Source organism: Bdellovibrio sp. MYbb2 (assembly GCF_056175685.1).
Genome location: NZ_JBJKJI010000001.1, coordinates 1905203 through 1962115 on the forward strand (window position 1 = coordinate 1905203; position 56913 = coordinate 1962115).

At 48.6% G+C, this 56913-nt stretch carries 56 protein-coding genes (1 of these 56 running past the window's edge); 32 read left to right on the forward strand and 24 right to left on the reverse strand.

Annotated features, from left to right (window positions below):
- Window positions 1–565: 565 nt before the first annotated feature.
- The 3 genes from AC04MQ_RS09235 (at window position 566) to AC04MQ_RS09245 (ending at window position 3147) form a co-directional block, all read left to right on the forward strand.
- A complete protein-coding gene (locus tag AC04MQ_RS09235; RefSeq protein WP_475391922.1) occupies window positions 566–1324 on the forward strand; it encodes a hypothetical protein in 759 nt (252 codons plus the stop codon).
- A 13-nt stretch (window positions 1325–1337) separates the two neighbouring features.
- On the forward strand, window positions 1338–2648 hold the full coding sequence (locus tag AC04MQ_RS09240) for a type IV secretory system conjugative DNA transfer family protein (protein ID WP_475391923.1): 1311 nt from the start codon (window positions 1338–1340) through the stop codon (window positions 2646–2648).
- A gap of 250 nt (window positions 2649–2898) precedes the next feature.
- On the forward strand, window positions 2899–3147 hold the full coding sequence (locus AC04MQ_RS09245) for a hypothetical protein (protein WP_475391924.1): 249 nt from the start codon (window positions 2899–2901) through the stop codon (window positions 3145–3147).
- Window positions 3148–3245: 98 nt separating this feature from the next.
- Here the strand turns inward: AC04MQ_RS09245 and dgt are convergent, their stop codons facing one another.
- Window positions 3246–4616 carry a dGTP triphosphohydrolase gene (gene dgt, locus AC04MQ_RS09250; RefSeq protein ID WP_475391925.1) on the reverse strand — a complete coding sequence of 457 codons (1371 nt, stop codon included), beginning with the start codon at window positions 4614–4616 and terminating at the stop codon, window positions 3246–3248.
- A gap of 226 nt (window positions 4617–4842) precedes the next feature.
- Here dgt and AC04MQ_RS09255 point away from each other — a divergent pair, with 226 nt between their 5' ends.
- From AC04MQ_RS09255 to ftsH, 7 genes are all read left to right on the forward strand, one after another.
- Complete coding sequence (locus tag AC04MQ_RS09255; RefSeq protein ID WP_475391926.1) at window positions 4843–5697, forward strand: type IV toxin-antitoxin system AbiEi family antitoxin domain-containing protein; 855 nt, start codon at window positions 4843–4845, stop codon at window positions 5695–5697.
- Between the two features lies 1 nt (window position 5698).
- Window positions 5699–6532, forward strand: coding sequence for a nucleotidyl transferase AbiEii/AbiGii toxin family protein (locus AC04MQ_RS09260; protein ID WP_475391927.1), 834 nt, complete (start codon window positions 5699–5701; stop codon window positions 6530–6532).
- Window positions 6529–6729, forward strand: a complete 201-nt coding sequence (locus tag AC04MQ_RS09265) for a hypothetical protein (protein ID WP_475391928.1) — start codon at window positions 6529–6531, stop codon at window positions 6727–6729. The genes AC04MQ_RS09260 and AC04MQ_RS09265 overlap by 4 nt, the downstream gene beginning before the upstream one ends.
- Window positions 6730–6869: 140 nt before the next feature.
- Window positions 6870–7271, forward strand: a complete 402-nt coding sequence (locus AC04MQ_RS09270; RefSeq protein WP_475391929.1) for a hypothetical protein — start codon at window positions 6870–6872, stop codon at window positions 7269–7271.
- Window positions 7272–7311: 40 nt separating this feature from the next.
- Window positions 7312–7875: a hypothetical protein gene (locus AC04MQ_RS09275; RefSeq protein ID WP_475391930.1), complete on the forward strand. Its 564-nt coding sequence runs from the start codon at window positions 7312–7314 to the stop codon at window positions 7873–7875.
- Between the two features lie 858 nt (window positions 7876–8733).
- Window positions 8734–8982, forward strand: coding sequence for a hypothetical protein (locus AC04MQ_RS09280; RefSeq protein ID WP_427720412.1), 249 nt, complete (start codon window positions 8734–8736; stop codon window positions 8980–8982).
- 114 nt (window positions 8983–9096) lie between these two features.
- The gene (gene ftsH / locus AC04MQ_RS09285; RefSeq protein WP_475391931.1) at window positions 9097–10944 is read left to right on the forward strand and encodes an ATP-dependent zinc metalloprotease FtsH; all 1848 of its coding nucleotides are present in this window, start codon (window positions 9097–9099) and stop codon (window positions 10942–10944) included.
- A gap of 9 nt (window positions 10945–10953) precedes the next feature.
- On the opposite strand, the gene AC04MQ_RS09290 is transcribed toward ftsH, so the two are convergent.
- Entirely contained in the window at window positions 10954–11328 is a 375-nt protein-coding gene (locus tag AC04MQ_RS09290; RefSeq protein WP_475391932.1) for a hypothetical protein, read from the reverse strand.
- Between the two features lie 202 nt (window positions 11329–11530).
- Between AC04MQ_RS09290 and AC04MQ_RS09295 the strand changes: the two genes are divergently transcribed.
- Window positions 11531–12673: a winged helix-turn-helix domain-containing protein gene (locus tag AC04MQ_RS09295; protein WP_475391933.1), complete on the forward strand. Its 1143-nt coding sequence runs from the start codon at window positions 11531–11533 to the stop codon at window positions 12671–12673.
- A gap of 17 nt (window positions 12674–12690) precedes the next feature.
- On the opposite strand, the gene AC04MQ_RS09300 is transcribed toward AC04MQ_RS09295, so the two are convergent.
- Window positions 12691–13881 carry a hypothetical protein gene (locus AC04MQ_RS09300; RefSeq protein WP_475391934.1) on the reverse strand — a complete coding sequence of 397 codons (1191 nt, stop codon included), beginning with the start codon at window positions 13879–13881 and terminating at the stop codon, window positions 12691–12693.
- A gap of 228 nt (window positions 13882–14109) precedes the next feature.
- On the opposite strand from AC04MQ_RS09300, the gene AC04MQ_RS09305 reads away from it, so the two are divergent.
- Genes AC04MQ_RS09305 through AC04MQ_RS09325 form a run of 5 tightly spaced genes read left to right on the forward strand, consistent with a single transcriptional unit; the run spans window position 14110 to window position 19723 of the window.
- Window positions 14110–14547: a hypothetical protein gene (locus AC04MQ_RS09305; protein ID WP_417864703.1), complete on the forward strand. Its 438-nt coding sequence runs from the start codon at window positions 14110–14112 to the stop codon at window positions 14545–14547.
- A gap of 11 nt (window positions 14548–14558) precedes the next feature.
- Window positions 14559–14999, forward strand: coding sequence for a hypothetical protein (locus AC04MQ_RS09310; RefSeq protein ID WP_475391935.1), 441 nt, complete (start codon window positions 14559–14561; stop codon window positions 14997–14999).
- Between the two features lie 21 nt (window positions 15000–15020).
- A complete protein-coding gene (locus AC04MQ_RS09315) occupies window positions 15021–16937 on the forward strand; it encodes a leucine-rich repeat domain-containing protein (RefSeq protein WP_475391936.1) in 1917 nt (638 codons plus the stop codon).
- Between the two features lie 8 nt (window positions 16938–16945).
- Window positions 16946–18166: a hypothetical protein gene (locus tag AC04MQ_RS09320; RefSeq protein ID WP_475391937.1), complete on the forward strand. Its 1221-nt coding sequence runs from the start codon at window positions 16946–16948 to the stop codon at window positions 18164–18166.
- Window positions 18167–18175: 9 nt separating this feature from the next.
- The gene (locus AC04MQ_RS09325; RefSeq protein ID WP_475391938.1) at window positions 18176–19723 is read left to right on the forward strand and encodes a hypothetical protein; all 1548 of its coding nucleotides are present in this window, start codon (window positions 18176–18178) and stop codon (window positions 19721–19723) included.
- Here AC04MQ_RS09325 and gstA read toward each other — a convergent pair.
- Window positions 19720–20328: a glutathione transferase GstA gene (gene gstA, locus AC04MQ_RS09330; protein ID WP_475391939.1), complete on the reverse strand. Its 609-nt coding sequence runs from the start codon at window positions 20326–20328 to the stop codon at window positions 19720–19722. The genes AC04MQ_RS09325 and gstA overlap by 4 nt on opposite strands.
- Before the next feature lie 198 nt (window positions 20329–20526).
- Between gstA and AC04MQ_RS09335 the strand changes: the two genes are divergently transcribed.
- The 6 genes from AC04MQ_RS09335 to AC04MQ_RS09360 all read left to right on the forward strand — a co-directional run bounded on the left by AC04MQ_RS09335 (window position 20527) and on the right by AC04MQ_RS09360 (window position 24861).
- Window positions 20527–21597 carry an NADH:flavin oxidoreductase gene (locus AC04MQ_RS09335; protein ID WP_475391940.1) on the forward strand — a complete coding sequence of 357 codons (1071 nt, stop codon included), beginning with the start codon at window positions 20527–20529 and terminating at the stop codon, window positions 21595–21597.
- Window positions 21598–21746: 149 nt separating this feature from the next.
- A complete protein-coding gene (locus AC04MQ_RS09340; protein ID WP_417864696.1) occupies window positions 21747–22253 on the forward strand; it encodes a hypothetical protein in 507 nt (168 codons plus the stop codon).
- Between the two features lie 114 nt (window positions 22254–22367).
- The gene (locus AC04MQ_RS09345) at window positions 22368–22790 is read left to right on the forward strand and encodes an Hpt domain-containing protein (RefSeq protein ID WP_417864695.1); all 423 of its coding nucleotides are present in this window, start codon (window positions 22368–22370) and stop codon (window positions 22788–22790) included.
- Window positions 22787–23158, forward strand: a complete 372-nt coding sequence (locus tag AC04MQ_RS09350) for a response regulator (RefSeq protein ID WP_475391941.1) — start codon at window positions 22787–22789, stop codon at window positions 23156–23158. The genes AC04MQ_RS09345 and AC04MQ_RS09350 overlap by 4 nt, the downstream gene beginning before the upstream one ends.
- A 137-nt stretch (window positions 23159–23295) precedes the next feature.
- Window positions 23296–24012, forward strand: coding sequence for a hypothetical protein (locus tag AC04MQ_RS09355; protein ID WP_475391942.1), 717 nt, complete (start codon window positions 23296–23298; stop codon window positions 24010–24012).
- Between the two features lie 54 nt (window positions 24013–24066).
- Window positions 24067–24861, forward strand: a complete 795-nt coding sequence (locus AC04MQ_RS09360) for a hypothetical protein (protein ID WP_417864692.1) — start codon at window positions 24067–24069, stop codon at window positions 24859–24861.
- Here AC04MQ_RS09360 and AC04MQ_RS09365 read toward each other — a convergent pair whose 3' ends face one another.
- Window positions 24862–25251 (reverse strand): hypothetical protein, encoded by a 390-nt coding sequence (locus tag AC04MQ_RS09365; RefSeq protein WP_417864691.1) that lies wholly within the window; start codon window positions 25249–25251, stop codon window positions 24862–24864. It lies immediately after the preceding gene.
- Between the two features lie 297 nt (window positions 25252–25548).
- Here AC04MQ_RS09365 and AC04MQ_RS09370 point away from each other — a divergent pair, with 297 nt between their 5' ends.
- From AC04MQ_RS09370 to AC04MQ_RS09380, 3 genes are read left to right on the forward strand one after another with little or no spacing between them, the layout of a single operon-like run.
- The gene (locus tag AC04MQ_RS09370) at window positions 25549–25737 is read left to right on the forward strand and encodes a hypothetical protein (RefSeq protein ID WP_475391943.1); all 189 of its coding nucleotides are present in this window, start codon (window positions 25549–25551) and stop codon (window positions 25735–25737) included.
- A complete protein-coding gene (locus AC04MQ_RS09375; protein WP_417864689.1) occupies window positions 25734–26129 on the forward strand; it encodes a hypothetical protein in 396 nt (131 codons plus the stop codon). Before AC04MQ_RS09370 ends, AC04MQ_RS09375 begins: the two co-directional genes overlap by 4 nt.
- A complete protein-coding gene (locus tag AC04MQ_RS09380; protein ID WP_475391944.1) occupies window positions 26126–26734 on the forward strand; it encodes a M15 family metallopeptidase in 609 nt (202 codons plus the stop codon). Before AC04MQ_RS09375 ends, AC04MQ_RS09380 begins: the two co-directional genes overlap by 4 nt.
- A 51-nt stretch (window positions 26735–26785) precedes the next feature.
- On the opposite strand, the gene AC04MQ_RS09385 is transcribed toward AC04MQ_RS09380, so the two are convergent.
- The 4 genes from AC04MQ_RS09385 to AC04MQ_RS09400 all read right to left on the reverse strand — a co-directional run bounded on the left by AC04MQ_RS09385 (window position 26786) and on the right by AC04MQ_RS09400 (window position 29167).
- Window positions 26786–27217: a hypothetical protein gene (locus tag AC04MQ_RS09385; RefSeq protein ID WP_475391945.1), complete on the reverse strand. Its 432-nt coding sequence runs from the start codon at window positions 27215–27217 to the stop codon at window positions 26786–26788.
- Window positions 27218–27407: 190 nt separating this feature from the next.
- On the reverse strand, window positions 27408–27971 hold the full coding sequence (locus AC04MQ_RS09390) for a hypothetical protein (protein WP_475391946.1): 564 nt from the start codon (window positions 27969–27971) through the stop codon (window positions 27408–27410).
- The gene (locus tag AC04MQ_RS09395; protein ID WP_475391947.1) at window positions 27964–28647 is read right to left on the reverse strand and encodes an HNH endonuclease; all 684 of its coding nucleotides are present in this window, start codon (window positions 28645–28647) and stop codon (window positions 27964–27966) included. The genes AC04MQ_RS09390 and AC04MQ_RS09395 overlap by 8 nt, the downstream gene beginning before the upstream one ends.
- Window positions 28648–28711: 64 nt before the next feature.
- Window positions 28712–29167 (reverse strand): SRPBCC domain-containing protein, encoded by a 456-nt coding sequence (locus AC04MQ_RS09400; RefSeq protein WP_475391948.1) that lies wholly within the window; start codon window positions 29165–29167, stop codon window positions 28712–28714.
- 136 nt (window positions 29168–29303) lie between these two features.
- On the opposite strand from AC04MQ_RS09400, the gene AC04MQ_RS09405 reads away from it, so the two are divergent.
- On the forward strand, window positions 29304–30542 hold the full coding sequence (locus tag AC04MQ_RS09405; RefSeq protein ID WP_475391949.1) for a glycoside hydrolase family 113: 1239 nt from the start codon (window positions 29304–29306) through the stop codon (window positions 30540–30542).
- Here AC04MQ_RS09405 and AC04MQ_RS09410 read toward each other — a convergent pair.
- The gene (locus AC04MQ_RS09410) at window positions 30536–31690 is read right to left on the reverse strand and encodes an alpha-amylase family protein (protein ID WP_475391950.1); all 1155 of its coding nucleotides are present in this window, start codon (window positions 31688–31690) and stop codon (window positions 30536–30538) included. The two genes, AC04MQ_RS09405 and AC04MQ_RS09410, sit on opposite strands and share 7 nt — an antisense overlap.
- Window positions 31691–31698: 8 nt before the next feature.
- The gene (wecB, locus tag AC04MQ_RS09415; RefSeq protein ID WP_475391951.1) at window positions 31699–32862 is read right to left on the reverse strand and encodes a non-hydrolyzing UDP-N-acetylglucosamine 2-epimerase; all 1164 of its coding nucleotides are present in this window, start codon (window positions 32860–32862) and stop codon (window positions 31699–31701) included.
- Between the two features lie 170 nt (window positions 32863–33032).
- On the opposite strand from wecB, the gene AC04MQ_RS09420 reads away from it, so the two are divergent.
- Window positions 33033–33779: a hypothetical protein gene (locus AC04MQ_RS09420; protein ID WP_475391952.1), complete on the forward strand. Its 747-nt coding sequence runs from the start codon at window positions 33033–33035 to the stop codon at window positions 33777–33779.
- Window positions 33779–35167, forward strand: a complete 1389-nt coding sequence (locus tag AC04MQ_RS09425; protein WP_475391953.1) for a glycosyltransferase — start codon at window positions 33779–33781, stop codon at window positions 35165–35167. The genes AC04MQ_RS09420 and AC04MQ_RS09425 overlap by 1 nt, the downstream gene beginning before the upstream one ends.
- Here AC04MQ_RS09425 and mtnN read toward each other — a convergent pair whose 3' ends face one another.
- The 5 genes from mtnN to AC04MQ_RS09450 are packed head-to-tail and all read right to left on the reverse strand — an operon-like array spanning window position 35168 to window position 38088.
- Window positions 35168–35890, reverse strand: a complete 723-nt coding sequence (mtnN, locus tag AC04MQ_RS09430) for a 5'-methylthioadenosine/S-adenosylhomocysteine nucleosidase (protein ID WP_015091686.1) — start codon at window positions 35888–35890, stop codon at window positions 35168–35170.
- Window positions 35890–36246 carry a zinc ribbon domain-containing protein YjdM gene (locus AC04MQ_RS09435; RefSeq protein WP_015091685.1) on the reverse strand — a complete coding sequence of 119 codons (357 nt, stop codon included), beginning with the start codon at window positions 36244–36246 and terminating at the stop codon, window positions 35890–35892. Before AC04MQ_RS09435 ends, mtnN begins: the two co-directional genes overlap by 1 nt.
- 32 nt (window positions 36247–36278) lie before the next feature.
- Complete coding sequence (locus AC04MQ_RS09440; RefSeq protein ID WP_015091684.1) at window positions 36279–37019, reverse strand: substrate-binding periplasmic protein; 741 nt, start codon at window positions 37017–37019, stop codon at window positions 36279–36281.
- The gene (locus AC04MQ_RS09445) at window positions 37016–37474 is read right to left on the reverse strand and encodes an META domain-containing protein (RefSeq protein WP_015091683.1); all 459 of its coding nucleotides are present in this window, start codon (window positions 37472–37474) and stop codon (window positions 37016–37018) included. The genes AC04MQ_RS09440 and AC04MQ_RS09445 overlap by 4 nt, the downstream gene beginning before the upstream one ends.
- Window positions 37471–38088, reverse strand: coding sequence for a hypothetical protein (locus AC04MQ_RS09450; protein ID WP_015091682.1), 618 nt, complete (start codon window positions 38086–38088; stop codon window positions 37471–37473). Before AC04MQ_RS09450 ends, AC04MQ_RS09445 begins: the two co-directional genes overlap by 4 nt.
- 183 nt (window positions 38089–38271) lie before the next feature.
- Between AC04MQ_RS09450 and AC04MQ_RS09455 the strand changes: the two genes are divergently transcribed.
- Complete coding sequence (locus AC04MQ_RS09455; protein WP_475391954.1) at window positions 38272–39411, forward strand: hypothetical protein; 1140 nt, start codon at window positions 38272–38274, stop codon at window positions 39409–39411.
- On the opposite strand, the gene AC04MQ_RS09460 is transcribed toward AC04MQ_RS09455, so the two are convergent.
- The 3 genes from AC04MQ_RS09460 to AC04MQ_RS09470 all read right to left on the reverse strand — a co-directional run bounded on the left by AC04MQ_RS09460 (window position 39408) and on the right by AC04MQ_RS09470 (window position 44672).
- Window positions 39408–41156 (reverse strand): GMC family oxidoreductase N-terminal domain-containing protein, encoded by a 1749-nt coding sequence (locus AC04MQ_RS09460; RefSeq protein ID WP_475391955.1) that lies wholly within the window; start codon window positions 41154–41156, stop codon window positions 39408–39410. The genes AC04MQ_RS09455 and AC04MQ_RS09460 overlap by 4 nt on opposite strands.
- 113 nt (window positions 41157–41269) lie before the next feature.
- On the reverse strand, window positions 41270–41890 hold the full coding sequence (gene udk, locus AC04MQ_RS09465; protein WP_475391956.1) for a uridine kinase: 621 nt from the start codon (window positions 41888–41890) through the stop codon (window positions 41270–41272).
- A 112-nt stretch (window positions 41891–42002) separates the two neighbouring features.
- Window positions 42003–44672, reverse strand: a complete 2670-nt coding sequence (locus AC04MQ_RS09470) for an RCC1 domain-containing protein (RefSeq protein ID WP_475391957.1) — start codon at window positions 44670–44672, stop codon at window positions 42003–42005.
- Between the two features lie 251 nt (window positions 44673–44923).
- Between AC04MQ_RS09470 and AC04MQ_RS09475 the strand changes: the two genes are divergently transcribed.
- Both AC04MQ_RS09475 and AC04MQ_RS09480 read left to right on the forward strand, forming a co-directional pair.
- Window positions 44924–45868 (forward strand): FecR family protein, encoded by a 945-nt coding sequence (locus AC04MQ_RS09475; protein ID WP_475391958.1) that lies wholly within the window; start codon window positions 44924–44926, stop codon window positions 45866–45868.
- Between the two features lie 30 nt (window positions 45869–45898).
- Window positions 45899–47878 carry a tetratricopeptide repeat protein gene (locus tag AC04MQ_RS09480; protein WP_475391959.1) on the forward strand — a complete coding sequence of 660 codons (1980 nt, stop codon included), beginning with the start codon at window positions 45899–45901 and terminating at the stop codon, window positions 47876–47878.
- Between the two features lie 32 nt (window positions 47879–47910).
- Here AC04MQ_RS09480 and AC04MQ_RS09485 read toward each other — a convergent pair whose 3' ends face one another.
- On the reverse strand, window positions 47911–50556 hold the full coding sequence (locus AC04MQ_RS09485; protein ID WP_475391960.1) for a CHASE2 domain-containing protein: 2646 nt from the start codon (window positions 50554–50556) through the stop codon (window positions 47911–47913).
- 13 nt (window positions 50557–50569) lie between these two features.
- On the reverse strand, window positions 50570–53398 hold the full coding sequence (locus tag AC04MQ_RS09490; protein ID WP_015091673.1) for a hypothetical protein: 2829 nt from the start codon (window positions 53396–53398) through the stop codon (window positions 50570–50572).
- Between the two features lie 139 nt (window positions 53399–53537).
- Here AC04MQ_RS09490 and AC04MQ_RS09495 point away from each other — a divergent pair, with 139 nt between their 5' ends.
- Window positions 53538–53951 carry a group II truncated hemoglobin gene (locus AC04MQ_RS09495; protein ID WP_015091672.1) on the forward strand — a complete coding sequence of 138 codons (414 nt, stop codon included), beginning with the start codon at window positions 53538–53540 and terminating at the stop codon, window positions 53949–53951.
- Here the strand turns inward: AC04MQ_RS09495 and AC04MQ_RS09500 are convergent.
- The 3 genes from AC04MQ_RS09500 to xdhC form a co-directional block, all read right to left on the reverse strand.
- A complete protein-coding gene (locus tag AC04MQ_RS09500; protein ID WP_475391961.1) occupies window positions 53948–54931 on the reverse strand; it encodes an extracellular catalytic domain type 2 short-chain-length polyhydroxyalkanoate depolymerase in 984 nt (327 codons plus the stop codon). The two genes, AC04MQ_RS09495 and AC04MQ_RS09500, sit on opposite strands and share 4 nt — an antisense overlap.
- A 113-nt stretch (window positions 54932–55044) precedes the next feature.
- Complete coding sequence (gene adeD / locus AC04MQ_RS09505) at window positions 55045–56805, reverse strand: adenine deaminase (RefSeq protein ID WP_015091670.1); 1761 nt, start codon at window positions 56803–56805, stop codon at window positions 55045–55047.
- A protein-coding gene (gene xdhC / locus AC04MQ_RS09510; RefSeq protein WP_235046120.1) for a xanthine dehydrogenase accessory protein XdhC crosses the window boundary here: on the reverse strand, window positions 56802–56913 show its 3' end. The gene runs 680 nt beyond the window's last position; the window shows 112 of its 792 coding nt (coding positions 681–792); its start codon lies off the right edge, out of view — the gene reads right to left on this strand; its stop codon occupies window positions 56802–56804. Before xdhC ends, adeD begins: the two co-directional genes overlap by 4 nt.

Genomic DNA, 56913 nt, shown 5'->3' on the forward strand with positions numbered 1-56913 from the left:
TCAAAAAATAAGCAAAAACCTAAGTATCAGAAACAACGTAGAACCTGCTCAGACAGGCGTAGATACGCTATTTTCGATCCTAGGGACTGCGGGGGACACTGGGGGACCATGGTTGGCTACTTTTGGCTACCATTTGGCTACCACTTTTCCACATCCCTACAAGGCTCTTCTTTTTTCAAATTTTTTGCATTTTCCATGCAGAAATAAGCCCATCTTGTCGTCCATCAAAACCCCCATCCACCGCGATGGGAGTTTTGTGGATTCTAGCCGCTCCCTTGCCAGCTTTTTCAGCACCTTAGGCGCTGGGGCGACCTGCTTTATCTTGCTGACCACCCACTCCCAACGTGTTGAGAGCAGGTGGTCAGCAAGGCAGGTCACCCATTACTTAAGTAACAAAAAGCTGGCAAGGGAGCTCATTTTCCTAGTTGGGAGAGGTTGTTTTTAGTTTTGAGAATAACAACAAGATGGAGGGGAGGAGGTTTACCTCGGCCACTTCATCTTTCATCAGTTCGACTTTGTTGTTGGTTTGTGTTTTCAAATCAAAAAGTCGGCGAAGGGAAAGAGTATGCAGACTGCTTATAGTTTTTTTGATTTGCCGTATGTTGTGCAAAAAGTTACTCCGCAAAAGGGATACAGGTTCACGGATCGAGAGTTGGATGTTCTGGAGTTCGTTTTAGAAATGAAATTTTCTACACTCGAAGATTTGCACGCGAAGTTTTTTAAAGTTACCAAGCTTGGGACTGTTAGTAACTCGCTGATCTGGGCAAGGCAGCGAGTCCATAAATTAGTAAAATCTGAAATGCTTCAGATTTTAACCGAAGTGTGCGCAAGACCGCTGTATGTGATCACTCAAAAAGGTTACTTGTTCTTGCGAAACTCTCGTTCGCAGAAAAACTATTGTCGTCCTCTGTTGGATGTCGATGGTCGCTTTTTTGATCATGACCAGCGTGTGGCGCAGATTCGGATCGCTCTTGAAAATTCTGACGTTGTTAAAGAATGGATTTCTGAAAGGCAGCTTTCTGAAATTGAAGAGTATCGAAAGTATTTGCCGACGGAGTTTCGTCCCGACGCCATCTATGTCACTCCAGAAGGTAAAAGAGTTGCCTTCGAGCTTGAGATCGCACGTAAAACTAAAGAGCGCTATCAGCAAAAGGTGAGGCGATACATTCACATGATGACAGTGGCTCCAGATGTTGAACGGCTCTTCGAGGAGGTCCACTATGTTTGTGAAAAGGAAACTGTTCGAAATCTGATTCAAGACCATACTCAACTTTTTCAGCCGCTTTTTCGTTTTAGCATGAGCAACGAAGTTCTAGGCGAGTAGGGAGGTTTTGAGTATGGAACAAGTAAAGAACTTATTTATGAGAAATTCGTCTACGGCCCAGGATCGTGTTGTTCTGGGGAAGGTGTCGGGATCTATGTGGCGAAAGGAAGAGTTAACTGAAGGACAGTTGAACCACCACGTTCACGTTGTTGGGGCTTCTGGTTATGGGAAGACGGTTTTGCTTTCCCATATTATCAAGCAACGAATCCAACAGGGGAAAGGTTTGCTCTTTATTGATTTGAAATCAGATGTGGAGACTTTGCTGAAGTTTTCAAAGCATGTGGCGGAAGCTAACCGTATTGACGATCTGATGATTTTTTCTCTGACTGAAAAGCAAATGTCTTTGTCTTACAATTTGATCGAGGGCGGCACTGCCACGCAACTTCGTGATCGGATAATCAATAGCCTGAATTGGTCTGAAGAGTATTACAAAAACCAGTCTTCGAGCTTTATCTTGAAATTGATGATTTTGCTCTGCTGGATTCGTGACAATAAACAAGAGCGTTTCCATTTGGGTACTGTTTTGGAGTGCGCGAGTAATCCAGCGAAGATCATTGAGGTCGGTAATAAGGTCCCCATGAACGAAACGAAGTTAAAACTTTATGCTCAGAACTTGAAAGAGTTCTTGGATGCAAAAGAGCACTTCAATTCTTTGCAGGGGTTACGAACGCAGTTGGAAAGTATTGTTCTGTCTGACTTTGGGGAGTTGGTTACTTCAGAGATTCCAGGTATAAACTTATTTGAGGCCTATACCCAATCTAAGATCATTTTTTTGTTTCTGGATTCCCGCCGGTATGGCGAAACCGCCAAGGCATTAGGTCGCTTTATCTTGCAGGATTTAAAATCTGTTTCGGCGAGAGTTGACGGTGAGGTTCCAAAAGAACAACGAAAGCCCTTTTCGGTGATCATCGATGAGTTCGCGGATTTAGCTCAGGAGGATTTCATTGGTTTCCTCGACCGCGCCCGCAGTAGTCGGATGTCGGTGGTGGTGGCGCACCAAGAGATTTGCGATTTACAGCGTATTAGCCCCGAGTTTGCAGGCCGGCTTATGGGAAACACCTCAACCGTGTATTCGTTCCTCCAGAAGCGTCCGGAGAGCGCAGAAATCATCTCCGGCATGGCGGGGACCCGGACTGTCTGGAAGCAGACTCGGCAGACTGAACGATTTGGGTTCTTTGATGTGGATTCTGGCGGCGGGAGTCGGCGTGAGGTGGAGGAGTTTTGCATTCACCCGAATACCATCAAGTCATTGAGAGTGGGGAAATGTGTTTGTATTAAAAAATATCCGGAAGCCCGGGCATATCTGGTGAATGTAGCTTTCTAAGAGACTTTGGAGGCGAATGTGATGACGCTGATTATCATTAAGAAAATTAGCGCGAGGATGCCTTTTTTTGTGGAGTACAGGGCTGAATATCGATAGCCTTATCAATAAGGAAACCCTCTGGAATTGCGGCCCAGAGGGCTTTTCAAAATAATAACCACCAAAAGAGGAGGGTATTTGTATTTTGTGTTTGAATATACTTTTCCTCAACCTCTTTTGGAAATCAAACAATTTCCAAGAAAGGAAATGAAATATGGAAAAGTACAAAAATGTACAAGGCAATTCAGCGGTCAGGGCATACCAAATTGGTGCTGATTTTATTAGTGTCAGATTTGATGATTTGAAAGTTTATACCTACACATACAGAAGTGCTGGCTCTCACAGCATCGAGACTATGAAGAAATTGGCGCTTCAAGGTTTCGGTCTGAACAGCTTTATTAATAAGTTTGTTCGAAAAAAGTATGCATCTAAATCACTTGGTGTAAGTGCTCTTGATCTCTAGCTTGACCGGCAAAAAATTGCACAGGGTTCGTGTTTCGCGAAACCTGTGTACTTAGGCGTTATCGTTCTGGTGGGAATGAATTCCTTATGTATAAATTTTTATGAAGCATTCTTTAGAGCATGAGGGCGGTGGATAGTTTCCCATGTTTTTAAGGCATACTCGTCAGTCATACCAGAAATGAAGTCTAAAACTATTCTCGCTGGAGATGATGATGAATCAGGCTCGTGAGCGCTATGTATATATGCTTGAAAGTCAGATGGCATTACTTTGAAGATATCAGAGTCTTTATAGTTGAATGAGTTTAGCTCTTCTAGCGACGTGAACAACTCAGTTAGCACTTTTTTTGCCATTAAGTTCTGTGAACCTATGTGTGGTTTAACTAGAATGAATTCTTTGTAGCTCTTCTTTTTAAGTTGGTAGAATATTTTTCCGTTCTGATGGCAATTCAGGTAGATTAAATTCGGATCATTTTCACAACTATATTTCTCTGTGAAGTCTTTCAATTGTTTTGGAATGTCATTTTGCTCTGAAATGTCGCTCTCATTGAAAAATCTATCGATATTTTTGAATACTTGAAGGAGTAGGCCTTTGATTAAGTTTGATGTGAAGAGCTGAATTTGTTCAAAATTGCCGTCTTTAAGGTCTACCAGTAGTCCAAACATATTACGTCCTGTCGGTTTAAAAGATGAGTCCAAAACAGGAATATTGACTAAATCTTTTATGTTGGCGTGTTCACGCATCTTTTGAAGATTTAATTCGTTAGCGCTGTATCGTAAATAGTCGGTGAGGTCTGCAGCGATATATGCGATGTCATCAGCGGCCTCCATAAAAAGACTCGCGGGATGTCGAGCATTGGTCAAATTTAGTTCTGTCAGTAAATTGGACAGAATTCCTTGCTCCGTTTTATAGGCCACTAGCGAGGGAATATTTTTTTTCATAGCGGCGGCAACGAGAGGGCCAGAAGGATCAAACTTTTCATACCAGACGGGATTTAATGCGATTCTAAATACTTGTTTGTTGTCGTCAAATTCTTCGCCGTATTTATTTGATAGAGAATGTAATGTATGCGCACCCGTATGTCCAAATGGAGGATGACCTACATCATGAAGAAGACAAGCCGCGGCCGTAATTTCTTCTAGGTTATTTGAGAACACCAGGTATTGTTGGTTGTTGTCGTTGAATAGCCCATGGTCGTGCATTTTTTTTGAAAAATATCTGGCGATATGTCTGCCGATTTGTGAGGCTTCAATTGAGTGTGTGAGCCGAGTTCTTATGTGATCATTATCGGGAAATGAGTGCACTTGAGTTTTGCCTGAGAGTCTCTTAAAAAAATCGGAGTGTGTTATTTGAGCAAAGTCTCGCTGAAAAGGGCTCCAACAGTATTGGCTTGCAGTTTTTAAGATTTTGCTCGGTTCTTTGGCTTTTATTGGTCGCATCCATGATGCGATTTTTCCACTTTTAGACTTCACATTTCCTCCTGGCTGAAGGTCTTATCGGAATAGTCAGGCTATTGTTTATAGATGGGTCTTGAAATTTAAAAGGTGTATAAGCATATGATAATACCTATGAATTTAGATTATTTATAAAATTATAAGTTATATCTAAAAATATCCGATAAGATGGGGTATAATTGGATATAAGTAATAATTTTGATTATATTTTATACCTGTTTTTAGGATTAATTAAGGGGTATTTGTGGATATAAATACTAATTTAACAAAGAGCATAGGTCCGAAGTCAGCCAACTTTATTTTGTCTCTCTACGACCAGGGCAGGAGCATCTTCACTAATGATGATGCGTCGGAGATTTTAGGGATGGAACCGAAGTCTCTTAATAAGTTCCTTAGTCCTCTCGTTAAAAAAGGAATTCTGAACCGTCTTATCCCAGGTCTGTACACGATTGTTCCATTTGAGATGGGCACAGCTACCGAATATATGGGAAACCCCTATGTGGTCGCCAGAGAGATTGTTCGGCGCAAACAAAAGGCACAAGAGCCTCAGTATTTTATTTCCCATGCCTCGGCTTTTGAGTTGTATCAGATGGTCACTCAGCCGCACATGGACGTCTATGTGACAACAACGAAGCAAGTTAAAGAAAAGATCAGCATACAAGGGACCGAGTTTCACTTTGTCACCTGCAAAAAAGGGGACTTCTTTGGCTTTAAAAAGCATTGGGTCACTAAAACTGATTCCGTATTAGTGAGTGACTTAGAAAGAACAATTATTGATGGTTTAAAGATCCCTGAGTACTGTGGCGGAATGCCTGAGGTCGCAAAAGGTCTTTGGATAAAAAGAAAGGAACTCAACGTGGATAGACTTTGTGAATACGCGGAGAAAATAAATAGCGGCGCTATTTATCGCCGTCTAGGATATTTGCTTGAAGTTTATAAATTAGGAACGACAGAAGAAATTGAACGCTTACAAAAAAAATTGACTGACTCCTATCTGCTTTTTGATCCAACGCAAGTTGATGAGGGGAAGTACAACTCTAGATGGAGGCTTCGCCTAAATGTCTCTGAAGCAGAACTGTTGTCTTTAGTGAGGACGTAACATGATTGAACAAAAGAAAATTTCCCAAATCTCAAATAAGCTTTTCAAACAAGGCGGCAAGAGAGTTCCTGAGGCCGTTATAGAGAGAGACTATTGTCTTTCGTGGTTTCTTTTTGGTCTTGCACATTCAAAATTCAAGGAGCAACTGATTTTCAAAGGTGGAACGGCTCTTAGAAGGTGTCACTACGAGGAATATAGATTTTCCGAGGACTTGGATTTTTCGCTAAAAGAAGAGATTTCTTTGAAAACGATCCTGTCCGAGTTTTCAAATATTTTCGATTGGACAAAGGAAGCTTCAGGGATCGAATTCGCTCATTTGCGGGAAGATCCTTCTTCTGAAAACACTCATACATTCTATATTACTTATGTTGGCCCTCTTCCAGGCGGACCAAAGGAAGTAAAGGTTGACGTTACATTCCGAGAAAATATCTTAACGCCAATTGAGGATAAAGCGATTATCCGTACTTATGAAGAATACAGCGACTTTCTACTTGAGCCGACGATCAAAGTGTACTCCTTAGAAGAGGTGGCAATTGAGAAGACATGTGCGTTGTTTGCGAGTAATCGCAATGAGCCGCGTGATCTCTATGACATGTACTGTTTGCTAATCGAAAAGGGCTTGAATATTTCCGATCTCATTGGGGATATCGAGACGAAAATGAAGTTTAAAGGATTGTCTTTTGAAGACAGGCGCGGCGAGTTCGAAAAGAAAGAACCTCGCTTGAAAAAGACCTGGGAAAGTCGTTTGTCAAAGCAGATGACTTCTTTGCCGGAGTTCAACGAGGTATTTCGTGAAGTGAAAAGGTCGTTCCGTCAGGCGGGGCTCGTTGGATGAAAACTGAAAAAGAATATCAAGAATGCAAGTCTAGATTGGCAACTGATCTTAAAGAGATTGAAGCTCATGCAGAAAAGATGAGGGCATCTGGCTTGACTGAAGAGCAAATAAAGCTCGCTCTCGATCCGTTGATCTCTTTTGCTTACCAGCTCAAGGAAGAGATCGAGGAGTATGAAAGACTGAAGTGGGGACTATAAGTATCATGAGGCCTCTTTTGCAAATCGGAAGATGCTTGATGGTCTTGGCGTGACCTAATGAAAGAAAATGTGTAGTATTATCAGGCTGTTAGAAGCCGCAAAATTCGTGCTATAGTAGCTCCCCAGAAAAAGGAGCTACTATGAATTCTAAGCCAATTCGCTATCCCCGAAAAATTTCCTTTGGTCTTAATCGCGGGTCGCATCGAGGTCCCTGTGCGTGGGAGATCGAACCAAATCAACAAGAAACTGAGGAGCGCAAGCGGCGTCAGGCTGAACGTGTGCTGGTGTATGGCGAACCCTTGTCGCCTGATCAGGTCGCGGCGGTTATTGGGAACTACCGTCGCAATCTAGAACATATGGCTGCCATAGCAATCGAAACCTCTGAAATCACTTCGATTGCAAAAATCGCTGAGGCTGTTGGAGTTAATGAATCGCAATTAGGTCTATTACTTCGAAGAAATAGTACTGAGCTTAGTTTTGAGGAAATTCTTAAGATCATTACAGCATCTCGATCAGTCGTTGCTTTTGATTTTGGATATTAGCTTGATATACTCAATTTTGTAAGCAGGAAAAGAGGCGGCAGTGAAAGATACAAAAACAAAGCTTGGTCAGGGGTTGTTGAAAGGTCTCAAGGAAGTTGCTGCATTCGATAGCGGAGCAGGGGGCCTTAGATCGACTTATGTCGAAAGATCAAACGTTTCTATTGATTCCCTTCTGAAAGGCATCGGCTGCAATATGATGGCTGAGCCTCCTTTAGATATGTCACCTGAAGAATGTCTTGTCGAGTTGTCTCCGTTTCTTATGCAAGATCCAAAGGCTTTGGTGCTAGCGGTAGGTGCGGTGACTGCCCATGCTCTGGTTTTCAGCCCTGACAGTATTTTGAAATCCATGCAGTCTCAAAAATGTGATCCCAATGTTATTGGGGCTCTGATGATAAAAGCAAGTGAAGAGAGATTTCGAAATGTGATTGAGTTTTGTAGGGAACAGAAGTTTATATCCGCGACACCTGCGAAGACTCTTACACTCGCGCTTAAAATTGGACAAGCCGGGGTCGATCAGGAATTCCAGAGTTTCGGAATTAACATTGCTCAGTTAGATCCTGTCGATGTGAAGAAGATCTCTAAGTCTGAGTTTTTCCGAAAGTGACAAGATTCAACGTCGCAAACTGTCTAAGTTGGACTAGTTTAGAAAAGTGCTTACAGGACTAGATCATTTCTGTGGATGAATTGAGTCAAGGACTCTCTCGGTTAAGAATTTTATTACCACCTAAAAGAACTGTTCGGTTTATCGGAATTTTGATAAGGCAGCTTCTCAACAGTTTCGAAGCTGCCTTTGCGGGTGAGTAGTTTCTATATATGATCGCCATTGGAGATTATACTATTCCAAGTTTTCGGGCTTCTCTGGAGACCATTTTGGGAAGCAATGAGCTACGTAATACTGAAAACTCTGTTTTTGCCGTTTTTTGAGACTAAAATGGGTGCTAAATGGTTGAATATACTTTGCGAACCGACCAGCACCCCAATTTACATCGAGAAAATATTTACGCCATCACTACTTGGGCCCATATAGGGACTTATTACTTTTGTGATGATTTATGGCATATAGCCTTCGCTATATCTTTGTGGCGTTCCGCTCGAGTCTTCTGGCCTTCGTTTCTCGAGTAACCGTTCGATGAATATCCGTCTCGTCCCTAAAATTTACCGATGAGCCCCGGTTCGTACCGTCTCTCATGCAAGTAAGTTTCTTGCTGCAATATTTCACGGTCCACAATATTGGAATTACTCGAATCTGGCTGGATTATGAAGCATTCATCTTTTCATTTGAAAAGAAGATATGTGAGTCGCTATTGTTGGCCACAAAGCTCCCATACAAGAGAACGTGACCTTATTTTGAACCACGAACCTCTCCGCTGATCTACTTTCGATACACTCTCCGTTCTAAAATGCAGCTGTCGCGGCCATCTAGGTCTTGTCCTAGAGCACCTGGAATTCTACAAAATCGACAGTGAACATGCTGGTTAACGTCAAGCAGTCGAAGTTTCGCTATAATGATTTTAAGGATCTGTATAATCTAGGTCGCAGTGGGGAATTGCAGCACGCTGCCTTGAACGCCATGACGAAAGAAGACTTGAGGGCGATGTATCGATTCGTTAAGTCTTTGGGGCCGAGCGCCAATAAGGTTCCAGTCGGCTTACTGCCGGGAGAAGTTCCACGAGGTCCTTACATGGATATGACGGTTGTGATGCCAAAGTAATAGACCGAGGTCTAGAGCGTTTGCACACCCCAAAGTACTCTGACAAAAATCGAATGCAAATCTGGTTTTCGTGCCGTTGAAATCGCAAAATAGAAATCAAGTGGGGGTTTTGTTTTGAATGAACCCAATCGCAATTTCTTTTGGATCTTCTTTTTGATTCTGGGGATTTTCTGGCTCCAGAGCGTTTGGTTTGGCTCACGCACTGTGCAGCAAATTCCTTACAGTCAGTATGAAAGTCTTGTGAAGCAAGGTGATGTGCAAAATCTGATAGTGACAGAAAACAACATTCGCGGGGAATTCAAGCAACCCCAAAATGGTTTTAAGAGCTTTGTCACCAACCGGGTCGAGCCCGAACTTGCCAAAGAGCTGTCCGGGGCCGGCGTGACCTATCGCAGAGAAATTGAAAACACCTTCTTTCGTGATCTTTTGTCATGGGTCGTTCCTGCTTTGATATTTGTGGCGGTTTTTTTGTATTTCAGTCGCAAGTTTGCGGAAAAAGGCGGGATGAGCGGATTGATGTCCGTGGGTAAAAGTGGCGCCCGGCTGTATGCCGAAACCGGTGTGAAGGTGTCTTTCGGGGATGTGGCGGGCGTGGAAGAAGCCAAGGCGGAACTGTACGAAGTCGTCCAGTTTCTGAAGAGCCCCCAAGAATTCGGTCGTCTGGGGGCGCGAATGCCGAAAGGAATTCTGCTGGTGGGGCCTCCGGGGACGGGGAAGACTCTTTTGGCCAAAGCAGTGGCGGGTGAAGCGCAAGTGCCGTTTTATTCAATCACCGGTTCTGAGTTCGTAGAAATGTTTGTCGGGGTCGGGGCCGCCAGAGTGCGGGACCTTTTTGAACAGGCAAGAAAGAATGCTCCCTGCATTATATTTATTGATGAGTTGGATGCCCTGGGCAAAGTTCGCGGCGTAGCGGGTTCTTTCGGGGGACACGACGAAAAAGAGCAGACTTTAAATCAGCTGCTGGCCGAGTTGGATGGATTTGATTCTCGCTCGGGCGTGGTGATTCTGGCCGCCACGAATCGACCTGAGGTGTTGGATCCAGCGCTTTTGCGGGCCGGTCGTTTTGATCGCCAGGTTTTGGTTGATCGTCCGGACCGAACCGGGCGCGAGCAGATTCTGCGGGTGCATTTAAAGAAGATCAAGGCGGATGAAGCTTTGAATATCAAACATCTGGCACATCTGACTTCGGGATTTACAGGAGCAGACATTGCCAACCTGATCAACGAGGCGGCGATGGTGGCGACTCGTCGCAAGGCCGAAACTGTGAATGAAAATGACTTTGTTGCGGCGATCGAAAGGATCGTGGCAGGTCTTGAAAAGAAAAGTCGTCTGCTGAATGAAAAAGAGAAAGCCATTGTGGCTCACCATGAAATGGGTCATGCCATTATGGGCTGCCTTTTTCCGGGCGTGGACAAGGTGCAGAAGATTTCAATCATCCCCCGAGGTTTGGGGTCTTTGGGATACACTATGCAGCGCCCGACAGAAGATCGGTATCTGATGACTAGGCCTGAACTGTTGGACAAGATATGTGTTCTTTTGGGCGGACGAGTCGCTGAAGAGCTGATCTTTGGAGAAGTTTCCACAGGGGCCTCGGATGACCTGGTTCGAGTGACCAACATTGCTGAAGCGCTGGTCACGCGCTATGGGATGAGTGAGGTTTTGGGCAATATCGTTTTTGAACAGCCCACGGGTAATTTTCTTGAAGTTCCCGGAGCAGGCTATCGAAACCGCACCTACAGTGAAGAAAGTGCCACAGAGATTGATCAGGAGATTCGTCAGATTGTGGCGGCCTGTGCCTTACGAACGCGGGAATCATTGGCGGCGAACTTAAAGATTCTCAAAAAAGGGGCCGCCCAACTTCTTGAAAAGGAAACATTAAGTGAACCCGAAATTGAACTTCTGATGCGCGACCTGGTGGTTAAAAACGCCGCGCCCCAGAGGGAGCGCGACTTAAGCGTTTGAAAGTCGAATCTATTTTCTACAGAACAGTTGTCGGAAGACGAAGTTGGCTGGTCTCGCGTCGGTGAACGTCATACAAGACTCATTATTCGCGGAGGTGTAGTAGCTAATGAGATAGGACTCTTTGTTTCCATTGGCATTTTTGCAGTCAAGAACGACTTCGGTGCCTTTGGCGGCGGGACTCTTGAGGTCAGCGAGCTCCACGGGGCGTTCTTTGCACGACATACTTTCGATGTGGATTTCAGACTTGGTCGTCAGGGTGCCATCGATGGAGTATTCCATTTCCAAGCCGAGACCGTACCAAGAACCAAGGAGACGGCTTTCACTTGAGACTCCGAATGCAGAAGCACTAGACATCAATAGAACTGCTAGAATTAGCTTTTTCATAAATTACTCCCGTTTTTCTTTCTTAAGAACAAGGGATTGCGATGAATATGCCGGCCACAGAACGAATTAATTGGATTTGATCCCGTGGCGGCCGTCAAAGCCTCAACGAAGGGGCAAAAAAGTGTCCGGTGTTGCCTAAGGTGATAGTTTTGCGTTGAGCCAACAGTGTATCTGCCCGGCTTAGGGATGATAGAAGATATCCATGTCGAAAAGCCTCACCAAAGAACAATCCCGCATCCTCTGGCTCCAATCCCAAGGCCTCACCGAAGTCAAACCCTTCGGTCAAGGCCCCAAAGCCACCGTCAAAGCCATCAAACACCTGGGCTATGTTCAAATCGACACCATCAACGTGATCGAGCGGTCCCATCACCATATCTTGTTTTCACGCATCCCGGACTACAAACGCTCGCACCTTCACCAAGCGCAAAGCAAAGATAAGACGATCTTTGAGTATTGGACCCACGCCCTGGCGTACGTTGCTACTGACGACTTTAAATACTTCATCAACGACATGAACCGCCGCAAGGCCAATCCGTCCGAATGGTATTCTTCCGTTACCGAAAAAGACGTGAAGGGGATCCTAGCCACCATCAAAAAACAAGGCCCCATCAGCATCCGCGATGTGACCGATGATGTACTGGTTGAAAAGACTCACGCATGGGGCAGTAAAAAGCCTTCAAAGAAATTCCTGCAATGCGGATTTAACGGCGGGGACCTGGTCATAGCCGAACGCCAAGGCATGCTGAAAAAGTATGACCTGACTGACCGTCACTTCGCGTGGGACAAGCGCCCGAAGGCTGCGACACCGGCCGAAGTGTGCGAATACAACATTGACCGGGCCTTGCGATCCCAAGGTGTTATCAGCCTTGATTCCGCAGCCTATATGACCAAAGCTCCATTCAAGAAAGAAATCCTGAAACGCATCGAAGCCCGAGTCAAAAAGGGGAGCCTGGTCCCAGTTCAAATCAAAGGTCTTGAAAAAGAAGCCTTCTGGATCGAAGCAGAAACACTTGATAGCGAAATGCCCGAAGCAAACGACATGACCCACATCCTGTCGCCATTTGATCCGCTGGTCATTCAGCGCAAGCGCTTTCACATGTTCTTTGATTACGACCACCGCTTTGAAGCCTACGTCCCGAAAGAAAAACGCAAGTACGGCTATTTCGCCTTGCCCGTGATCATCGGTGATCAGGCCGTGGCAGTCATAGACTTAAAGACCGATCGCCAAAACCAAAAGCTTCTGATCCAACAATGGAGCTGGCTGGGTAAACACAAATCCAAGGCCAATAAAGAGGAAATAGAAAAAGAGCTTCATCGCTTTGAGAAGTTCCAGCTCGGAAAATAGGTACCCCAGCGGGCTATTTAGTCTTTAGATGCAGGAACTCGCTCTGCTTTAGCTTCCGCATAACACGTGCAACAAGTGAGCTGGCTATAATTGTCCTTTTTGCAGGCCTCGTCCAGAATAGATGAGGCCATTTCCTTGTCTTTGTCGGATGATGCGGCATTGATGTAGACATTGTAGCAACTTCGGGGATCCATTGAGTTGCAACTCAACTTCATGAGTGAATGGCCTTTGTTTAAATCACCATCCAACTCATATAGGTAAGAAGCAAATCGGCAGTTAAAGTCTTTTTTCTTGTGGCATTGGTCTTCATATTTATCTTTTAGACTATTAAATCTTTCGCCTTTATGAAATAGAAAGGCACTTCGGAAGTCGTTAAGGCCTACTTCAATGGGATCTCTCTGCGTGATCTTAAGCAGACTTTTTTCTTGTAACTTTAGCCCGTCAAAGGCCAGAAATGCTATGCCAACGGCGAATGCAGCTATCGCTTTTGCCATCTTGAAGCCCTTGTAAGGCTGGCGTTTAAGGTCTTGAATTTCATTTAAGTCTGGGGATGAGGCAGGTTGTTTTTTACGACGAAGCAATTCGGTCCGGAGGCGATGAAGCCCCTCAACTTGGGGAGAGACTGCATTGTCATTGTCATGGGGTGGTAAGTGCATAAAAGACTGACTGTGAGCGGGCAGGTTTAACGTTGTACCATTTTTAAAAACGATTTTTACGACTTGAAAGAACGTGACTTTTACATCTTCAATATCTTTGAAATAGAAGACTTCCTCTTTGGAGGTAAAGAACTGTGATCTTTTCAATAGCGATGTACGCCCTACGACTACCATTGAGCACAATGTTGGAAGTGAGGATAAGCATAAGAGTACAAATGGTATGAACATATAAGCAGCTGTTTTTTGTTGGGATATCCATGCGAGATATCCAAAAACAGAAAACATTATGGCACCAACGACGCAGATATAGGAAATCAATTGCGGCAAGTAAATAATTAAGAGGTCAGAGCTTTTTGTTGAGTATTCATCGTTACTTTTTTGATACAGGAGATGGAGCCAAGTCATTGGCAGGGCAAACAAGACACCACTAACTACGGCAGTTTGCCAGCTCTTGTTCGCGCCGAAAGCAAAACCAAACGGCACAGCATAAGAAAGAAACATCTGAATTTTGGATTTGTGTTGTTTTACGAAGGTCCCGATATCAAAGCTCATCGTATCTCCTTACAGGCTTTGATCTTATCGGCGCGAATGTATACAAAAATTAGTTTTATTGTTGGGGTCAAAGTGAGACATTGGCTGCTAGCTTGTCCGTCCTTTTTCTCGGACGGCTTCCGGAAATTCAGACATTCCGGGCCTTAAAACGAAATAAAGCTGTCCTCAGGCCCCAATTACGGGGTCTTCACCTTGCAAAAGGGTCTTCCTGAAAAAAGAGGAGACCCCATGAAGTCATTCATTCTATTTGCCGCCACCATTCTAGCTGCCACCTCGGCTCGTGCCACAGGCCGATGTTCTATGGAAAATCTGACCATCGCCCAAGCCGAAGCCCGAGTGGCCTGGCTAAAACGTTGTATCAATGAAAACAACGGTGCCTTTCTGCAGTTCACCACTGAAAACTCCAAATACTTTGGAACGATCGTCCGAGCCAACTCCGTTATGAAAGCCATCACTGTGAATTATCCAGTCTTTGGCGATGACGAACAAAACTGGGCCCCAGGTGAAGTCTGCCAAGTGCCTGAAGAGGTCCGCTTCATCGCTGTCTGTGAAAACTCGGTGACTGAAAAGGTCGTCATGCCCAACCCATTTACTCCGCCACCCGAGAAAAAACCTGATCCACCTCGTCCGCCTAAAGAACCGTGTCCACGTCGTTTGTGCCAATAAAAGGAGAAGCTATGAAATCACTCATTATCACGATTGCGACTTTACTGGCCTCCGCTTCCGCCAACGCTTCTTTTGAAAGATGTTCCGTTGAAAAGTTGACGGTTTCCCAGATTCAATCCCGCATTGCCTGGCTGAATCGTTGTATTGAGCAAAACAGCGGTCAGTTCTTTGATTTTACCAAAGACCGCGCCCAATACTTCGGAGTGAAAACAGAGCAAACATCCACAGAGTCGACCACCACGGTGAATTATCCCGTCTTTGGTGATGAAGAGCGAAACTGGGCACCGGGCGAAATCTGCCGAGTCCCAGAGGGTGTCAGGTTCGTGGCGGTTTGCGAATGGTCGGTAACCGAGAAGTTAGCTCCACCGCCGCCGCCCGCGCCACCGAAAAAAGAAAAAGAATACTATCCACCGCCTAAACGCCACGAAGTCTGCCGCGTTCAAACTTGCTAACAGAGATATTTGGAGAAACATATGAAAATGAATTTACTGAAAAAAATTAAACTAGGCATGGCGGCCGCCCTGATCACGGGCGCGGCTCCAGCTTATGCAGAAACAATCACCAAACTTTCAGAACAAGGCTTTCTGGGGTCAGGTTTTGATTCTGCGACTCAAACCTTCAAAGTGCCTTGCGTGACCGGAACTCTTGCCTATGTGGGCAGTTCTAATGGCTATGTCGGCGTTGAGGCCGGTGTCAGCCAGGAACGCCTGCTGACGGAGCTGGGCATGGCCATCGGAGCGGATATCTCTTTGGATATTATCTCTGCCGGTGGGGCTGCAAACTTCACAGGCAGCACCGCGAACACGTCCAACTCGGTTTCTGCGGCTTATGTTATCAGTGCGGCCGGGAAAAACGCTGTTTTGCAAAACCTGACACTGACCCAAGCCGGGAAAGATGCGGTTAGCAAAGGCAACGTCAAGCAAGTCTGCGGTGATAGCTACATCCGTTCTTTGGCGTTGGAGGCAAAGCTTCTGATCAACGTGAAGTTCATATTCACCTCCAGCGACTTGAAAGCAAACTTCCAGTCTGATGCCAATGCCAACATCATGGATATCATCAAACTGAACGGTCGCATGAACGCGGCCGTTCAAAAATACGGCCGCGATGTGAAATTTACTGTTACAGCAGTTCAAGTGGGCGGGGACGTTTCAAAACTGGCTAATATTCTAAAAGGTGTCGAGACCTCTGAAGAAAAAATCAAAAAAGGCGTCACTGCCCAGATCTTTAAGTGCGATATCGAAAAATACGAAGCGTGCTATGAGGCTATCTCTCAGATGATTAACTATGCGACGGAAGAGGGCGGCTTTTCATCTCAGCTGAATAATATGACTTATCAGCCTCAAAAATCAGACGGTCCGGCGTGGATGCAGTATGGTTATACCAGCTATGCTAATTCCGAAGCTCAAGAGCTGAGCAGTGAAGTCACTGATATCGGCGAAGACATCAAACAAAAAAGAAGATCCCTGGTTCGCCAGTACTTGAAGCTGAGCGCTGACTTGGGTCGCACTCAAGACTTGCTGGATATCAGCATTGAGCATTCTGAAGAAAAAGTGCGTCTTCAGACTCTGCAGGCGGTGATTCGCGACAACTTTGACGTTGTTCAAAATGCGATCAAGATCTGCCGGGAAAATCCGGATTCTTGCGTGAACGCTTTTGCCGGTATGACGGAAAAGCTGAAGTTCTATGATTCCCGTGAAATCACGAAAATGATGACCTTTGAAGACTACTGCGGTCTTTCTGACGAGACTTCTGTCACGAAGGAAACAGTGAAGGCGATCCGCACGGCTGCAAAAGTTTCTGAAAAGATGAATTGCTCCCAGGCATTCCGTTACCTGCAGGATCTGCATAAGCTGAATTTGGCTAACACCAAGATTTCTTCCCTGGAGCCCTTGCGCGGTTTGAAGTCCCTGACGTCTTTGGATGTTTCAGAAAACGAAATCTTCATGTTGGACGGGATTGAGAACCTGAAAAGTTTGGAAGTTTTGAACATGCACCACAACCGCGTGATCAATATCGACAAACTGAAAGAACTGCCAAATCTGTCGCATGTGAACTTTGCCAATAACAACGTTAGCAATCTGTCCGCGCTTTCTGCTATGAGATTGGTGACTATTCGTGCTTACGGGAACCCATTGTCAGACAAATGGAATCACGAAAATCACGGCATTCAGAACCATATTATCACCAACAACCGTGCCTGCGATCTGCTGCGCCAAACGATGCTTCATCAGGGTGTGGATATCCGTCAGGCTGAAGCCCTGAACACGGCACCGATTTTTAAAGTCCCGGGTCAGTTCGGTAACTCGAATGTGGAAGGCTGGTACAGCTGTGACATCGCGGTCGCTGCGGTGAAGGCTGAACCCGACTTCTGGAAAAGCTTAGCTCAATAGGACGATTTATGAATGCTCAGGCACTTCTTGTTAACATTCTAGCATTGTTGCTTGCAGGAGTTTCCTTGCCAGCGTGGGGACAGGCCGTACCCCGCGCGGAACAAGAAGCCTGGGCTTTGGGAACGGGATATGATACCAAAACCAAAGAACCCCGCGCACGCTGCCTTAAAGGCCGAGTTCATTACCGGGGCCTGTCCGAAGGGCAATTGCAACTGACGACGAACTTATCACTAAACGGAATTAAGACCTCTTTAAGTGGTAAAGTGTCTGCTGAAATCAATGCCGTCGTATTGGGCGGCAGTGCTTCGGCTTATACGTCGACGTCTTATGAAGACGGGACGATGGCGGGTTCCACCGGATTTAAATATGAAATGCGCGGTAAAACGGCCGCGTTGATTGATTATGAGCTGACCGAGATTGGCAAAAACGCCCTGGCATTGAATGACCCCAAGGCGTTTGAAGAAATTTGTGGCAACAGCTTTCTTGATAGTGCCGATATGGGTGGGGTGCTGCTGATTCATAATCGCCTTGATTTATCTAAAAAGTACTTTCGTAACCAGATTGATATTGAAACCGAAGTCTGCGTGTTGGGCCTGTGTAAATCTGATTCGGTGACAGTCGTTAATCAGAAGCTGCATGAAAACACTTTGATCACAACAACGGCCACGCAACTTGGCGGGAACAAGAGCCGACTGCCGAAATTTGAAATTAAAAGCTGCCGGATCGACAATGTTGAACCCTGCCGGGACATCGTGAATCAGATTTTGGACTATGTGAATGGCCCCGAGGGTTTTGCTGCCCAAATGGCGTCTTTGGAATACAACGAAGCCAAGCTTGAGGAATCGCCAATACTTCAATACAACCTGGATTCGTACACCCGAACAGGCTTGCTTCCTTCTTATTGGAGCTTTAGTGAAACGGGTGGGGCAGACCCTGAATTCATCGAAGAGTTTATTGAAGTCCATTCCGCCGTCCTAAAAAGGCAGGCAAGGGCTGAAATCCTGCTGGCGAATGCCGAGCTGGAAATAAACCACCAACGTTCGGTTCAACAGTATTTGAACTTTGCCAAAAGTGCCTCTCGCAAGATCGCAGCTTCCATGAACCGCTGTCAGAAAAGTCAGTCCTGTATTTCGGAAATTCGAGACGCCAAGAACCTGTATCAGCAATTGGCTGGACAAGACATGGTCCTTGAATTGCAAGATTCAGAGATGTTCAAAAGCGCGAGGTAGTAACCGGCTATGAGACTTCTAAAATCCCTTCCTGTCCTTAGTGCACTTCTAATTTTGATCGGCTGCGGTCCGCAGCCGCGCAATCATCATATTGATTTTGACTATGATCAGGCCTTTTTGACGGAAACCCGTCGTAATATTCCTGACAATCTGGCTTTGGGCAGAAGCTACAACGTTTTGACCGGAGACGTGGGCCGCGAGTGTGCAGCGGGAACCAAATCTTCCCAAGGGGAGCTGGTCCTGAAAAACAGTCTGAATCGCAACTTGTCCCCGGATCAAGTTTACGAGCTTTTAGGATTTAACCAAGGACAGTATCCCAATCAGAAGACGTTCTTTTCGGGCAGTTCCGTGGACAGATTTTTACTGCCGCCAAAAGAATCGTTCCGCAGAGTCTTTTTTTACAGTCTTTCCTTGCGCGGTCTTACGCTGAAGCTAGGGCAAATCAAACTAAGCCAGAAAGACTGCCAGCAAGCCTATATCGAAAGCCAAAACCTTGGCGCCGATATCCTGGTGAAAGTGGACATGTATTTTCAAAACCGTCAGGCGGCCGATCTTTTTGAAAGCCAGGCTGATGGCAGCTCGCTTAAATCCTTATTCCGCGTTTTGCAGCAACATAGAACTTTAGATGGATTTATGGTGTCCGCCCTGCAGTGGGGTGGGGATCCTCAGCAGTTTATTAAATTTACGGCCAATGAACTTAATGGCCTTGCCCAGTGTAATATGCAGGCGGATCTGAATGCCTGTGCCGAGATTTATGAATCCCTGACAAGCTATGCTCTGAACAAACAAACCGGTTTGCTTCAGCAGGTTCTAACGGGTGGGGCTTCATCTTCGATTGTTTCCTTTAACTGGAAAGAACTAAAAAGTCCGCTGTTCACCCAGCAGGAGGAGCAGGCGCTGCAGCAGCTGAAAGTCCTTTCAGAGGCCTATCGCAAATTGCAGGTGACATCAGGGCAAATGGAAAGCTGGCAAAGTATTGTCTCTGTCCCCGGTGCTTATCGCGAGATGTGGGACAAAGCTAAAGAAAACATCAATCAAGCCAAAATTCAGATCGAGGATCAAGTCCTTGCTTGTTTCCAAAACCTGCAGACCTGTGAAATCAATCTAAGGCAGGATACCGTGACCTTTCCAAAAATTCCGACCTTTCTGTACTGGTGTCAAAACTCCAGCGATAAAGTATTTCAAACTTTGACGGACAAGTTTGCGGGAAGTTGTGGGGCTGCTTTTCAGTACCTGAATGAAAGTCCGCGTTTGGATCTTTCTAAAATGGAAATCGAACACCTGGATTTCTTGGAAAACCTGCCAGAAAAAGAATTCATCAATCTTAAAAGAAACAACATCTCAGATGTGACGGTATTGCAGACTGTTGCCGGGGTGGAAACTCTGGATGTTTCAGAAAATTCGGTCGGGGATTGGGAAGCCGTTTCGGCGATTCCAGGGTTGAAAAAACTTGTGGTGAGCGAAAGCGATTTCTTGCTTTCCGTGGCAGCAGAAAAGTGCCCGGACTATAAGGTTTGGGCTCGCGGAAAAGTCCTTGAGCCCAAATGCACTAATTAAAGACGGATGCCTTCAGCAGCGACAGCTTCTTTCACGGATGCGCGTTCCGCCATTTTTGCCATAAGGCCTTGGATGCCCTTGTGGTTTGTTGTGTCCACATGAACCAGATTCGTCCAACGAAGAACGTTGTACGCGTAAGCATCCACAACCGAGAAATTGTCACCCAAGATATAGGCGTTGTTTTTAAGGTGATCATCCAGTACGCCCAGGCGCAATTGGATTTTTGCCTGGATCGCTGCTTTGGTTTCGTCGTTCATGTGGGCCGAGTTGAACAGCGAACCAATGCCTTTGTGCACTTCTGTTGCGATAAAGTTCAGCCACTCCATCGCTTTGTAGCGTTCCATGGTGCCGAACTTTGGCAGAAGATTTTTTTCTGGGGCCTGATCCGCAATCCACTGCAAGATCACCGCACCTTCAGTCATCAAGTGACCGTTCGGAAGCTGCAGGGCCGGGATGTAGCCTTTAGGGTTTACTTTTTTGTAGTCGCCGCCAGCGTACTCTTTGTTTTTCAGATCAACTTTGACCATTTCGAAGTTCATGCCTGCTTCACGCAGAGCGATTTGAGACGCAAGGGCACAAGCACCTGGAGAATAGAACAGATTCATTTTCAGATTCCTTTTTATGTTAAGACCAATAGACTTTTTAAATGTATCCATTATTGTTACATAAGTAAAGTCTCAACCCTGAATTTGAGGTGTTTTTTGATTAGTGGCCCAGATCATCACGTGGTGTGTTGAGGGGCTTCCATTAATGCAACAATAATAGTAACATTATTGCTCTATCGATCCTTCAAAGGAGCATTCTTGAATACCTATTCACTTTTTCAGCCCTTCCAATTTAAAGGCTTAAACCTTAAGAACCGCATCGTTATGGCGCCGATGACGCGTCAAAAATCCCCGAACGGTGTGCCCACTGAAGACGTCGCTAAGTACTACCAGCGCCGCGCCGAAGGCGACGTGGGATTGATTTTGTCGGAAGGCACCGTGATCAATCGCCCAGCTTCTTCAAACGAAAAAGATGTTCCTCATTTTTATGGTGAAAAGTCTTTGAGTCAGTGGAAACAGGTTATCACGGCCGTTCATCAAGCCGGCGGTAAGATGGCGCCACAAATCTGGCACATGGGCAAAATGAAACCAAGCCAGTCAGGCTGGCTGCCGCCGACTGAATTTGAAGGCCCGGCCGAGATGACTTTGGAAGACATTCAAAATACCATCAACGCTTATGCGCAAGCGGCCTTGGATGCCAAGAACCTGGGCTTTGACACCGTTGAACTTCACGGAGCCCACGGCTACTTGATTGATCAATTCTTCTGGCCGGGGATGAACACCCGCACCGATCGTTTTGGTGGAAGCACTATCGCTGCTCGAAATACATTCGCTGTTGAAGTGGTGAAAGCCGTTCGTGCGAAAGTGGGCCCGGACTTCCCGGTGATCTTGCGTCTGTCGCAGTGGAAACAACAAGACTATAACGCCAAGGTCGCAACGACTCCGAAAGAAATGGAAGAATGGCTGGTGCCACTTTCTGAAGCGGGCGTGGATATTTTCCACTGTTCTCAAAGACGTTTCTGGGAGCCTGAGTTTGCGGACTCTGATTTGAACTTCGCGGGCTGGGCTAAGAAAATCACCGGCAAACCAACGATCACGGTGGGCTCTATCGGCCTGAGTGGCGGAGACTTCTTAAACAGCTTCCGCGGGCAGGGCGCCGAGGTCGGGGGGCTAGATGAATTGACCCGCCGATTGGATCGCGGGGACTTTGACTTGGTGGCTGTGGGCCGTGCTCTATTGACTGATCCTCAATGGGTGAAGAAAGTAAAAGACGCTCGCACTGGTGAGCTTAAAGGCTTTAACCCTGCGGACCTTGCAATTCTGACATAGGTTCCTGGCGATTCCGTGAAAAAGGGCTGCTAAAACAACGAATTTTGGCAGTCCTCTTGTACAAATTAGTAATCCATTATGAGCCCTCTTTCGGTTTTTCTAAGGAACAGGTACCTTCCTGTCCGTTAAACAAACCAAAGGAGATCCCCTTGAAAAAAGCATTATTGCTTCCGTTCGCTGCTTTTCTGACTTCTGTTTCTGTTCAGGCAAAAACAATTGCCTCTGACGACAAGAAAATCCCAGTGTCTTCCGTATCCCAAGTTGTTCAACTGGCGAAAGTGGAGCGTGATTCTGTATTGAAAACTGTGAATGTGGTTGTTACAGACCATGGCAGATCTACAGATGTCAGCCCGACGGCTTCCATCTATTTGACGTTCACGGCTTTTGCTGAGATGGGAAATATCTCTACCAGTTTCCAAATCGATCATGTTCTGGATTTCAAATCTGCAGTTCGCAAGTCTGCGGGCATCTATGAAATCAAAGCTTTGGTTTATCGCGACGAAGCTGGTATGCAGGACATCACTTACACAGTTGATACCAATCAGATGTTCATTGATGAAGCTAAAATGCGCGACGCCTGCGGTGGTGACTTCTGTGATGGTGAGCTGAAAACTTCCATCGAAGTTACAGAGACTCTTAAAAAAGCTCAGTTCTAGTTCTTCTGCCTTCTTGAGCCCGGGGAAATCCCTGGGCTTGTTTTCCTGCCGATCAATTCATGATACTTGTTGTCGCCAGCCTTCTTTGCGGTATGCTTATGAAAAGGACACCGCATGACTAATACCGAAGAAAAAATCAGAAGACTTTGCCCGGACGTGGTGGCATCGGGTTTGGACCCGGTGTTTTTAAGCCAGATGCTGGACACACGTTTTCTGGGGAATTTTTCGATCTTTTCGGCGGCGGCGGATATCTTTCTTTACGAATACGCCGAGGAACTTGAAGAGCTTCAGAACCTGATCGAAAATCTGGATCGCAAGAAAGCTTTTGCTGCGGCTCACAAGATCAAAGGGGCGATTTCGAACTTTCACCGCCCTGATGTGGCGGAAACGGCCCGGATTTTAGAGATCCACACTGATGACTGGACACACGAGCAGTTGAAAGCGCAATTTGCGATCCTTCAAGTGCAGATCCAGGAATTTGCGTTTGAATTAAAAATTTTGATGAGATCTTTTGAAGAGATTCAGGACCTGCCATGAAACCATTGAACATTCTTGTGGCCGAAGATAACACCGTCAATCAACTGATTGTTCGCGGCATGTTGGTTAAATTAGGCCATAACATCACCATGGTGGATAATGGCAAACTGGCTTTAGAAAAGCTGCAAACATCAGAAATCGATTTGATCCTGATGGATTGCCACATGCCCGAAATGGATGGCTTCCTTGCCACGCAAACCATTCGTGAAAACCCCAAGTTCAAAAATCTGCCGATCATTGCCATGACCGCTACTGAGATTGCCGAAGAAAAAGACCGCTGCGCACAAGTGGGGATGAATGACTTCTTGGCAAAGCCTCTGACCATGGCCACGGTCGAAGCTGTTCTGCAAAAATACAGCAAATCTTAAGAATCTCATTATGAGACAGCCTTGATGGTGCAGTCTTTGCTTTTCTAGTGGCAAGGGTCTCGCAAAGTGCATGAAATGCATTTTGTGCGTTTCCATCGTCTAAGGGATGTATGATGCGTGCCCTAAAAAGGAAGTCCATGCAAAGAGCCTTCGTGCTGATAGCGATTTTCATTGTGATGTTGATCTCGGGCCCGGCCCGGGCGGTCAACCTTTGCCAGGATGTTCTGTTTGATATTCCGGGTTTTCAAGTCAAAGAAGCCGTGCTGGATAACTTGCCGGTGTCCTTCCGCGAGGTTCCCTACAATTCCCGCATGTACAAGGCCGAGCAGATTTTGGGGAATACCCAGGATTTACTGATTGGTTTTTCTGAATACGGTCACGCCTATGTGGTAGCCAACAAGCTGCGTTTAGACGGGGATATCATCGGTCGCCAAACCCAAGTCAGGTCCACTGACTTGTTGGATGCCGGAGTCATTATTCGCATTCATTCCACGGCCATTGACCGCGTGAAGCTTAAAGCCTTTAACGACAAAAATGGATTGTCCTGCAGCAAGACGGCGTGCAAGGCGCTGGCGAAAACGGCGGGTCTTTATGTGGGCGGCAGTCGGACGGGATATTTCTCGCCACGCAAGATGCTGGCTTCGATCTTGAAAAACGGAATCAAAGACAGTGACGGAAACCAAGTTCCTTTTGACGTTTACTATGTCGGTAACAAGTCTTTGAATGAAAGTGTCGCCTTGCTTGAACAGTCTGACGCACGCATTACCCAAGAGATCTTTGTCAAGGGCGGGGTTATTCTAACCGGCACCTCTGTCACGGCGATCACACTTCTATATGCCATGGGTGTTCTATAACAATTTGAGTTTCGTGGATTCCCCGAGGCATAATCAGGCCTCGTAGGAGCATCTATGAATCAATTTATCTCTTGTTTTGCAGCAGGTGTTTTAATTGTTTTTTCTTCGGTGTTTGCGACAGCCTCAGAGGGGCCGTTGCCTTTGCCTCAAGGTGGTTACAAAGTTTATTCGCGCATTCAGTTTGTCGACCTGACGACCCAGCACCCGGTGCGGGACAAGGCCCTGGGGGACACGCTGGAGGTCAGCTTCAAGTCTCAGTTGGATCAGCTTTATCGTCTTCATAACCCCTCCGTTCGCAACTTGCAGTTTGTGGAAAGAGTGCCGCAGGAATCTTGCGACCTCCGAATCACTGGCACCTACACCCTGCGCGCTTTTGGCAATCGCGGGATGCACGCCACGGTGATGGTCGAAAATCTGCGCAGTGGAGAAACACAAAGTTTTGAGGCGGCAGGTGATGCCTTTGAAACCACCGAGATTTTGGCGCAGGACGTTTTTCATGAATTTCAAAAGACTCGCTTTCCCACCCAAGCAAGAGTGTCTGGCAGAAGTTTGACGCTGTTATTTAAGGGCTCGATCTATCGACCGACCGCCACCAAGATGTATGACCTTTACAAGCAAAGCCTGATCGCCTGTGAAATGCGCGGAGGCCGTGTCAGTACTGAAAAAGAACTGATCGCGGTGGCGACGTTGGGTGATTATGGTGGGGGTGTGTCTGTCGGGCATAACGGTGTTTATACAGACTACTGGTCGGTGGAATCGGGCCGGGTGTATGTGGCGCCGTGGAGTCAATCCACCAGCGCCACCAGTTTAAATCCTACTGAGCAGTTGAATTATCTTTGTGTGCGCTAATCATTCAGGGGTCGCTTCGACTCCTGAACCATAAAGTTTTAACAGAATGTTTCCTTCACTGGTTCCTATGTACATCTCGCCATAGTGTTCACCCAGAGCTTTCGGGGTGAAGTACAAATCCACCACGCAGTATTTGTCCGGATCAACGGTGTCGCCGCAGTTGGTGGTCGCGGTGTACATTTCCCCAAAGATCGTCAGTTCATTGATCTTCAGAGCTTTGTCGCTGGGGGCATTGATGCCGATTTCCACCCAGATTGTTTCTTCAAGGTAGGCTTCGCCGAACTCAATGCTTAAGTAACTGATGTCCTGTGGGGCGGGGCTGACGGTTTCAGCGGCAAAGGTTGGGAAGGCCATAAAGGTTGCCAGTAAGAAGGCGCCAAGAGTTCTCATAACTCCTCCTATTTTGTAGCCTTATTCTAAGCCTGTGGCCGTCATTTCGCAGTATGCAAGCAAACAGCGGTCTGGTACATTTTCCCGATCGAGGTTTGGTTTGGTCGGTTCATTAAAGTATTTTGAGCTTTGGGCATTAAAGTTCAGTGCCTTTTTATCGGGAAGTTTTTTTTGCTTTTTCCTGCAGTCACAGTTTCAAATTCGCGCGGTGGTTGCCGCCGCATTGACGGGCTTTTTGGGGACCTTCATCCCGGACACCAAACGCATTGAAAGACCCATGTTCACGCCACCATTTACATGGGTGCCTTTATCGCCATGGGTTCGCGCGTGGTAGAGGCGGGGCCGTGGCAGATCCTGTGGGTGTCGGTGCTGGGCTCTACGATTTATTTTTTGATCAGTCCCTATTTTAAGGGCATGGGTGGACGTCTGGGGTTGATTGCCTTTATTTCATCCCTGCTGGGATGGGCGATGAGGCACTGGCTATGATGATCTTTTTGGTGATGCTGCTATCCTTTTTGGGTGCAGAACTGACTTTTTTCTTAATTCATCGTTATCATTTCCCGACTGTGCGAGCGTCCAGTGGACTGACGTTGGTGTTTGCGGGAATCCTGGCCCTGTTCGATCTTCCCTTTGTCGGGGTTTTGCAAGCCGCCTTTTTTGGAGCCACTTTCGTCGGGATGACCGATAGATCGCGCATGGGCTGGAAGCGGGTGTTCCTGGCCAGTCAGATTTATGGTCTGATCTATTTCTTTCTGATTCCCTTTGCGCGAGGCTTTGGCGGGGGACTGGGGGCCGCGGCCTTTGTGTCTATCGCGACGGTTTATTCTGCTGACAAGCTCTTGAGGAAGGCCCGATCGTCGGGTACCGTTAAGTCATGACTTCTTTTGTAAATCAAATTGCCTGGATCGAAGAAAACTTCAAAGAAATTAAACCTTCGGCTGAAGTTTTTCTGGATATGAAATACGCCACCAACGACAACTTTATGAATGTTGATATTTATAAAGGTTTTGACCGTTGTTTTATTTCACCGGTGGCTTATGAGATGTTCATGAAAGCCTGTACGGTCTTGCGTGAAAAGCACCCGGATTTGCAGTTTCTGATCTGGGATGCTCTTCGTCCGCGCAGTATTCAAGCCCAGTTCTATGACCACTTGGCGGGAACGCCGTTTCAGAGTTATGTCGCGGCCCCTTATCCGGGATCGCTTCATAATTTCGGCATGGCGATGGATCTCAGCTTGCAAACTAAGTCGGGCGTTCCTCTGGATATGGGAACCGGGTTTGATGATTTCCGTGATTTGGCCCAGCCCAAATTAGAACAGTATTTTTTGCAGTCCGGTGAACTGACCGAGGCGCAGCTGCAAAATCGTCTGTTACTGCGAAGCCTGATGGAAGATCAGGGATTCAAAGTTCTGGAACATGAATGGTGGCACTTTAATGCGCTTCCCAAGGATCAAGTGCACGGCAAGCATCCGGTGCTGGAATAGCCGAAAAAACGAAAACGGGAACCGTCCTTGGTTCCCGTTTTTTGTTTCTGATTATGGTTTGCTGAAAGAATTCAGAATTGTCAGCAGGGAGGTCAGATTGTCAGAAACGCCGCTCATCACGCGCATATTGTTGGCACTCTGTGGAGCTGTGATCACAACCTGGATTTCACAATTGTTGAACCCGCGGTTGGTGACAGTGTAAATGCCAGATTCTTTGAAGTCAGTTGCGCCGCGAAGATCCAGCTCGTAATTGCTTGGATCACGCACAATCACATCACGTCCACATTCAGGATTGGCGGAGAAAATCACTTTTTTGCCATCAGCAATCTTGATATCCATCACCATGGTCATCATTCCTGACAATTTCAGAGAGCACATGCCAGAAGCCAGTTCAGCATCCGTACAACGATTGTAGTCTGCATGAGCAGAGGCGGCGAAAGTGGAAGATACGATCATGAGCAGGGCAGCGATTTGTTTTTTCATTTGAAACTCCTTGGTTCCTTTTGTTTTGCCGGCATCAGCGCCAGCGTTATGCAGATCTATAAAGCACTGGATGTGCCAGCCTGGTTTAGGGCTGAAAGTGCATTTATTTTGATCTGACAAGGAGTCTGCCGGGAACCCGGCAGGTGATTCTGCCGGGGAATCGGTGGCTGCCGAAAGCTCGGCAGGGGGATTAAGTGGTCCAAAACTCCATATCGAGGTCGACGCGGGTGTGTTTTTGGTACTTCGCTTTGGCAATTGCAGTGGCGGCAACTTGGTATTTAATTGAGTTCTCCGGAACCAGCGCGATGATAGAGGTTGTCTGGGGTGTTGCAAATCCTCGTGACTTTAGGTTTTCTGATTTGTGAAGCCTGCGGATCTGACTCATTGTTTTGCTGTCTAGTGGGATCTCTAGGTGCCAACCATGGTTTAAGTTAAGCTTCAATTCATTGATAAAGTAGCTGTTATATAGAACATCGCGAAAGAATATATTTAGCCCTTTGCGAGCTGTACCCCATCGGCAACCATACTTTTTTGCAGCATGTACTAAAAGTTGAGTCTGCTTGTCTAGATAGTTGTGGTATTTGCCGGATCTCAAGGCTGCGCCAAAAGCATAGAGATCAATATTCTCATTTATATATTTTTGAGTAAAACGAATTAGACCTTGCTTGCCTTGACGGCGAAAAGCACTGGTAGAGATGCTTATCTTCGCAAGTCGACGTTTATGATCTTTGAAGTAAGAAGTCTCTTTAGACAAAGCGATTTCCTTTGGAAAGGTTGTGCTTGGCGCAGAGAATTTGAATGTTCTCGACTTTCTTTGATGATCCACCTTTGGAGTAGGGCAGGATGTGATCAAAGTGAAGGTTTTCCGTTGCGCCACACTTTACGCAGCGGCCTTGGTCGCGTTTAAAGACCGCCGCTTGAATTTCGCTGGGAATCATTCGATCGTGTCTCAAGTCTACGACGGAATGGGTTTGGGGATTTGACTCCGCCAGTTGAAGTTTGAAGCGAAAGACTTTGCGTGGACCTGCCTGGATATAGCTCACGTCGATAAGAGAAAAAACTCCGCAGAACGTCCAAATGCCGTCTTTGACTTTGTTGAAGATAGAAATCTTGCAGGGGCCGATTCCGTGATTTTTAAACTTCAAGGCCTCTTGTTCGAACTTGCCATTTTTAGTAAGGCTTCCACTTTTATTTTTGCGTGGCTGGTCAGTTCTTTCGGGATCGTCGCAGAGGCTTTTCGTTTGATTGTGGCCTTCGTATTCTACCAAAGAGCCATCTTCTGAGATCCAGTCTTCATACGGGGCATTTTCTCTCAAGGACATGAGAAAGACATGGCCACCTTTGGGGGTAGAATAGTTCATTCCATGTTGAATTTGAAATCCGGAGAATGCGCGTAGTTCATCGTAAGAGAGGATTTGACCTATTTCCATCTGATAACAGTAAACGAATTGCTATTTTGCCTCCAGGAAATAGGCCTTTTTCAGGCCCTTTGTCTTAAGAATAAAGCGGCTTGTAAGCGCCTTGGCGCAGGTTGATGCCGTATTCCAGATACGCTTTCATCGCGCAGGCCATTTGTGACCAGCCCATGCAGTTTTTGTAAGAGCTGCTGATGCCGGCTTCGTCTTCTTTCCAGCCGGTTTCGTAAATCTTCACTTTGGCTTCTTTGTCGTTCAAAGCCTCAAAGACAAACTCCGTCTTGGTGTTGTAGCCGCCAGTTTCGGCCTCCCATTCGATCACAATCAGCTTGTCCTGGATGACTTGTTTTACGGGCACAGGGAAAGGACCCGGGAAGTCGGCAAACTCCCACTGCACGGTGGTGCCTTCTTTCAGCGGAGCTGAAGCCCCTGCGGTTGTGAAATACGCGCTGAGTTTCTTCGGATTGTAGACAGCATCAAAAACTTCCTTCACAGGCTTTTGAATGATGATGGAAACTTCAAACTTAGGAATCATGGCGACCTCCGGTATTTGCTGGAAGCCAAAGTCTATCGGAGATTTTATGGTAAAAGAAGCTTTTGCCGCGCAAGGTGTGTGAATATTCAGGGACAAACTGGTATCGCGCAGAAGCGAGCAAACCTAAAATAAAATCATGAAGATGCAACTTGGACTAATTCTTTTTATTGGCCTGTTTTCGTGGACGGCGGCCGCGTTTGAGCCCGCCATCAACATCGTCACCTATCATCCGCTGGGCTTTCGCGTCGATGAAACCGAGCAAGGGCAGCGTGTGCGACGCCTGCTGGAGAAAATTCAACAGCTTGGCGTCAAAGTTTTGATCTTGAATATGCGAGGACACATGATCACCGGCAAAGGCAGTGAGATCAATTCGGTGATCCCTGAATCCTTGCGCCCGGAAGAAGAATTTCACATCCGGGCCCTGGCCGCCTATGCAAAGCAACTGGGAATGGATGTGGCCTTCAGACCTATATTGCTGGTTGTAGGCCCCAAAGGCGAATTTCCGTACACCGAAAAAGGTACTACTTGGTGGCACGGAAATATCGAACCGAAAGATCCAGTCAGTTGGTTTGACAATTACTTCAAGTTTCACGAACGCTACATGACCTTGGCGGGAAGTGTCGGGGCCAAGTGGTATTCCGTCGGGGCCGAGATGCATTCGATGACCTCGGGCTTGGGCAGTCGAAAACCCAAGTGGCGCTTCGGCTTTCCGGATAAGTGGGTGACCTTCATCAAAGCCGCCAAAGAACGCCTGCACCCCAGTGGTGTTGCAGTCACTTACGGGGCCAACTTCACCGATCAGTTCGTGTTGGAGAATGCCAAACGCACCTGGGGCGGGGAGCTCGAACAATGGCGCCACGACATCACCTTTAAACCCAAAAACAGCAAAGAGAGCACACATCAGAACAACATGCGCGAACTTTGGCGGTCCCTGGATTTTCTGGGTTTGGATTTTTACCGTTCCCTGGGAAAGAAAACGTCAAAATACCCCGAAGCCTTCGAGGATCTGGCCAATCATTTGACTGTTCAGACCAGGGGCTTTGCGCAACAGATTCAAAAGAGTGTCGAGCAGATCGCCCAGGTCACAGGAGTTTCTAAAGAAGTGGGTTTGCAGGAAGTTGGCTATCGCAGTGTCGAAAAATGTTTTGTTTCGCCGTACCACTATGAAGGCGGCAGTGAACCAATTAATTACATGCATCAGGCCGCCGCGTGGGAAGCGTTGCTGCGCGCATCGACTGAGTTTGGACTGTATGGAGTTGGCATCTGGCAGGTGCTGGTGGATGAGGACACAGATCTATTAGAGAACCGTGGTTTTTCACCTTTGGGAAAAGCGCCGGTCACTGAAGTCTTTCGCCGTCACTTCATAGTTCAGTGAGTCCAGTCAGACAGGACACTCCACGCCCGGCGATCTTCGATTTGGCTGTGATCATAGACGTCGATTCCGTAACCCAGATCACGTATGGCCCACAGGGTTCGTTGGAACTCTTGCAGGGTGGGCTGCACCATGCTGTCTTGTCCGTACCAGGGGGAAATCTCGACGTGGAGGATGGGAAGGCTGCGACCGGAGACAAAACGCACAAAATCCAAAGAGGCCCGGCGGGTCCATTCAGGAGTAAAGACCGATCCTCCGTATTCGCCGGCCCATTGCTGCCACAAGAATTCACCCACGATGATGTCGATCTTTTCAGGGCCTTCGAGATTTAGTGTCCCGTCAAAATCAAAGCCCACCTGATCGCGAATTTGTTCAGAACTCATCAGGCGGCCGGTGGCGTGTGCGGGCCAGGTATGAACCACCGCAGACAGGATGTTATGCTCATGGGCGACAGTCGACATGATCGCCACCAGATTCGTTAAACCTTGCGCGCGAAACTTAAGCCAGGTGGCATCGCCTAAGGCCGCCAAGGGATGACGTCTCTGGAATTCGGCGTTCGAAACAGGGTTGTAGTCAGGCTCGCCCGTCCAAAAGCAGTCCACAGTGGGTTCGACCGCTTCGATGGCATAAAGATCGGGGAACTTTTGCAGCAAATCGTGAACATAGCCCCGAAACCAAGCGCGATAGGCCGGATGCCATGCGGAAAGGTGATGAGTGCGGGAGAACGGCTTATAGTCCAGGCCGTTGCGCATTTTCGAACGCCAGTCCGGATGTTCTTCCCACAGTTTTTTAAAATCATTAACGGGAATAACGGCGACAACCTTCAGCCCCTGGGTTCGGGCGGTGTTATAAACTTCCAAGAACACATTGTCTTCGCCCATCTGTTCTTCGACTTCGGTGAACGGGTAGGTAGTACGATAGAACGAGCCATGCAGGGGACTGTAGGCATATAAAAACAAAGTATTTGCGCCAGCGCGCTTGGCTTGAGTCACCACCCGTCGGGCAATCGCTTCAATGGATTGATTCGGATAAAGACGGCTGAAATACGCCGGATCCACGCGCAAGCCTCGCATTGTAACACCTTGGGCGTAGGCACTGATTGATGTCAGCACCACGAACAATGTTGTCAGAATGAAAACGAGGACTTTCATGTTTCACCCTAAAGCTTGTCAGCCAGGACTTCCAGAATGCGTTCTGAGGCTTTGCCGTCACCAAAAGGATTTTTAGCCTGGGACATACGCGCAAAAATTTCTGGTGTATCCAGGACCAGGGTTGCAGTGTCGAAGAAAGCCTTTTCCTGCAGGGGAATCAGCATCGATGTTCCGGCGGCAATGGCTTCGGGTCTTTCGGTTTTTTCTCGGGCCACCAAAATAGGTTTTCCCAAGGATGGAGCTTCCTCCTGAACACCGCCGGAGTCGGTGATGATCTTGTGGGCTTTTTCCATCAAATAGACAAAAGGGACATAGTCGATGGGCTCACACAACCAGATTTTACTTTCCCCGGGATTCACTGGCAGTCCTTTGTCTATCCAACGGGCGCGATCTCCAAAGATCTTGCGTGCCGAAGCCCGCACCTGAGGATTCATATGAAGTGGAATCAGAATTTCAGCATCCGGCCGCTCTGAGAGGGCCACCAGACCTTTCATCACTTCTTCCATCGGCGTGCCAAAGGATTCGCGACGGTGAACGGTGACCAGAATCAGCTTTTTTAAAGGATCTAAAAAGGCAAATCGTTCGTTCAGCTCCTGATTATAGATATCTGATTTTTGCAGGCGCTTACGCACTTCGAACAAGGTGTCGATGCCTGTGTTGCCCGTCACATAGATGTCATCAGACGGGTAGTGTTCTTTTAATAGATTTTCCCGCGAGGTTTCTGTGGGGGCGAAGTGGAACTTCGCTAACAGGCCCGTGGCTTTGCGATTGAACTCTTCCGGGAAGGGTGAATTGATGTCGCCGGAACGAAGCCCTGCTTCGACGTGGATGATCGGGATGCGATGATAGAAAGCGACCAGGCCTGCTATAAAGCAAGTCGTGGTGTCACCTTGAACCAAGATGCCATCCACCTTGTTGTTCGACAGGTAATCATGCAGACCTTTCATCACCGATGTGGAGATGTCTGCAAGGCTTTGTCCTGGTCTCATCAAATCCAAATCAAAATCGGGCTCAATCTGGAAGAAGTTCAGAAGAGGTCTAAGCATTTCCCGATGTTGCCCGGTCGAGCCGACAATCACGCGAAAGCGCGAGTCTTGTTTAGCTTGCAGAATAAGCGGGGCCAATTTCACAGCTTCAGGTCTTGTTCCAAATACGACGAGTAGTGTTTTCATGCGTTCAACCGTAGTGGCGCAGATTATTCGTTGGCAACTCCTATATACTTACAAGAGTTTAACTCTTCATTGCCGCAAAATTCATTTACCGTCTACCTTCCCACGAACTCTTTGCGAAGGAATTGCGGATGACGTTTCGTTATATATGTTCACTTTTTGTAATTACATCTATGTGTTGTGCAACTGCAAAAGCGGATGAAGCCAAGGATGTGCTGGCCGAGAAAATGGTGATGAGTGCAAAACCTGCACCGAGGGGCTTTGTCGAACTTTATTCTGAAAGCAGCTATTTTTACGACTATGATTTCGTCACCGACACGCGCCTTCGCTATTACCATCCAATTGCTGAGATTCTTTCGGCGAAGGTCGCAGCGTACTTGGGTGCCAATATTCAGTATCAATCCTCCGGAGCGAAAGCCAAGTACTATGATAACACGGTGAACCCGCAGGTGGGGTTGCAGCTTCGTCCGGTCGAGTGGATGAGTGTCGGGGCCCAGGTGGGTTATCGCACGGTTGTCGGCAATGACGAACAACCGGCGGCTACAACATGGGATCCGCGCATGGTCGCAGCAGCGGGATATTTCTTTAGCTGGCCGGTTCCGCAGGTCTTCACTGATGTCTATGGGGAAGCATCCTATGTGCCGCGCCTGTCTTCCACGCCGGTGTCTATTGCCTGGGTGAAGCAGGGCTATCGTTGGTCGCCGCTAATGAAGCTAAAAGTGGACGCTTATGGTGAATTCTATGCACGTGAAAGTCGCAGTGCTGATTTGGGGCCGACCATGACGGAATGGCGTGTGGGTGGGCGCACAGGATGGTTTGAAAACTCCTGGAATATGTCGGCCCTGTTGTTTCACCCGTTGGAAAAGCACACACACAGCGGAGAACTTGAAGGTCTTCTGGTCGTCGGAGGAATCTTCTGATGCCGTGGACTTGGGAATATCACGATGCCTTCTCGCTCTTGACGTGGCTGGTGGTGCTGGCGACGACGGTCTTTATTTTGGATGATTTGTTTATTGATCTGGTGGCTTTGCTGCGAGGGCTTAGACCTCAGCGTATTGGGCATTCGACGTTGTTGACGATGAAGTCGCTGAAACAAAAGCATATTGCCATCATGATCGCCAATTGGAAAGAAGCCGAAGTTATCGGGCCGATGATCCGAGGGAATGTACAAGGTATTGAATATCAGAATTATAAGTTCTTTCTGGGTGTTTACCCCAACGACACAGCAACATGGGAAGAGGCCAGTAAACTTGAGCGCCTCTTTCCGGACAAAGTTGTCGTAGTTGTAAACACCCAGGCGGGACCAACCTCCAAGGGGCAGATGCTGAATGAAATTGCCCGGCAGATTATTCAATCCGAAAAAGTCACGGGCCAGACGATGGATCTTTTTTTGTTGCAGGATTCAGAGGATGTTTTGCACCCTCACGCATTCACCTTGATGAACTATCACAGTCGCGAGGCTGATTTCATTCAAATTCCGGTGTTTTCTTTTGATGTGCCCAAATCATCTTTAGTGGGTGGCATCTATATTGACGAATTCAGCGAAGCGCATACCAAAGATCTTTTGGTCCGTCAGGAACTGGGCGCCGCCATTCCTTCCGCCGGGGTGGGAACTTGTATGTCGCGAAACCTGGTGACGGGTATGATGGCGCGGCAAAACGGGCAGCTTTTAAAAGAAGACACTTTGACTGAAGACTATCATCTGGGAATTATCGCCAAGCCTATGGGCTTTAAAAGCCGTTTTGTGTGCGCTGAGCTTGAGAAACCGGACGGACAAAAAGAGTTTATCGCAACCCGGGAATACTTCCCCAGTGATTTCATGGCGAGCGTCCGCCAGAAGTCACGATGGACCTTGGGAATTGCTTATCAGGGCTTTCACAATCTGCAATGGGGTGGAACGCTGGTGGACAGGTACTTCCTGCTGCGGGACCGGAAGGGCCCCGCGAACAGCATTCTGGTTTTGCTTTCTATCTTGGTTCTGCTGGGGATGTTTGCTTTGCGCCTGCAAGGGGAGGCCATGCCAAGCCTGTTGCAAAGCCCGTTCTTTGTGGCGCTTTTGAGTTTTAATGCGGTGGCCATGGGCATTCGTATTCTGCAAAGAATGCGTGCCGTGATTCGGGTGAATGATTTCAGTCAGGCATTGATGGTGCCAGTGCGTTGGGTGCTGGCTAATGTGGTCAACCTTTTGGCGGCATTGAAAGCGCATCGCATGTTCAAGCAAAGTCAAAAAACCGGCGAGCGTCCTGTATGGATCAAGACCGAACACAAGATGCCAGCGCACTTCGGCGTCGAAGGCGGGGCGCAGTGATCAGCTTAAAAGGCCGTCGATGATATCGGCGGTTTTTTTCTGACTGGAAGTCAGGAAGTTGACGTATTCATCAGTGGGCTTGCTATAAGTGGTGTCAGCCACCGTTTTAACGATCACAAAAGGCACCTGGGCTTTTTCACAAAGATAAGCGATGGAACAAGCTTCCATATCTACCAATAAAGCGTCAGCAAATGTTCGTTTAAGTAAATCCTTGCGAACCGTGCCGCCAACAAACTCAGATCCAGATAAAACAGTGCCATGGTGAACTGCGCAGGGGCTATTCTTCAACAGACCGTCGATCTTCTGATTCCATTGCGCCGAGGCTTTGATCTTGATGGATTTGCGTTTTTCTGGAGGCAAAGACAGGTGCAGTTCTCCGCTGGCCATGTACTCTAATCCGTGGTTGGACGAACAGATGGCATCGTGCTGAATGACGTCCGTGGCAATGCAGATATCGCCAAGCTTAAGGCCCGGGTCGATGGCTCCGCCCAATCCCAATAGCATCACGACATCAAATTTATATGTGCTTAGAAACGACGTCAGAACTGAACTGGCATTGATGGGACCAATGCCAGTCTGAGCGATAAGAATGTCTGATTCTTTATTTTGCAGCTTCCACACCGGGACGGCAAAAGGTGCCAAAGAGGCCATCGGCGCCGAGGGCAGGCCCGCGACGTCGTTGAGTTCCTCTTTCATGGCAGTCAGAATCAGAATTCTGGTCATCAGGCCTTCTTTACGAATTCGGACTTCAGATTCATGGATCCAAAGCCGTCAATCTTGCAGGCGATGTCGTGACCATCCCCACCGGATTGCAGGCGGATGTTTTTTACTTTGGTTCCGACTTTGACGACAGAGGAAGATCCTTTGATTTTCAGATCTTTGATCACCACAACAGTGTCACCATCTTGAAGGACGTTGCCGTTGGCATCTTTAATAACACCGTCATCGACGGCTTCTTCTGCCGGGGCTTCTGCGGCATGGGCGCTCCACTCGTGGGCGCATTCGGGGCAGACCCAAAGGTTGCCGTCCTGATAGATGTGTTCGGAATTGCATTGAGGGCATTTGGATTCAGTACTCATAGGTCATTTAAAACATATCAAAGCCGCAGAAGCTAGTATTTAGCGGTGATATTTTTTAGGGTGCCGTCTTTGCGCATGGATTCCAGAGCACTGTTCAGGGATTCAATCACAGAGTCGGGCGTACTGGGATGAAATGCCAGCCAGTAATCGGTGGCGTAAAGGTAAGCCAGCTTCTTGTATTTGACGTTCCACTTGGCTTCATAGGACTTTTGGCTTCCGGTTGTCACGATATCCAGTGCGATGCGGCCTTTTTTGAAGGCTTGCATGCGTTCGTCTTCTTCCCGGTAAATGGTGATTTTAAAGCCGTGCTTTTGCAAAAATTCGATCGGGGCGTCACCATACTGGCCGGCAACCGCATGTGACTTGAAAGTTTTGAAATCCTGATGGGGTTCGTGGTTTGCGCTTTGCAAGCAGGCCAAATGGACCTCATCTTTTACAATGGGACCGACCCATTTAAAAAGTTTTTCGCGTTCTTCCGTGCGAGACGTGGAATAGACAAAGTGTTTGGGTTTTTCCAGGGCGGCTTTATAGGCGCGAGCCCAGGGCCAGACGGTGAAAGTGGCTTTCAGCTTGGCGCGTTTAAAGGCTTCCTTCGCCACCTCCGTGGCTGAGCCTTTGACTTCGCCATTTTCCTGATAGTTAAAAGGGACGAAATCTTCAGTTAAACCCTGATAGATGATCTCGCGCCCTTTGTGGTCAGCGAAGGGGGATTGTGCTTGCACGATCGGTGTCGCGAGAAAGGCAGCACCGAGCAGAATCAGCGAAAACTTCATTTGCTGACGGCTTTAAAGCGAGCCAAAGGAGCCATGCGCGCTTTGTTCAAGCTTAAGCTGTCTCCATCCACGGTGTAGTTATCCACGCCCTGCAGAACTTCGGCAAAATTGTCTTCAGTCGGCATTTTCACGCAGAATTTTTTGGTGGAAGCCAGTTTGGAAATGAACAGGCGTTGGCCCGGAGTTTCTTCGTAGGCTCCGGTGAAGCTGTTGCAGCCATCGCTTCCGTTCACACGATTGTCACCACCATTAAACTGTATATAAACTTTTTGCGAATCGGCGTTGGCGTATTTCACGGGCTGACCCATCAGCTCGACAAGTTCCCAGCGGATGTCTTTGAAGTTGGCAGCAGGGGCGGAGTTGTTTTGCATGCTGGTTTCCTCAGGCGTTGTTTCAGTGTGGGCGCAGCCCCACAAGGACAGGCAGATCAGGGACAACAGGGTGATTTTATTCAAGGCAGATTCCTTTCTGACTCGGTGACATCTTTCAAGTCATCGGTGTCGATGTCTTTGGAAAATAAGTCCAAAGCCGACTGGCCGACTTGTTTTGTATCATAGCGTGTATACCAGCCGACGGCAACGGCGCCGGCCACCGGAATCCAGCGAGAGATACTGGCCCCCAGCATTCGCTGAGTCACCCGCAAGCCCAGTCGTTCACACAGTCTTTGTACCATGCGCAGGCTGGTTTTGCGTAAAACATAACGTTCACCGACGCGCACGACGATGTCGCGGAAAAGCTGGCTTGCACCGTGTTTAAACAGACAAAACAACAACGCCTCTCTGGTCAAAAATCCTGTTTTGCCATGGATGGCCGCAATATCTGAAACCATCTGGGCCTGAATTCGCCAGATCAATATCAGATCCGGCAGGATCGTCACCATGCCAAGAGGACCTGGTGGAATAGCCAAAGCCGCAGAGACGCTGGCGGCACGCAATGAGGCTGACTTGATCACTTGCGCAGAATCTTTGACGGGAGTGTTTGATGCCTTATGGGAGGAGGCGGGGATCTGACTGACCAGATCCAGCAGAGTATTTGCGATTCCCGCGGGCGAGGGTTTTCTTTGTGCCATAGCTCATCCTTCCGTTGAAGTTTGAGTATCTTCCACAAGGATACGGCAAATTCCGCGTAATTGCATCAGAGCTTTGGCAAATAGGAAAGAAAATGCTCAAAAAACGCGCAAGACAGGGCTCATTTCGCTTTCATTTGATACTTGGGAATTGATATCTGAGCAGGGCTCTGCGATGACCTCGCCATGAAGACAATTGTGACAGTTTTGCTTTCTTTGGGACTGCTTTATGGCGGGGAATGCCGGGCGGCTTTAAGCCTGAATGATCTATCCATTCTGCTGCCGCTTCCTGACAGTGCTGATGAAGCGTTGCAGTTGTCTGCGGTTTCCAGTGGCGCTCAGGGGCCGCTGCTTTCGCTTAAAACTTTTCAGGGAATCGTTCAGCTGGTTCCTGAACATCCAAACTTTAAAATATGGCGTGACCAATTGAAGGTGGTAGCCGTCCGTATTGATCCCTGCTTTGTCGAAGGAGAGGGGCCTTTGCCATGCCGTCGCCAGATTCGTCTGGTGTGGCAGCCTGTGATCGAAGATACGGACGGCGTAACCACCCGGGATGCGGCCATACATAGTTTTTATGAATTTGATGAAACCGCGTTCACTGGCATCTGGAAAGAATGGCAAAAGCTGTCTTCGGGGAAAGCCACAGATGCCTTGCAAATTCATCCTCGCCTGAAGTCTGAAGGGCTGCAGGGGCCGTATTGGAAATACCTGCGCGCCTTGTTGTTAAAGCATTGCGGAGAAAAAAATCTGATTCGTATGACCGCTATGAATGTCATGGCCAACGAAATGCTTTGGATCTTTTCCGGCTTTGATATCGTGAACGGGGCGCCTAAAGTCATGAATATTCCGCGAGTGCGCGGGCAGACCCATGCGGTCACGCAGGCGTCTTTTCAGTTTCAGACTTTCACCGGGGGCATGACTCCAAGGCCGGATGTCACAGAGCCTGCGGATGAAGCTTTTGCCGAACTTGCCAGTGATTCATATCGCTTTAAGAAAATTTATTCAGAAGCCCAGGTGAAAGAGATGCTTTCCACGGTGTTTGAATACGAAAATCCCGAACGCCATAATCCCGGCACTTTGGACTGCGCCAGTTGCCATCTGGCGAACATGGCTCACCAGTGGGGTGAAGCCAATTACAAGCAATTTGACTGGAAGAATGAATTTAAAGCGGTCGTGTTTAAAAGTTCATGGAATCTTTCTAACACCAGCCGTAATATTGTTCGTCCCAATCAACTGCGTGCCTTTGGATATTTTGGCCGGGATCCTGCGATTTCCCAGCGTGTGATCAACGAAACTGCCGCGACCGCAAGTTCGGTGATGCGCTAGCGCAGCTCCATATTTTCCGCGGCCCTTTCTGCGAGGGCCGAAATCGTCAACAGTGGATTCACGCCCACAGCTGTTGGAATCACTGATCCATCCATGACAAACAATCCCGGGTACAGCGATCCGTCCCGGTGAAAAACCTGCCCCAGATGATTGACGACACCGGTCTGAACTGAATCACCCATGCCGCAGCCTCCAAGCGGGTGCACTGTGATCAGGTTGTTGCCGCCCAGAATTGTTGATCGCGGATTTTTGACGTAGGTGGCGTCATTGACCGCGACATGCTGTTTTATTTTGGCGATCATGCGCTTGAAGATCGGATCTTGTTGTACTCCCGGCCAGTGAACCACGGCCCGATTGGCGTGATCCAGTTGCAGGCGGCCTTCGGCCCGGTCATGGCCCATTCCGAAATACACCATAGAATGATTCAGCGAACCTTTTTCCACATCCTTGCTGTTGATAAAATCAATCCACGCCCGGTAGATTTTTGACGGCGATGTCTGGGCTTTGACAAAAGTGGTCAGGCGTCTGGCGATTTGTACCAGGGCCCCGGGAATGTTGCCTTCTTCAATCAGATAGCGTTCGAAAATATTCTTTCGCTGGCGGTATTCGGCGATCCCATAGATAGTCGCGCCGGAAATCATGTCCGGACGATAGATGCGAGCACTGCTGTTGCCAAGCATGTCAGTGGCTTGACGGCCGTTGAAGCCCAGGCCCAGCAAGTCACCATTGCCCGAAAAATGCCGCCCTAGCAGAGGGGACATCTGCAGGTGCCCCCATTTCTGCGAACGCAGTAAAATCTGATTTGAACCCATGGTTCCCGCAGAAACAATCACGTTGCGGGCTTCAATACTGAAGGGCTTTTTTTCGCGCCCACTGATGCGCGTGCCACGGACCAGATAATTTCCCTGGCGGTTTTTTTCGATATGACTGACTTGCATCTGGGTGAAGATGCGGGCGCCATTTTTTTTGGCCAGGGGAAGGTAGTTCATGTTCAGGGTGTTTTTGGCGCCGGTGTTGCATCCGGTGCTGCAGTTTCCGCACATATGACATTTGGGCTGACGGTCCCCGAGCGGGGTGCGATGGCTGCCATGAATGTTGACGGCGATATGAGCCCAATGAAAAGGATCTCCCAGTTCATCGCTGCTGTTTTTTAGATTGTTGGCTTTATGAATGCGCATGCGACTGGGGTCGTAAGACTGGGCATTAAGCATGTTTTCAACGCGTTGATAGAAATTTTCAAAGTGGCCCTTTTGGGCTGATTTTTGAATTTCTTCCGGCCAGCCTTTTTTCTGAAACATTTCACGATCCGGAGCAATCACGACACCCGCATTGATCAAGGAGGTTCCACCAAGGCCACTGCCGCACATGACATCAATGTCGCGATGGGTGTGATAGGAATAAAGTCCCAGGGGATGGGTTTCGCAGCAAAGGTTGGATTTCATTTGCTGAAATGTTTCCGGAAATTCTCCGGGGACCCATTCGCGCCCTCGTTCTAAGATGGTGACCTGGTGATGCCGGCTTAGTCGCGCCGCCATCACCGAACCGCCGTAGCCGGAACCAATGATCAGAACTTCGTAAAAGTTTTCAAGTTCGGCTGCGGAATCGGCCAGACGCGTGTAGTTCATGGTCAGGTTGACGTTCTGGGTTTTGGGCTCGGCTTCGGCCTGTTCGCTGCGAAAAAAGCCCAATGCACTGGCGGCAAGCGATGACTTCAGAAAGGATCGTCGTGAAAAGTTTGATTTCACCCGGGGCCCCCTTGTGAAATCAGGGTAGGGGTGGGCTGGCTTGTTGGGTATGCTGGCTTGCGAATCCTGCCAACTGTCACCCGATGCGGGTCCAGTTGGATGTCAGGTCTCAATTACTGCAAAAAGTTTTGGGATAGTTTCTGACGGAAGATCTGCAGTGCCTGGCTGTAATCACCCAGATCTTTGATCACCGTGTGGGCGTGGTCTTTGGAAGGCTCCACGAACTGATTATGCATTGGGCGAACTTGCAGTTCGAATTGCTTGCGCACGCCGTCCGGAGTTCTTCCGCGTTCGTGCACGTCACGTTTCAGGCGGCGTTCGAAACGCAGCTCTTCTGGAGTGTCAAAGAAGATGGCTTCATCCAGTTCTGCGCGCACTTCCAGGGAATGCAGAATCAAGATGCCGTCGATGATAATAACTTTCTTGGGTTCACCCAGCAGGGTTTCTTTTTTGCGGGAATGGGTCACGAAATCGTAAATGGGGATATTCAGTCTTTGCCCGGATTTCAGCGTGCGCAGTCCTTCAGCCAAAAGACCGAAATCCAGACTGGAAGGGTGGTCAAAGTTCACCGAGCCCCCATCACCGTCAAACTTTGCGGATTGATCAATGTAGTAGTTGTCCTGATAGATGATCGAGCAGTTGTCTTCACCCAAGAGCTGCTGCAGTTCTTTGGCGAAATGTGTTTTGCCGGAACCGCTGCCGCCAGCAACACCGATGATGTGAGGTCTTAACATAGCTCATCCCCTGTGATCCGGGCAGTTTCCATATTCACAGGCGGAATATCAACTGCGCCGGGCATGGGATGAAGTAAATGCCGGACTGTCCAGAAAGTGGACAGGGCAAAATTTAATAGATCAGCTCCATAGGAGTGCTGGCGTTCATCGGTGTGTTCACACCCAGTTCACCTTCCATACCTTCACCCCAGCAGACGACACGGCTGGAAGTGCTGGCACAGGTCGTTCCGGATCCGGTGGACACCTGAATCGGGGTGCCCCAGGCTGAAAGCATTGAAACCGCAGTTGGTACGGATTGATCTCCCGCTGCGGGCCCAAGCCCCAGTCGGCCGTTGCTATTTAAGCCCCAGCACTTCACCAGGCCACTGTCGATACCGCAGGCCATTTGTTCGCCGACGGAAATGGCCGTATAAGTTGAACCCGGATCAATAACCACTGGGGATGTGACATTGTTTCCATAGGTTCCGTTCCCGACGTTGCCAAAGCTGTTTTCACCCCAGCATTTCAAGCTACTGGAATTGGTGATTCCACAGGTGCTCGTTGAGCCGGCAGAAACGGTGGCGTATTGAACTCCAGAATCAATCAAGACCGGAGTTAGGGAAGAAGACGTTGAGCCATTCCCCAGTTTGCCACCCAGATTGTTACCCCAGCATTTCAGCTGATCGGTGGTGGTGATGGCGCAAGTGTGTGAAGAACCGGTAGAGACAAATCTATAGGTGGTCCCGGCATCCACGATGACCGGAGAGCTGCGATAAGCAGTCGTTCCGTCGCCCAGCTGGCCGGCACCATTGGATCCCCAGCATTTTAAAATATTTGAATTGGTGATCGCGCAGGCATGCATGTTCCCGACGGACATTTGCATGTAATAGTCGCCGCCAGCCAGTGCTTCAGGGTAAGTGACAGTTGCTGTCGAACCGTTACCAACCTGCCCCTGAGCATTCTGCCCCCAGCACTTGATGTCACCGGCCATGGAAAGTCCGCAGCCAAAGTCAGCACCCATTTTGATATAGCTCCAGTCAACACCAGCAGGGTTCACATAAGCCGGGATATTGGAAGCACCATTTAGAATACGGCCGCCATTGTTATTGCCCCAGCAGAAAGTGCCATAGGGAACTTTCGCGCAGGCTCCGTTGAACGGGGAGACATTGATGTTTTCAGCACCCATCGCAAGCGGACCACGAACATTGATGTTGTAAACACCGTTGTTAAGTCCCGGAGAACTAGCGCTTAACGGAAGGTTGATCGGCTGCATGGTTTTTATATAGAACGGCAGGGAATACTTGCCACCGTATAAAGTCAGGTTCGGGCTGGGCGTCGTCATGCAGCTGCTCTCGTTGTAAAACTCGGTATTACCGGATCCCAGAACGACCGGCATCTGAGTCGGAGCCATGACGGCTGTGTGCTGGGAGTTCACCAAAACGGCCTCGTACGCTGAATTGTAACACTGGCCGCGGCTTGGTCCATCGCGGTGTCCACGCACTTCAAAGCCCCAAGGCACGTTCGTACCGCCGCCACGGTAAACGGATTGGGTCAGTGACAGATATCCTGAACCCGACATGGTCAGGGTGTTTTGCCCCTGGGCTCCGGTCATTTTCAGGAATACGTTTGTGCCATAGGTGTGAGCCGAAATTGTTGTAGATGTGATTGATGTCACACAACTGGAGTCGCTATAGACGGTCAAGCCGCTGGACGGAGCCAGTGTGATCATGGCTGGTGAAGAACTGTATTCGTCAGTTCCAGTGACATAGCGGCGTTTGATTGTAAATGGATAACAAAGGTCCGGAAGGATAGAACGTGCTCCGACAAGGTCAAAGCCTTTGTCTCCTGAACCGACATTTTGGAAATTCGCTGTCGGAGTACTAAGCACCGCAGATGAAGACAGGATAGTCGTGGCGATAACCAGTGCCCCCGGAGTGTCCGGAGCCTTCACGATAACGTCTTTAAATGACTGACCGGCCGGTATCACCGCATTGCCATAAGCGCCGATGTTCTGATGACACTCATTGAAAGACTGATAGACTTCCAACGGCGATCCATTGGCGGATACCGAGAACACGGTATCCGTGGGTAAGGAACCTTCACGGTTTTGAGCATCACGCAATGAAACGCCAAAGCTGCTGCAAGAGTAAGTCGTCAGCGTGTTTGGCGGGAAGTAGTCCTTTTGAATTGCCAGGACCGTCGGGATGACACTGCCGCCACCGCCCGGGCCGTCATCCGGGAAGTCGGGGCCATCACAGGAATCAAACCATTTTTCCGGATCATAAGTGATATCGATGTCGATTTTCTTTTCTTCACCGGCCGTCAACAGCAGCTTGCCCACTTCACCTAAAATATAAGGCTTTGATAAAGCATCACCGGGACCCGAGGTGCCTTTAAAGTCTTTGCACGTTCCTTCTGGAGCATAGAAGCCTACGACGGTAATCACGCGGTCTTTGCCGGAAGTGACATCCATGGTGATGGAGCCTCCGGCAGGAACGCCGCCAACCCATTCGCCAATAAATTTAGGCGTCATGGTGCCATCGTCACGAGTGCAGACATTTCTTCGCATGGCAGCTTCAGGGCCGCTGGCGCCAATGATGTAGCAGTTGATCGGACGATCACCGGTAAAGCCTGTTGGCACGGGGCGAATGCTTCCATTGCTGGTCATGGCTTCGACTTTGGAAGACAAGGATTGTGTGCTGGGGAAGGTGATCTTGACTTTGGATGATTCATCCAAGGAAAGACGATCACAAGCCGTCAGCGCCCAAAGAGCCATAATCAGAATAACATGATGTTTTTTCATACAGTTCTTGTCGGCTTTTTGTCAGGGGCTCTAAATACTGAAAATCACGTCCCACTTTCAGGCGTTCAATAAAATCTCTGAATGGGTCTGGGAAATTTCTGACTTGAAATAAACATTACAGAACACGCCCATCGTCCAGTGTTGAATCTGAGACCTCAGTCTAAAACCGAGACGGGTGACAAAGTGTTTTTCTAATCCAAGAAATTCTCATCTAAACTATAGAGGTACTTAACAATTAGAGGATGGCGTAAATGGCTAAAGTCGTTGGCTTTGTTTGTTTTTTATTGTGCGTTCAAGTTCATGCCGCTGACAAAATGTATGGTGTCTTTATGGTAGTGAAGGGCGGAGTGCAAATTCACACCGAAGGAAAAACGGCTCCTGCCAAAGTGGGTGCGAAAGTTTATGAGGGCGACAAGGTCGTCACTGCCGCTGATTCCCGCGCCAAAATTGTGATGTCCGATCGAAACGTTTTGAATCTGAGCCCGGACACGACAATTGAAATCACTCAATATCAGAACGACGCTGCCACTGGCAAAAAGAACGTCGAGATCAAACTTTCCGGCGGTAAGATCCGCAGTAATGTCGAGCAAACCTATGATGGTGAAAAGAGCAAGTTCCAGATCAAAACTCCGACAGCGGTCGCGGGTGTGCGCGGAACTCAGTTCCAGGCGGGGTTTGATGTAAAAACTCAGATGACGTCCATTGTGACCTTCAAAGGGGCGGTCAGTCTGGCGGCAGTGAACGCTCAGGGTAAAATGGTGGGCGCGCCAGTACTTGTAAAAAAAGGTGAGATGACGACAGCCGCTCCGAATGCTGCTCCGGAACCTCCAAAAGCTTTGCCTAAAGAAGAAATGAAACAAATTGACGGCGAATCCGTTGCCTCTGCGGTGTCAGCACCGACAGAAGGTGCAGGATTGACGGCGGAAGCCGGTGCTGCTCCAGCTGGATCAGCTGACAACAACCGTGATGTCGCTTCGGAAGCGCCAGCCGCGGGTGCCGATAAACCTGCTGCTCCGACTTCGATGATCGACAGTAAGGACATGGATCTGGGCATGGCTCAGGAAATCAAGCCGATTGCGGCCCCAGTGGTGGCTCCGCCAACGGTGGTGAAGGCTCCGACCCAGGACACGTTGAAGGATGTTAATCGTGCGATCAACGGCAAAACCAAGGTCGTCATTACACCTCGTCCGAAATAACAAACACCTCAACCATCGAGAATGCAGCGTATGAAACTGGCAGCTTTGGGTTTAGCAGGCACCTTGATCGTGAATTCAGCTTATGCTTTGGATGCACGAATCTCTCAGACACAATCATTGGAAATTGAATTGCAAGACGGAGAGGGCGGAGCTGACGCCCGTCCTTTGCGCGTGCGTGACAGTGAATCGGGCAAAATGGCCCAGGTGATGCTGAATCGCCGCGGCGGCGCCGGCGGTCCGCTGACCGGGTTCTTTATCATTCAGTTCTTTATCGGGGACAACCGTCCGCGGGTTCTGGAATTTTCAGCACCAGGCAAACCGCCTTACTATGCTTACGCCGTTCCGGGTGGGACCGTGCAAAGAATTGTCCTGTTCAAGTCCGCTGACGAGTTGGCAAAATATGCTTCTGCCAACGAGAAAACGCTGGTGGCTAAGCCCACAGCGACAGCGCAGGTGATGTCTCCGCAGAATATCCGCAAGCTGGAAAAGCAGGATCGCGAGCAGAAGCGAGTTCAGGAGAAGACCCAACTAATGCTGGAGGAAGAACAGGCCAAACAACGTGCGGCCATGCTAGAACAGCAGACGGCAATGAGTGCGGCAGAGAAAAAACGCAAAAAAGAAGAGGCCACAGTCCAGGTGAAAGAAGCCGACAAGTTCTATGCCCAAAAGAACTATGTGGAAGCCGAAAAGAAATACGCTGCCGCCGTGGAACTGGATCCGGAAAACGATTCCTACTACTATCGTTATGGTGTGACCCTGTACAAGGTCGGAAACTATAACAAGTCCCTGGCGACTCTTTCCATGGCCGATGTGCCGATGGAAATGTCCTTGGAAAAAGGCTATTACGTGGCCCTGAATCACTTGAAACTGAAGGATTATGACAAGGCCCGCAAAGAGCTGATTGAAATCCGCGCTGAAAATGATCCGGGCTTAAGCCCGACGGCGTCGTTCTTTGCCGGTAATATTGAAATGCAGCAGCAGAAGTTCCCGGAAGCTCGCACCAGCATGGAATACGTTCTGGATAATTCCCAGGACCCACAGATGGACCGTGCGGCCGAAGACCTGCTGGCTCAGATCGACAAAATGCAGTCCTTCTATGAAAGCAAAAAAGAGAAGTACCGTTTTACGGGCTTTATTGGCGCGATCTATGACGGTAACGTTTTGAATGTCGCAGAAAATAACGTCAGCACAGATGTGAAGGCGTATCGTTTGAATTTTGGTGCCAGTGCCCTTGCCATTTGGAAACGCACGCCGACTTCGGACTTTGGAACTCAACTCGGGGTGTCTGATTACTACAGCACCGACACCAGCTTTAAAGACAACGCCACCTTGCAGACAGCGGATCCTTTGCAGATAGACCTGAGCCTTCCGTTCCATAAAGAGTTTGAATATGCCAAGCGCTCTTTGAATTGGGAACTGGTGCCAACGTATAAGAGCATCTTTATGAGCCCGACGGGCGGAACACGTAAAGAGGCCATCAGTTCCCTGGGTGTGAATACGACCTTGTCCGCGCCGATTCAAAGTGATGTCCTGATGGCGGGGCGATTGGATGTGTCCCATGAACGTTCACTGCTGGCGACCTCAGTAGGGGATGATGACCAGACGGCTCTTCGTTATGGATTTACCCTGTTGCCGACGTGGATTCTGGATCTGAAAGGCGAAAAGTCCCTGACGCTCGATGCGTCTTATATTATCAATCAGGCGGAAGGCCGTAATTATCGGTATAAACGCTCGGCCCTGGGTTTGACTTATGCCTTCCCGGCCTGGTGGAAGTTCAATGGCAGCTTGCGTGGCGAGTATTCCAGTCAGAACTATGACGAAGCCACAAGCCCGCGCATTGACACGAACCCGATTGTGACAGCAGCCTTTAACAAGGACCTTAAGCGCAACGTGAATATGCTTTTAAGCCTGCAGTACAATGTGGGGGATTCCGACGAGGATTCTTACGACTATAACAAGTTTGTAGTGACAAGCCTATTCACCTTCACCCACAGCATTCTGGGTAAGTAGAAACGAAAAAGCCACCCCGAGGGTGGCTTTTTTTATTTTGTTTTCATGACGTAAACACCATCCCAGTCCTGCGGTGGTGGTGAATCCAGATACTCCTGACAGCGTTCGATATAAAGCTCACTGACGGGTTCTTCCGAGCCCCAGTTGCGTTGGGCTTTTTCAAAGACCTCTTTGGCTTCGGCAAAGCGTTTTTGATGATACAGTTCATATCCTGACTGGAACGATGTCATTAATTCCGCGGTTTTGTCTTGGGCAGTGCCCTCGCACACCAGTTCAAAAATGCGCACGGGTTCAAGCTTTCCTTTGACTCGCACGCGGTCGATTTCCCGGGCAGTGAAGGTGTCTTTGACGTCTTTGTACGTGAATTCACTAATCACTATGCGAGTGCCGTATTCTTTGTTAATTCCCTCAAGACGGGACGCCAGATTTACCGAGTCACCCATCACCGTGTAGTTCTGAACGATGTTGGAGCCCATGTTCCCCACGCTCATTTCGCCGGTGTTGATGCCAATCCCGATATCGATGTGTGGAAGTCCCTTGTCCGAGAACTCTTTTTGCAGTTCTTTCAGTTTTACCAGGCTTTCCAAAGCACAACGGCAGGCGTGGGCCGCATGATTCGGGTCTTTTACCGGGGCACCAAAGAAGGCCATGATCGCGTCACCCATGTATTTGTCCAGAGTTCCGCTGTTCTTAAAGACGATGTCGGTCATCGGTGTCAGATACAGATTCAGCACGCGAGACAGTTCTTCGGGCGGCAGTTTCTCTGAAATCGTCGTGAATCCACGGACGTCCGAGAAGAACGCCGTCATGCGCTCACGACGGCCTCCCAGTTTCAAGTTCGCGGCGTCTTTTAAAAGTTCATCCACGACCGCCGGAGACACGTATTTAGAGAAGGTCGATTTAAGTTCTTTCTTTTTCTTTTCTTCAGTGAAGTACTTAAAGACCTGAATCGCACCAAAGCCCACAAAGGCACAGGCATAAATCAGGAAGGAATGAACCAATAAGTTGTTCTTGATAAACAGCCATAGATCCAAGGCCCCCAGGGCAAGGATGAAGACGACAAAGCCCAGAAGGGATGACAGTGATCCCAGCAAAGCCCAGGCGACGGCCAAGGCGGTCCCACCCGCAAACAGCACCACCGGAAGCCATTGGGCCTCTTGGTTCCACTGTTTCAGGAAGTGTTTGTCAAAAAGGTTTGCCAGCATGGTCAGATGCAGTTCAGGTCCTGGATAGTTGGCTTCCAAGGGCGTGTTTCGCAAGTCGTAAAGGCCCACGGCAGTGGCACCCACGATCAGGCTGCGGTCCTTGAAGAATTCTTTCTTGTCGTATTCTTTGGTTTCAATCACCAGCTGTTTGGATTCCTGATTCATGACACTGGTGGTGACTTTGACGGTCGGTTCGTCATTGAACAGCTCTTTGGCGGAAACATAAGGCAAAGACATTTGACGGCCATAATAGTTGATCAACAGCTGGCCAGAACCATCCACCGGGTAACTTGCGATTTTGACTTCCGGTTCTTTGGAGGTGTCATAGATATTAAATTGATCCAGACTTTTTTCGCCGTCTTTGGCCGTGGCCATTTTCAGTTCAGCACGGTAAGTGCCGGATAGCAGAAAGCTTTGCAGGGCCATGGAAGGAATGAAGCTGGTGCCCAATTTGTGGCCTGAACGGAAGAACAGGGGATAGCGACGAACGTAACCATCGGCATCCAGCTGTGCAATGAAGCTTGAGGTGTAGTTCGCGGGTGTTTGCAGTTCCAGGGTGTTCGGCGTCCATTCGCCATACTGCGGGATCGGATGGGTTTTATACGATTTGCGAATACGTGAACGCAGGTCTTCGAATTTCAGATTTTTCAAATCTGGCGCTTCGGCCACGACGTCATGATAAAGGGTTTCCACCTGACCGATATTTTCTGGTGACAGGAAGATGTCGTGCTTGGTCAGCCAGGTTTTACAATATTCAAATAACGCCATGGATTGACGGGCTTTTAGATTGTTCTTTTGAAAAGTCGAAAGCTCTTCAGGGGATTTTTTACCCAGGCTTTTTAGCAGGTCATTTTGTTCACGATCCTGAATGGTTTGAAACAGGGTGCTGAACAGCGGCGCCCAATTCAGATCGTCGATGGCGTGAGTTTCTTCATCAATGGCAAAGCTGGGATTGATTTTAACCAGCTGGTCGCCACCGGTGGCCAGGAATGCTTCTGCCACACAAAGATCCTGGTGGGGTTTGAAGTCGACCAGATTTTCACTAAAAGTACCCAGAACGATGCGATCCGGATTGTCAGCGATGACCTTGGCAAAAGCGGTGTCCGCTTGTGGGTTGGATGTTTCAGGTTCCGCAAAGATGACATCGAAGCTGACGGATTTCGCACCTAGCTTTAACAGATTGTCAGTCATCTCCGCGACCATTTCGCGGCTCCACGGGAAACGGCCGATTTCGCGCACTGATGCGTCGTCAATCGCGATCAGGGCCACTGGGGCCTGACTTTGTGAAGGCGGACGGATTTTGTATTTGATGTCGTTAAAGCGCAGGTCCAGAACCTCAATTCCCTCTAGGAAAGGGCTGTAGGGGCGCTGAATCGCCGGGGTGTCCACATATTTGAAATAGTGGAATCCAAACCACATAAAAAGCGCCGACACGGTGATGCCAATCAGGATGCTGATCTTTTCTGTTTTCATGCTGCGTATTCTTTTATTGCCCTGTTAAGTTAACTAAATAAACAATTCCCATACTGTCCGTAACTGACAGCTGAATGGCTCCAATTCCTTCGGCTGTGACATTGAGCGTGCTGCCGTATTCCGAGTAGTAATGGCTTGCCGCACCTGAGATCTTTTGAATCGAGTACGGGGGCACACCACCCTGGACGTAAAGTGTGACGGTGTTACCAACCAAAACGACTGGATCCGGTACCGGAACAAGCAAAGGCAGCACCACCGGATTGATGGTCAGCTTGCTGATCAAATCCGAGTTGTAGCCATGAGTGCGTTCGGTGTGTTCGGACTGATAGGTGATTTCCGCCATTTGAGGGCTTTTTGCCTTCATGTATATGGTCTTGACACTTTCACCGGCAGCAATGCCGTAGTTATTTGAGTTGTAGCTGCAACTGCTGCTGTCAAAGAACTCGACCAGAGTTCCAGAGCTGCCGGGATAGTATATCGTTGTCGGTATAAAGCTTACAACTTGTCCGGCAGGAACGGCGACATCCTGATCAGATGCATTTTTGGCGACAAATTCCACAGCCTGACAGGATCCAACAGCCGGAGTTGAAGTGGAACCACCCGCAAGGCGGATCGCCAAATGGTGCACCAGTGGAGAATTGTTGACGGCAATCTTTGCAGAAAATCCGAAGCCATCGGCTTTCAAAGAGGCATTCGCAGGTATTTCAGCGCCGACTTCGATGGCGAATTCTGCAATGGCCGAGTTACTATATGAAAGCTGGCTTATCGGGGATTTGCTGGTGCAGTTGTTCACCAGGCGAGTGCCAGTGGGTGGAGTGTAGGCGGTGGTGCCATCCAGTTTATACCAGGCGAAATTCACCGTCCCTGAAGTATCTACGGACAGTCCGGCGTTGGTCAGGCGCACCATCATTGGGAAACATCCGTTTTTGAAAAGTTTCATTTCTGCAGGGGTGCCTGAATACCATTGGGAGGAATTCATCACCATGTCCAGGTGGCTGACAGTTGTTGGAGCATCCACCACTGAAAAAGGCAGTGGCGGCGGCAGATTCAGTCCTGCGCTGTTGCTGTCGATACTGACATTATATAAAAGGGGCGTGGCACTTTTAGTGTAGACCGAGGTGAAGTGAGTTCCAGCCGGCAATGAAATACTTAATGAAGAGGCGGCCGTAGTGCTGCAGGTGGCATCCGTGTAAAGTACAGCTTGGCCTTGTGCGCTGAGAGTCGCTGTGACCCCGTTGGCATTCACGATGTTCCCCTGAGGGGTGGTCAGAGCCACTTCGATACGACGGCATTCATGAACCACTGGCTGAGAGCTTTGATTGAACTGATTCCCCGCCAGGATCAGATTCATGCCTTCAGGTGGGGACGCAGTAAAGGCCCAACTGCCGAACGGAATCTGCGAACCTAAGGGGATATTGTTTTTGCTCAGGCATAGCATATAACTGGTGTATGGATCCAGAGTGAAGCCAATGTTACCAGGCGTGAAGCGGACGAAGTCACCGGCCCCCGCCGGCAGGGCATTTGTTCTGAGAAGTATCCAGCCTTGTTTGGACAGTTCAGAGGGCTCACAACGGTTGTCATAACCCATCGGGGCATAACTACCTTGAGTGGCTTTGTAAATTTGGTAGCTGGTAATCGAATCTTTCAGGCCTGGCAAAAGCGAAACCTCGAAGTAAGGGCCGTTGGAATTTGCCCCCTGCTTGACGGTGTTACGATAGGTCGTCAAACCATCCATTGATTTTTCCCTGAAAGCGGCCTGTCCGCCGCGATAACCGGAAAGGCCTTCGAACGATTCCCACAATTCATTGCCATAATTGGAGTTGTCCAGAACAAGATAACGGCTGAATTCCTCTGTTAACGGCAGGGTGGAGCAGGCGCTGATATCCATGCCCCCGATGATTGAAGCAAAGTTTGCAGAAGTCTGCGGTGTTGTGCCGGTAAAGAAAGCCTTAATTGGCATTACATTCAGGATTGATGGGCCAAGGTACTTGTTGCCGAAATAGACATCACCATTGTTCTTGCTGGTTTTGCTGAATGAGCAGACTTTTTTATCATCCAACAGCGATGTTTGCGCGGCGAAGAATCCAAGAAATTTGTTTTCAACCCCGCGGTCACGCCAGTTGTTCGTGTTGTTTTCCCATTTTCTTTCTGAATGGGCGGGCATGCGAAGGCGCAGCAGGTGTTTGGAAACCGGCAGGGACTCAACAGTCCACTGATTTCCCAGCAGAGATCCATCAGGCAGAACATAGTCGACAGCCACATTTTTGAAAACGGTGGCTTCAAACCAGCCACCCAGAATGAAGCGGCGGTCCACCACGATGCCGGGTTTGCCAGCAGGGCGGTACACCATTTTTAATTCGCCGGACGGCCCCTGATTCGCAGCCGTCAGATAACGGCCGTAAATGCGACCTTCCTCTTCAGGCAGAGTGCCGCTTAGATTATCCAACGGCACATCCGCAGTATCAGTTCCACCGATCAAAGTTTTTGTCACATCGCCATAGTAGATGATCGCATTGTCGTCGTTGCTTCCGGTGCCGTACGCCGCAAGCACTTGAATCAGACGGTTATTGCCAGATGGGATTTCCAGGGTCACTTCAGAGGGAAGTGCCTGACTGTCGTGGGAATCCAAAATCAAAGTCACGGGTTCGGCCATATCCGCAGCGGTGACTTGCACGGCAATATGCTTCAGTGTTGAAACGGATTGGGCACCGGCTTTTCCGGAAACTGTTTTGGGAAGCTTCAAAGAAACTTTGCTGTCTTCCACAGCCATACGATCACAGGCGCTCAAAAAGAAGAGCATGGAAAGGATCGAAGTGACGTGCTGAATATTTAATTTTTTCATGAACTTAGACTCCACGGCGTGTACGAATTTATCGGCTTTTTCACAGGGAATCTGAAGAAATCTCGCGCTCAATTAAGTCTCAAGATGTCTCAACTTGAAGCAAGTTGCCACTTTGGTCCGGGAGTAGTAAGTTCTTGTAATGTCTGAAGAGAAAAAACCCTACGAATTGCTGGGTGGCGAACAGGTCCTGCGCCAACTGTGCAAAAGATTCTATGAGATCATGAACAACCTTCCTGAAGCCAAAGGCATTCGCGACATGCATCCGGGGAACCTGCAAGGGTCCGAGGAAAAGCTGTTTATGTTTTTGTCCGGCTGGCTGGGGGGCCCGGGATTGTTCGTGGAAAAATACGGGCATCCAAGACTGCGTATGCGCCATTTTCCGTTCAAGATCGGAAAGTCCGAGCGCGATCAGTGGATGATATGCATGGTGCAGGCATTTGATGAACTGCAAATTGCAGAACCACTGCGCAGCGAACTGTTGCATTCCCTGCTGCGCCTGGCAGATCATATGAGAAACGTGGAAGAACCCGAGTTCCCGGAAAGCGCGGATTAAAGTCCGCGCACGCGCTCGATCATTTTCATCAGAGCCGACATCTGTGCACCGGATTTACTGACGTAATCAGGTCCGGTGAAGCCAAACCAATCCCAGCATGCATAAGGATTTCCGCGGCTGTCGCGGGCCGACTGCGGATACAGCACAACGATGTTATTGCTTTCAGCCCAGTCATTGTATCCAGCCTGTGTGGCAAACTTGTCTTGAATAAAATCCGGATTCATCTGACAGCCATGCAAGGCCACGTGCAACTTGCAGGAAGCTCGTTTTTCGCAAGCTTCGGGCACATAGATCCAGCCATCGCGATAAAGCGGTGTCTTGCTGTCCCCAAAATCTGTCTGTTGAAACTTGTGCAGATTTTCCACCACGGCTGTCCCGCGCGGTTTTAAATCCGTATACATATGCGACAGAATGTCACCGGCCGTATCAAAGTTGCATTTCAAAAGCCACGGCAGGGCCGCCATGGAACAGGGGCCACCACTGGACAGAGTCGGGAAGCCGTGAGCGGTTTCCGGAGTGGTCACGCGATGAATTTGATTTTTAGGAACAAAGCTTTCGTAAAATTCGATCAGCTTGTCGCTATTGCCAAGCTTCACCACGGAATCTTTGGGGCTGGCGAAAATATAGATGCGGTGATCTTTGAGGTTTTCGAGGGAATCAATCGCGCCTTGGGAAGAAAGCTCAAGCGCCTTTTCAATCATCAGGCGGCTGTCGATCTTGTCAGGATTTCCCATGCACTGGGACTGGGCTTTTTTGGATTCGCCTTCAGAACACCAGTAAATACCACCCGCAACGGCCCCGGCCCCGGAAAACACCGACGAATACGCCACATCCATCTGCACGGCCATAAAGCCGCCCGAGGAAACACCGGAAATGGTGATGCTGTTGGGATCAATATTGTAACTTTTTAAGCTGTCGGTTGCAGGATCCGAAGCTTGAATGCAAAAGGGCACAAGCATCGCGCATAATGTTTCAAACATGATGACCTCCTGATAAGAAATCACCCCGAATGAATCACGGAATTTGCTGGACTGTCGAGAAGAAAAAGCCCCGTTCTGTCAGAAAGGGGCTTTTGAGTAATTGCTTCAAGGACCTAAGCCTCAACTTGCAATGGAATGAAGCTGAAGTTTGTGACATTCACCAACCCACGATCGGTCAACTTCAATGTCGGAATCACTGGCAAAGCCAGGAACGCCATTTGGATAAACGGCTCATCTAAATGGACTCCCAAGGATCGGAAGGCAGTTTTAAGGTCCGCGATACCATCTTTGATTTCTTCAGCGCTCTTTAGACTTAGAAGACCTGCGATCGGCAGTTCCACCAAAGCTTTGATTTCACCCTGATCAGCCACGGCAAAGCCGCCACCAGTTTTGATCAAAGTATTCACAGCAAGGACCATATCTGCCGGATTGGTGCCGATGACCATGATATTGTGTGAATCGTGGGCCACCGAGCTGGCCAAGGCACCGCTTTTTAGCCCCATGCCTTTTACAAGGCCCAGAGCCGGAGGCAAACCTTTGCCATAACGTTCGATGTTGGCCATGTAAAGAACATCGCTTTCAGCAAAGTTCTTTCCGTCAAAAGCAACGGTCAGATGTTGAGTGATGATTTCGTGAGGCACGATTTCAATCACGTTGTAAACACCCGGCAGCAGATTCAGAGTCAGTTCTTTTTCCGTCAACGGCGCGCGCTTCATGGTGTTTTCAAGAGGCGGTTGGGACGTCTGCAGTTTTTCCTGCAATGAATCCTGAAGTTTTAATTCAGAAACAAACTTACCACCGATCATCACTTCTTGAATGTCGACAGCTTTCAAGTCCTTCAAGAAGACCAGATCGGCCTTCTTGCCCGGAGCCACCAGTCCCAGACGTTTCAGACCAAAGTGGCGCGCGGCGGAATAAGTCGCCAGACGGTACGCCACATGCACGGCCACGCCGTGTTTGTTGATCAGTTCTTTGATCAGGTAGTTGATGTGACCTTCGTGCGCAATTTCAAAAGGATTGCGATCATCTGTGCAAAGCAGGCATTGTGGTGACGAGAACTCATTCACCAGCGGAGCCAGGGTGCGCAGGTTCTTTGCAACGCTGCCTTCACGAATGATCAGGCCCATGCCTTTTTGCAGTTTTTCGCGGCCTTCTTCCAAAGTCACCGTTTCGTGGCAGTTTTGAATTCCCGCCAGCAGGTAAGCATTTAAGGCTTTGCCGCGCAAAAGGGGTGCATGGCCATCCATGTTCAGATCATCAAAGGCTTCAATTTTAGCCAGAACATCCCTATCGGCATGAATCACGCCCGGGAAGTTCATCATTTCCGCCAGACCCAAAACGGACGGATGATCCTTGAAGGATTTCATTTCTTCCAGGGGGAAATCACTGCCCGTGGTTTCAAAACCCGGAAGGGCCGGAACACAGGAAGACATCTGTACAAAAAGATTCTGGTGCATCAGTTCGGAAGAACGCAAGAACCAGCTAAAGCCTTTGCCGCCCAGTACGTTGGTGATTTCGTGCGGATCACAGATCGCTGTGGTGGTTCCCAATGGCAATGTCGCTTTTTCAAATTCAAAAGGCGACATCATCGAGGATTCAATATGCAAGTGACCGTCAATAAAGCCCGGGGTCACAAAAGCACCTTCTGCATTCCAGATGCGGCGGGCGGACTGGCTTTGATATTCCATGCCCACGCCGACGATATGTTCGCCACCAATGGCAATGCAGGTCGGATAGATGTCACCCGTGATCACATCGAGCATCTGCACATTCGTGATCAGCAAATCCAAAGTACCATCGCCGCGCGCCTGCGACAGGCGGACTGGCAGTAGGTCGGCTGCAATCTTCTGGGTTTTCTTGTTGTTTAAGCTCATAGAACCAAATCCCTTGTTTTTAGAATCTGCGCCACAATACTGAAGGCAATTTCCACTGGCGCATTCGTGCCGAAGCTTTCTCCCATAGGGCAGTGGAAATTGTCGAGT

Excerpts from the sequence above, each read along its gene's own strand:
- AC04MQ_RS09235 (WP_475391922.1), top strand. The coding sequence starts at position 566 with ATGCAGACTGCTTATAGTTTTTTTGATTTGCCGTATGTTGTGCAAAAA.
- AC04MQ_RS09240 (WP_475391923.1), top strand. The coding sequence starts at position 1,338 with ATGGAACAAGTAAAGAACTTATTTATGAGAAATTCGTCTACGGCCCAG.
- AC04MQ_RS09245 (WP_475391924.1), top strand. The coding sequence starts at position 2,899 with ATGGAAAAGTACAAAAATGTACAAGGCAATTCAGCGGTCAGGGCATAC.
- AC04MQ_RS09260 (WP_475391927.1), top strand. The coding sequence starts at position 5,699 with ATGATTGAACAAAAGAAAATTTCCCAAATCTCAAATAAGCTTTTCAAA.
- AC04MQ_RS09265 (WP_475391928.1), top strand. The coding sequence starts at position 6,529 with ATGAAAACTGAAAAAGAATATCAAGAATGCAAGTCTAGATTGGCAACT.
- AC04MQ_RS09270 (WP_475391929.1), top strand. The coding sequence starts at position 6,870 with ATGAATTCTAAGCCAATTCGCTATCCCCGAAAAATTTCCTTTGGTCTT.
- AC04MQ_RS09290 (WP_475391932.1), bottom strand. The coding sequence starts at position 11,328 with ATGAAAAAGCTAATTCTAGCAGTTCTATTGATGTCTAGTGCTTCTGCA.
- AC04MQ_RS09295 (WP_475391933.1), top strand. The coding sequence starts at position 11,531 with ATGTCGAAAAGCCTCACCAAAGAACAATCCCGCATCCTCTGGCTCCAA.
- AC04MQ_RS09300 (WP_475391934.1), bottom strand. The coding sequence starts at position 13,881 with ATGAGCTTTGATATCGGGACCTTCGTAAAACAACACAAATCCAAAATT.
- AC04MQ_RS09305 (WP_417864703.1), top strand. The coding sequence starts at position 14,110 with ATGAAGTCATTCATTCTATTTGCCGCCACCATTCTAGCTGCCACCTCG.
- AC04MQ_RS09310 (WP_475391935.1), top strand. The coding sequence starts at position 14,559 with ATGAAATCACTCATTATCACGATTGCGACTTTACTGGCCTCCGCTTCC.
- AC04MQ_RS09315 (WP_475391936.1), top strand. The coding sequence starts at position 15,021 with ATGAAAATGAATTTACTGAAAAAAATTAAACTAGGCATGGCGGCCGCC.
- AC04MQ_RS09320 (WP_475391937.1), top strand. The coding sequence starts at position 16,946 with ATGAATGCTCAGGCACTTCTTGTTAACATTCTAGCATTGTTGCTTGCA.
- AC04MQ_RS09325 (WP_475391938.1), top strand. The coding sequence starts at position 18,176 with ATGAGACTTCTAAAATCCCTTCCTGTCCTTAGTGCACTTCTAATTTTG.
- gstA (WP_475391939.1), bottom strand. The coding sequence starts at position 20,328 with ATGAATCTGTTCTATTCTCCAGGTGCTTGTGCCCTTGCGTCTCAAATC.
- AC04MQ_RS09345 (WP_417864695.1), top strand. The coding sequence starts at position 22,368 with ATGACTAATACCGAAGAAAAAATCAGAAGACTTTGCCCGGACGTGGTG.
- AC04MQ_RS09350 (WP_475391941.1), top strand. The coding sequence starts at position 22,787 with ATGAAACCATTGAACATTCTTGTGGCCGAAGATAACACCGTCAATCAA.
- AC04MQ_RS09355 (WP_475391942.1), top strand. The coding sequence starts at position 23,296 with ATGCAAAGAGCCTTCGTGCTGATAGCGATTTTCATTGTGATGTTGATC.
- AC04MQ_RS09360 (WP_417864692.1), top strand. The coding sequence starts at position 24,067 with ATGAATCAATTTATCTCTTGTTTTGCAGCAGGTGTTTTAATTGTTTTT.
- AC04MQ_RS09365 (WP_417864691.1), bottom strand. The coding sequence starts at position 25,251 with ATGAGAACTCTTGGCGCCTTCTTACTGGCAACCTTTATGGCCTTCCCA.
- AC04MQ_RS09370 (WP_475391943.1), top strand. The coding sequence starts at position 25,549 with ATGGGTGCCTTTATCGCCATGGGTTCGCGCGTGGTAGAGGCGGGGCCG.
- AC04MQ_RS09375 (WP_417864689.1), top strand. The coding sequence starts at position 25,734 with ATGATGATCTTTTTGGTGATGCTGCTATCCTTTTTGGGTGCAGAACTG.
- AC04MQ_RS09380 (WP_475391944.1), top strand. The coding sequence starts at position 26,126 with ATGACTTCTTTTGTAAATCAAATTGCCTGGATCGAAGAAAACTTCAAA.
- AC04MQ_RS09385 (WP_475391945.1), bottom strand. The coding sequence starts at position 27,217 with ATGAAAAAACAAATCGCTGCCCTGCTCATGATCGTATCTTCCACTTTC.
- AC04MQ_RS09395 (WP_475391947.1), bottom strand. The coding sequence starts at position 28,647 with ATGGAAATAGGTCAAATCCTCTCTTACGATGAACTACGCGCATTCTCC.
- AC04MQ_RS09400 (WP_475391948.1), bottom strand. The coding sequence starts at position 29,167 with ATGATTCCTAAGTTTGAAGTTTCCATCATCATTCAAAAGCCTGTGAAG.
- AC04MQ_RS09405 (WP_475391949.1), top strand. The coding sequence starts at position 29,304 with ATGAAGATGCAACTTGGACTAATTCTTTTTATTGGCCTGTTTTCGTGG.
- AC04MQ_RS09410 (WP_475391950.1), bottom strand. The coding sequence starts at position 31,690 with ATGAAAGTCCTCGTTTTCATTCTGACAACATTGTTCGTGGTGCTGACA.
- wecB (WP_475391951.1), bottom strand. The coding sequence starts at position 32,862 with ATGAAAACACTACTCGTCGTATTTGGAACAAGACCTGAAGCTGTGAAA.
- AC04MQ_RS09420 (WP_475391952.1), top strand. The coding sequence starts at position 33,033 with ATGTGTTGTGCAACTGCAAAAGCGGATGAAGCCAAGGATGTGCTGGCC.
- AC04MQ_RS09425 (WP_475391953.1), top strand. The coding sequence starts at position 33,779 with ATGCCGTGGACTTGGGAATATCACGATGCCTTCTCGCTCTTGACGTGG.
- mtnN (WP_015091686.1), bottom strand. The coding sequence starts at position 35,890 with ATGACCAGAATTCTGATTCTGACTGCCATGAAAGAGGAACTCAACGAC.
- AC04MQ_RS09435 (WP_015091685.1), bottom strand. The coding sequence starts at position 36,246 with ATGAGTACTGAATCCAAATGCCCTCAATGCAATTCCGAACACATCTAT.
- AC04MQ_RS09440 (WP_015091684.1), bottom strand. The coding sequence starts at position 37,019 with ATGAAGTTTTCGCTGATTCTGCTCGGTGCTGCCTTTCTCGCGACACCG.
- AC04MQ_RS09450 (WP_015091682.1), bottom strand. The coding sequence starts at position 38,088 with ATGGCACAAAGAAAACCCTCGCCCGCGGGAATCGCAAATACTCTGCTG.
- AC04MQ_RS09455 (WP_475391954.1), top strand. The coding sequence starts at position 38,272 with ATGAAGACAATTGTGACAGTTTTGCTTTCTTTGGGACTGCTTTATGGC.
- udk (WP_475391956.1), bottom strand. The coding sequence starts at position 41,890 with ATGTTAAGACCTCACATCATCGGTGTTGCTGGCGGCAGCGGTTCCGGC.
- AC04MQ_RS09470 (WP_475391957.1), bottom strand. The coding sequence starts at position 44,672 with ATGAAAAAACATCATGTTATTCTGATTATGGCTCTTTGGGCGCTGACG.
- AC04MQ_RS09475 (WP_475391958.1), top strand. The coding sequence starts at position 44,924 with ATGGCTAAAGTCGTTGGCTTTGTTTGTTTTTTATTGTGCGTTCAAGTT.
- AC04MQ_RS09480 (WP_475391959.1), top strand. The coding sequence starts at position 45,899 with ATGAAACTGGCAGCTTTGGGTTTAGCAGGCACCTTGATCGTGAATTCA.
- AC04MQ_RS09485 (WP_475391960.1), bottom strand. The coding sequence starts at position 50,556 with ATGAAAACAGAAAAGATCAGCATCCTGATTGGCATCACCGTGTCGGCG.
- AC04MQ_RS09490 (WP_015091673.1), bottom strand. The coding sequence starts at position 53,398 with ATGAAAAAATTAAATATTCAGCACGTCACTTCGATCCTTTCCATGCTC.
- AC04MQ_RS09495 (WP_015091672.1), top strand. The coding sequence starts at position 53,538 with ATGTCTGAAGAGAAAAAACCCTACGAATTGCTGGGTGGCGAACAGGTC.
- AC04MQ_RS09500 (WP_475391961.1), bottom strand. The coding sequence starts at position 54,931 with ATGTTTGAAACATTATGCGCGATGCTTGTGCCCTTTTGCATTCAAGCT.
- adeD (WP_015091670.1), bottom strand. The coding sequence starts at position 56,805 with ATGAGCTTAAACAACAAGAAAACCCAGAAGATTGCAGCCGACCTACTG.